This is a genomic window from Pseudomonas sp. TYF_14, from assembly GCF_043105275.1.
Taxonomy (GTDB): Bacteria; Pseudomonadota; Gammaproteobacteria; order Pseudomonadales; family Pseudomonadaceae; genus Aquipseudomonas; species Aquipseudomonas alloputida.
Map to the genome: position 1 here is coordinate 1 of NZ_JBICLK010000024.1, position 57671 is coordinate 57671.

A 57671-nucleotide genomic window follows, 5' to 3' on the forward strand; every position below is an offset into this window, starting at 1 on the left:
CACCACAAAACCTCAGTTTTTCTCCGCCCGCTCACGCAGCCCTTTCAGGGTATTGAACGGCGCATCCACCACGAACTTGTTGGCCACCATCGCCGGCACGCTACCACCTGGCTCAGTGTGCACCTGGTAGGTCACTTCAGTGCTGTCACCCTTGGGCACCAGCTTCCAGAAGCCGTCGACTTTTGCCACCCGAACAAAACCCTTCTCTTCCGGCAGGTAAGTCGGCTCTTCTTTCAGGTTACGGGTCAGGCTGCCATCCGCCTCCTTGATGGTCGTAATGTGCAGCACGGAATCACGCGGCGTCACCGGCCATGGCGTATTGAACTGGGTATAGGTCCAGCTCTGGTCACCTTCGTGCTTGAGCAGCTTCTGCGACTTGCATTCGTGAATCCAGGCACAGGCCCCGGACACGTCCTCCTGCAGCGCCTCGACCTTGGCCAGCGGCGCCTTGATCACGGTCACACCGCGATAGGCCTTGTACTTGGACCCGGCCACCTCACTGAGGGACACCTTGATCCCGTCCTCGTCCTTGGCCACTTGCCAGTTTTCAGCCCAGGCCACAGGCGACAGCAGAACACCCACACCACACAGCAGTGCAATACGCTTGAACGATCTCATCATGTTTATCCTTGTTGTCGAAGATCCAGCCTGTCACGCCGCCGTCATCTGCTCCCACCAGCCAAGAATCCTGATTGCCTCGTCACGATCACTGCCGCACACCTCGGCATCTGCCTTGAAACCACCGCACACCGCCGGCCGCTCAGGCTTGCCGAACAGGTCGCAAAGGTTGGCCGCAGTCAGGTGCAGGCAGCGCTCACCCGCCGGCTTGCCATTGGGCATTCGCGGCATCGCAGAAGTGATGGACGGGGCGATGCAGCAGGCACCACAACCCTCACGGCATTGCATGGCTATTCACCAAAATCAGGACTCCCTGGAACAAAACGGGACGAACGTCCCTGGATAGTAACCGCTCAAACAGTCGTTTGAAATTGCTGGCACGATGAAATCTGCTGTGACCTGGCAGTCAGCTCCCGCCTATTGGCGATACTCGAAATCGATGGCGGCTCCTTCCACGTCATGACGGCTGTCATTGCGCAGTTGCAGCTGCATTTCGTTGTTGATAAGCCGGCCATTGAGCTGATACGGACTGTCATTGGTCTCTGGCTTTTCTGTGAACATGGGCGGCAACAAAGGTTTGCGCCGCTGGATTGGCGAAGGCGTGCCCACATTCGGCTCAAGGTTGTCGACCATCTCGACTGGCAGGCTGAGGTCCAGATTTGTCTTGGGCAAGGGCTTGGCAACCGCTTTGCTGACCGGCTTGTGTGCAGGCTTGGCAGTCGCCTTTTTTGGCACGTGCTTACCCTGAGCTGTTTGAGCCTGGTTTGCCGGTTGCGCAGCCAAGGCAGGGACGACCGGGCAGCAGAACGTCAGAAGGCACACGATCAGGACAAAGCAGCGCGAAGCGTTCATGGCAAATGGACAGACTGGCAGGAAAAATGCCTATGCTCCCTGTTCCACAGGCGGCTTGCAAGCCTTACAACAGCGTGACCGCAGTCTCCCTGCACAACTGCTGCGCCAGCAAACCGAGCGTAATCACAGCCCGCTCGGCCTCTTTATTCCAAGGTATGCCGCAATTGAGTCGGACACAGTGGTTGAACTGCTCTGTGTTACTGAATATCAGTCCTGGTGCAATGCTGATGCCCTGCTCCAGCGCGCGCACATGCAGCTCCTGGGTATTGACCCGACCGGGCAGGCTCACCCAGAGGATGAAGCCGCCTGTCGGCCGGGTCATCTGGGTACCCTCGGGGAAGTGCTGCTGCACTGCCAGCTGGTAGGCACTGAGGTTCTTGCGATATTCCTGGCGTATGTAGCGCAGATGCCGGTCGTAGCCGCCATTTTCCAGGTAGGCTGCCACGCCCATCTGCGTCACGCTACAGGCCGAGTGGGTGGTAAAAGTCTGCAGGCGCTGAATCTCGTCCTGGTAACGCCCTGCGATCATCCAGCCCACCCGCACGCCAGGGGACAGGGTCTTGGAGAAGCTCGAACAGTAGATCACCCGGTCCAGCCGGTCGAACGCCTTCAGCGCCTTGGTCTTGCCTTGCTCGAACATCAGCTCACCGTAGATGTCATCCTCGATGATCTGGATATCGAAGTCCGAGGCCAGGCGCAGCAATTGCTTTTGCCGCTCTTCGGGAACGGTGCCGCCCAGCGGATTGCTCAAGCGGGCAGTGAGCACCAGCGCCTTGATCGACCATTGGTTAGCCGCCAGTTGCAAGGCTTCGAGGCTGATACCGGTGGACGGGTCACTGGGGATTTCGATCACTTTCAAACCCAGCAGGTCAGCCAGCTGCAGCAAGCCGTAATAGGTCGGTGACTCGGCGGCGATCAGGTCACCTGGGCGGGTCAGCACCCGCAGCGACATCTGCAGGGCATCGACACACCCATGGGTCACGATCACTTCGCGCGGGTCGACCAGCACGCCGGCATCGCGCATGCGTATGGCGATCTGTCGGCGCAGCGGCTCGAAACCGGGGCTGAACATGTAACTGAAGGCGCGCGGGCTATGAAAGCGCGTCACCTTGGCGATTTGCTGATGCAGGGCGCGCACTGGCAGGTAGTCGACATGCGGCACAGCAGCACCAAACGGGAACACACCATCGCGGCGCGCCTCAGTCAGCACCTGCTGGATGATGCTGGCGCGCGTGACCAGGCCCGGGCGCTCCACCCGAGCGATGTCGGGGGTTTGCGCGGTCAAGGCAGGGGTCTGGTGCACGTAATAGCCAGACTGCGGCCGCGCCCGGATAAGCCCTTGGTCCTCGAGATTGGCATAGGCCTGCAACACCGTGGCATGGCTGACATTGAGCTGGGCGCTCATCTTGCGCACGGAGGGTACCCGCTCGCCTGGCTGGTAGACACCGCGACGGATATCATCGGCCAGTTGCTGGGCGATACGCTGGTACAGCAGCAGGTTGGTCATGTCGACATGCTCGTTGTTCTTGTACGGGTCACTGACGGTAGAGGATACCGTAACAGTTGCAAAGTGTACTGGGACAGATTGCAACGTAGTCGACAATACAACAGCGTGACAGCTATCGAAACGATTAAACCGACATAAAACAGGCCGCAAAGCGGCCCATTTCTACAAGACTCAGCGCGCCGGTGCGAGCCGCCCCTTGTCATCGGAGAATACGATCTCCACCCGACGGTTCTGCGCCCTGCCCCGCTCCGAAGCATTGGCCTCGATCGGGTACTGGTCGCCATAGCCTTCAACCTGCAGGCGCTTTTCGTCGATGCCCAGGTCCACAAGCATGTCAGCCACGGACTGCGCCCGGTCGCGCGACAGCTTGAGATTCTCCTCGCCCGCGCCAGTACTGTCGGTATAGCCCTCAATACGCACTACCCGGCGCGGGTTGAGCTGCAGGAACTGCACCAGCTTGAGCACAGTCCGGCTGGCCGAGTTCTTCAGGTCGGCACTGCCGGTATCGAACAGCACATCGCCCAAGGTCATCACCAAGCCACGGTCGGCCTGCTCCGAAGCCAACGCGGCAATCTGCGACTCGACCCACTTGCCCTGCTGCTGCACGCTGGCCAGTTTGGCCTCACGCAAGGCCAGCTGCAGGCGCTGGCGCTCCAGGTCGAGCTTGGCCTGGCGCTCCTGGTTCAGCGCCAGCTTGGCATGCTCGCGGGCAATCTCGCTGTAGCGCTGGCTGAGGTAAGCATAATGCCGCACATCGGAACCGGTGCCGATGTAACTGGACAGGCGCTCGGCGCGAGCCAGCGACTCACCCGCCCGAATCACGTCACGCGGCGCGCTGCGCAGCACATCGGAATCATCTTTGACCCCCTGGAAGGCAACGGTGGCCTCATCCAGCGCGGCACTGCTGCGCTGGCTGGCGCAACCTTGCAAACCTGCCGTCAGCGCCAACAATGCCAGTGCAGCCAAAGGCGTACGACGGATCATGGCTGCACCTCCAGTTGCTTGCGCAAGCGCTTGACCCGCGACTGCAGCACCTGCAGCTGCTCTTCGCTCTTCTGGTTCAGCACCTGGGCCTCGGCCAGGCGCGCATCCAGCTCGGCTTGCTCAGCGCGCATGCGCGCATCGCGGTAGTCCTGGGTAAGCATGTTGGACTTGGCGCGGGCCAACTTGTCTTCAGCCAGTTTCAGCGTTTCGACCTGCTCAGTGGCGCCGACGGCCTTGGCCTGGTCCAGTGCCTGTTCGGAAATGCGCATCTGCTCTTCAGGGGCCGGATCATTGGCGCAGCCAGCCAGGCCGAGCACGGCCAGGGCAAGGATTAGTGGTTGGGTTCTCACGCAATCTTCCTAGTGTTTGGGGGCGTCCGCCGGTACCTGCATCTGCGCTTTCCAGCGCTCGACATTTCGTTGCAGCACAGCTTCGGATGCACCAGAGATCGGCAATTCTGTCAGTTTTTTTGCCAATTGCCCACGCAACCAGCTGTCATTACACGCCGAGTTGTGCGACAGCGCCAGGTACAGGCCCGGCCTGTCCACCGGCAAGCCGCGGGCTATCAGGTCATTGCTCATGCCGAGGCTCTGGGCCATGGCCATACCGGAGTAACGGCCAGCCAGCACATAGTCCACCTGGCCGAGTACCAGTTTCTGAAAGGCCTGGGTCAGGTTTTGCGCCGGCACCAGCTTGAGCTGTGCCTTGGCGAACGCAGTAAAGGCCGGGGTCAGGCGTGCACGCTCGGACAAACTGCCCTGGTATCTGGCCAGATCGGCCGGGCCATCAAAGGTCACCGCTGCATCATGGCGGGTCCACACCAGGTACTCATTGAGCTGCAACGGCGGATGGATGTAGTCCAGCGCGGTCAGTTGCTCCACCTGCAAGGGGGTGTCGAGCAGCAGGTCCATGCGCCCACTGCGCACCTCTTCCAGCGCCTGATCACGGCGACCGGCACTCAGCACCTCGACCTTCACACCCAGTTCGCCAGCCACCTGGCGCAACAGGTCGACGTTGGCGCCAATCAGGTGCCCGGGGTCTTTCGGGTCTTGCCACGAATAGGGCGGCGCATCTGGGCTACCGGTCGCCACCAGGCGCTCGCACTTGCCTGCGGCCATGGCCAGTGGTGACACCAACAGCGCCACACATGCCAGCACCCTGCCCGTTCCGCGCAACGTCATCCCTCACCCCTCAAGCCATAAAAAAACCCGACCCTCAAAACGAGGGCCGGGTTCTTTATAAGTGAAGCAGGCGGATCAGACCAGCTTTTCCAGCTCCGGAACCGCTTCGAACAGGTCAGCGACCAGGCCGTAGTCGGCCACCTGGAAGATCGGCGCTTCTTCGTCCTTGTTGATCGCCACGATCACTTTGGAGTCTTTCATGCCGGCCAGGTGCTGGATCGCGCCGGAGATACCGACGGCGATGTACAGCTGTGGCGCAACGATCTTGCCGGTCTGGCCGACCTGCATGTCGTTCGGCACGAAGCCTGCGTCGACTGCGGCGCGCGAAGCACCAACCGCAGCGCCGAGCTTGTCGGCCAGGCTGTACAGGTGCTTGAAGTTGTCACCGTTACCCATGCCACGGCCGCCGGAAACGACGATTTTGGCAGCGGTCAGCTCTGGGCGGTCGGACTTGGCCAGCTCTTCGCCAACGAAAGCCGAAATACCGGCGTTGTGGGCAGCGCCAACAGCCTCGACGGCAGCCGAACCACCTTCGGCGGCCACGGCGTCGAAGCCGGTGGTACGCACGGTGATCACCTTGATGGCCGCACTCGATTGCACGGTGGCAATAGCATTACCCGCGTAGATCGGGCGCTTGAAGGTGTCGGCGGACTCGACCGAGATGATCTCGGAGATCTGGTCCACGTCCAGCAGCGCGGCAACCCGTGGCAGGATGTTCTTGCCGTTGGTGGTAGCCGGGGCCAGCACATGGCTGTAACCCTTGGCCAGCTCGACGATCAGCGGCGCGACGTTTTCCGGCAGGACGTGGGCGTAGGCGGCGTTATCAGCCACCAGCACCTTGGCAACGCCGGCGATCTTGGCAGCGGATTCGGCAACGCCACCGACGTTCTGGCCAGCGACCAGGACGTGCACATCACCACCGATCTTGGCGGCTGCAGCGACAGTGTTCAGGGTGGCCGGGGCTACGGCGCCGGCCTCGTATTCAGCGACAACCAGGATAGTCATTTAGATTACCTTCGCTTCGTTCTTCAGCTTCTCGACCAGTTCGGCCACCGATTTGACCTTGATGCCCGCGCTGCGGGCAGCCGGGGCTTCAACCTTCACGGTCTTGTTGGTGGAGGCGAGGGAAACGCCCAGTGCGTCTGGAGTAACAGTCTCCAGCGGCTTCTTCTTGGCCTTCATGATGTTCGGCAGCGACGCGTAGCGTGGCTCGTTCAGGCGCAGGTCGGTGGTGACGATCGCAGGCAGGTTCAGTGCAACGGTCTGCAGGCCGCCATCGATTTCACGGGTGACATTCAGCTTGTCGCCAGCGACTTCGACCTTGGACGCAAAGGTACCCTGGGCGAAGCCAGTCAGGGCGGCCAGCATCTGGCCGGTCTGGTTGTTGTCACTGTCGATGGCCTGCTTGCCGAGAATGACCAGCTGCGGCTGCTCCTTGTCGACAACGGCCTTCAGCGCCTTGGCCACGGCCAGGGAGTTCAGTTCGTCAGCGGCTTCTACCAGGATGGCACGGTCGGCACCCAGGGCCAGGGCAGTACGCAGTTGCTCCTGGGCAGTGGTCGGGCCGACGGAAACCACGACGATCTCGGTCGCAACGCCTTTTTCCTTCAGGCGTACGGCTTCTTCCACGGCGATTTCGCAGAAGGGGTTCATGGACATCTTGACGTTAGCAAGGTCGACGCCGGAGTTGTCCGCTTTGACGCGAACCTTGACGTTGTAGTCGACCACTCGTTTGACAGCTACAAGAACCTTCATGGATTCCTCGTTACTCTCCGGTGAATAGATAGTCGCCTGGGGCAGAGCCCAGCGATGCGCGTGGGTACAAGGGCACCTCTAAAAACGTATCGGGAGGCAGCAACTTCACAGTGACCAAACAGTCTTGTTCGGACTCTTGCGACAAATCCTCACGGGTCATTTCCTGTCGTGGCGTGTAAACTCCACTACAAACCGACCTAAGCCCGCAAAACCCTGCTCCACACCTGGTCTTTAGAGGTGTACCTGCGCCCGGCTGCAAGCCTACGGCGAACGTAAAACCGCTCGTATCTTGACCGTAACACCCATTCCGGTCAATACGGCAAATCGGTCACCCTCCAGCCGCGTTCCTGTGATTTTACTGGCCTGCGGCAAATTCAAACAAACGTTTGTATTGGACCCGCCAAGTGGTGTAGATATAATGCGCGGCCAAGACAAAACGGTGTAGTCCGTCATTTGCCCAGCTACAGTTCCGCCGTTGCGTAGAACCGCTGCAAATGCCCCGCACCCATAAGACAAAGCAACAGCACGAGCCTTGATGAGTAGGAGAGAACCAGTGGAACGCGAATACATGGAATTCGACGTGGTCATCGTCGGCGCCGGCCCGGCGGGCCTGTCCGCCGCCTGCCGCCTGAAGCAGAAGGCCGCCGAAGCCGGTAGCGAAATCAGCGTCTGCGTGGTGGAGAAAGGCTCTGAAGTCGGCGCCCACATCCTCTCTGGCGCAGTGTTCGAGCCCCGCGCCCTGAACGAGCTGTTCCCCGACTGGAAAGAGCTCGGTGCACCGCTGAACACCGAAGTGAAGCGCGACGACATCTACGTACTCAAGGATGCCGGCAGCGCGACCAAGGTGCCTGACCTGTTCGTGCCCAAGACCATGCACAACCATGGCAACTACATCATCTCGCTGGGCAACCTGTGCCGCTGGCTGGCCCAGCAGGCCGAAAACCTCGGCGTGGAAATCTACCCGGGCTTCGCCGCCCAGGAAGCGCTGTTCGACGACAACGGCGTGGTTCGCGGCATCGTCACCGGCGACCTCGGTGTCGACCGCGAAGGCAACCCGAAAGACGGCCTGTATACCCCGGGCATGGAACTGCGTGCCAAGTACACCCTGTTCGCCGAAGGCTGCCGTGGGCATATCGGCAAGCAGCTGATCAAGCGCTTCAACCTCGACAGCGAGTCCGACGTCCAGCACTACGGCATCGGCTTGAAGGAAATCTGGGAAATCGACCCGGCCAAGCACGAGCAAGGCCTGGTGGTGCACACCGCCGGCTGGCCGCTGGACGTGGTGGCCAAGGAAAACACCGGTGGCTCGTTCCTTTATCACCTGGAAAACAACCAGGTGGTGGTCGGCCTGATCGTCGACCTGTCCTACGCCAACCCCTACCTGTCGCCGTTCGACGAATTCCAGCGCCTCAAGCACCACCCGGTGATCAGCCAGTACCTCGAAGGCGGCAAGCGCATCAGCTACGGCGCCCGCGCCTTGGCCAAGGGCGGCATCAACTCGCTGCCGAAAATGGTCTTCAATGGTGGCGCGCTGATCGGTTGCGACCTGGGCACCATGAACGTGGCCAAGATCAAGGGCAGCCATACCGCGATGAAGTCCGGCATGCTCGCCGCCGAAGCAGTGGCCGACGCTTTGATCGCCGGTAGCGAAGGCGGCGATCAATTGAACAGCTATGTCAGCGCCTTCAAGGCCAGCTGGCTGTACGAAGAACTGTTCGCCAGCCGCAACTTCGGCCCGGCCATGCACAAGTTCGGCCCGCTGCTGGGCGCGGCGTTCAACTATGTCGACCAGAACTGGTTCGGTGGCAAGCTGCCGTTCACCCTGCATGACACCAAGCCGGACTATGCCTGCCTCAAGCTGGCCGCCGATTCGAAAAAGATCGACTACCCGAAACCGGACGGCAAGCTCAGCTTCGACAAGCTCAGCTCGGTATTCCTCTCCAGCACCAACCACGAAGAGGAACAACCCTGCCACCTGAAGCTGACCGATCCGAGCGTACCGATCGCCAGCAACCTGCCGCTGTACGACGAGCCTGCCCAGCGCTACTGCCCGGCGGGCGTGTACGAAGTGGTCACCCAGGAAGACGGCAACAAGCGTTTCCAGATCAACGCGCAGAACTGCGTGCACTGCAAGACCTGCGACATCAAGGACCCGGCCCAGAACATCACCTGGGTCACCCCTGAAGGCGCTGGCGGGCCGAACTACCCGAACATGTAAGGCCCCTGCCCTTGCGGCAACAAAAAGCCCCCGGTCCTTATGGGCCGGGGGCTTTTTGTTGTGAGTATGCGTCTGGACCTACGAGGTGTTCGCCGTGAGAGGTTCAGCGCCTATCAGATCGAGCGCCGCCCGCGCGGCGCATCGCGAGCAAGCTCGCTCCTACATCTGTTTCGAGCCAGTCCATCCTGTGCCAGGCGCGCGCGACCGCCTTGTTTGTACGACGCGATATCGAGCCATGCGCCAGGGCGTTCGCGCGCAAATCCCACAGGCATACTTGGCCCGGAACAAATGTAGGAGCGAGCTTGCTCGCGATGCGCCGCGCGGGCGGCGCTCGGTGCAAGCCTTGCTACACAACCCAAGACATGCACCTGCTCATTTGTCGCCGCACATGACCGGTATCGGCTCCGCCGCAAACACCAATGGCTCACGACGCCCGAAATACAGGGCCGTCAGCAGCCCCACCGCGCCCATGATCAGACAAAACCCGACACACACCCATGGGCTCCACGGCATCAGCGCAATCAGTGCCAACGGCGTGGTACTGGCCCACAGTGCGTAGGCCACGTTGTAGGTGAAGGAAATGCCCGATACGCGGATCTGCGCCGGGAACAGCCCCACCATCACCGAGGGCACCACCCCCACCACGCCGCAGCTCAACCCCGCCAGCGCATAGGCCAGCCAGGTCATGCCCCACTGCCCCACCAGGCTGGCGTACAACGCGCCGATACCCAGCGGCAGCAACAGGCTATACAGCATCAGCGCGCGCCAGGCACCCACACGGTCGACCAGCAGCCCGGCCAGCACGCAGCCAATGTTGAGGAAGACGATGCCCACGCTGCTCAGGGCGAAGGTGTGCCCGGCACTCATGCCGAAACGCTGCTGCATCACCGTCGGCGTGATCACCACCAGCACCACCACCGCCGAGGTCAGCACACAGGTCAGCAACGCAGCAGGGATCAACGCCCGGCGGTGCTCGCCCAGCACTTGCCGCAGCGGAAACGTCACAGGTTGCTCCTGGCGCGCGCGCAGGGCGAGGAACACCGGTGTTTCACTGAGCCAGCGGCGCAGCCACACACCAATCACACCAAACACCCCACCCAACAGGAACGGGTAGCGCCAGGCGTAATCGAGGATTTCCTGCGGGGTGAACAGTTGCGCCAGCAAAGTTGCGGTCAGCGCCCCCAGCAGGTAGCCGAAAGTCAGCCCGGCCTGCAGAAAGCCCAGGGCATAGCCGCGCCGCCCGTTGGGCGCGTGCTCGGCAACGAACGTCCAGGCGCTTGGCACCTCACCGCCTACGGCAGCCCCCTGGAGGATGCGCAAGGCCAACAGGATCAGCGGGGCGGCATAGCCGATGTCGGCATAGGTCGGCATCACACCGATCAGCAGACACGGCAGGGCCATCATCAGGATGCTCAGGCTGAATACCCGCTTGCGCCCCAGATGGTCGGCGAAGTGCGCCATCAGGATGCCGCCCAGCGGCCGCGCCAGGTAGCCGGTGACGAAAATGCCGAAGCTTTGCAGCAGGCGCAGCCATTCGGGCATCTCGGGCGGGAAGAACAGCTGGCTGAGGGTCAGCGCGAAGAACACGAAAATGATGAAGTCGTAGATTTCCAGCGCGCCGCCCAGCGCCGCCAGGCCCAGGGTCCGATGGTCGCCGCGGCTGAACCGGGGCGGGCGAGCGGTATCGATGGCAGTCATGGCAGGGTCCGCAGATCGGCAAAGGGCAAGAGCATAACAAATAGCTGCCCGATTGCCCCGCCGGCGGCACCGCTAGCGGTTGAATACCGTATGCGCGAAGTTGGCTCGCGGCCGTGGCCGCGCTGTACTGGCCGGCAGCGTGCCCGGCAGCGGTAGCCTGCCGACCACCATCGGGGCGTCGATGATTGCCATGAACGTCTCCAACGCCTCGTTATCGGGCGCCTGAGGCAGGCTCAGGCTGACCGCCTGGCGCTCGGTCTGCGGCACTGCTGGCACTTTCAACTGGCTGGAATGGTAAAGCAGGGCATGCTGGATTTGTGTGCTGACGCGGCAGAAACGCTCCAGATCGACGCCACAATGGCTGGCCAACTCGATATTGCCCAGCAACAGGTGAAAGGGCTGCAAGGCGCACTGCACCAGGCGCTGCAGTTCCTCGAAGCTAGCCACGGGGGCTATCCGGTAATAGCCCAAACCATTGAGCAACCGCTCCAGCTGCAGGCGCTGGCACGGGTGTGCGTCGGCGATGAGGATGCGCAGGGTCTTGTTTGCCATGGTGGGACCTGGGCAGTTGGGTAATGGGTGCGCTCCATGACCATACTGCGCCGGTAACGGCTATTGCCAGGGCCATGCCTGGCAGCGGTCTTCTTTGATAGAAGTCGGGAAAGCCGCATAAATCAAGTGATTGACTGACGGAATTTGCATTTGCCTTTAACCTGGCAATCAGGATTCCCATTGCCGCATGCGCACCCGGCAGTGCTTCATGGCATTGACGATGTGCTTTTCCACCAGGCTGCGCGAGATGCCCAGCCGCTCGGCGATCTGCTGATGGGACAGCCCCTCGATTTTGCGCAACAGAAAACTGTCACGGCAGGGCCTGCTCAACTCATCAAGGGCCTTTTGCATCAGTGCCAGGCGCTGGTCCAACTGCAGGTCATGCTGCAACTCAGAGCTATGCAGCCGACTATCGGCATCCAGGGCATCGAGCGGCTCGGCCTGGCGCACCAACTGACGCCGGTGCCGGTCGACAACCAGGTTCAGCGCGGTTCGATACAAGAACGCACGCGGATGCTCGATCTGTTCGCTGCCAGTACGCTCCAGGACCCGCAGATAAGCATCGTGAGCGACGTCCTCCGCCGCCTGACGGCTACCCAAGCGTGCAGACAGAAAGCTCACCAGTTCACGATAGTAATGTTCCACGAGGGTACCTGAGGGCGTCCTGCCGGCCCTTGATCAGCAGCTTGGGGACTGAGTGATATCAGTGTGGAATACTACAAATTATAATTATTCTCAGCAACACACCGGCGCGTACTATCCTGCCTAAATCTGCCTTGCCAGCGTTCGTCTAACTGTGACCTCCCTGCGCACCGCGATTGGCTGCGCGTGGCCTTTATCCCTGGCTGGAAGTCCGCATGAGACGCTCAACCCACACTCGCCGTCGCCTCCTCCTCGGCGGCCTGGGCCTGCTTGGCCTTGGCAGCCTGCTGGCCTGGACATCTCTGCCGTTCGGCGCGCAGCCGGTCAGTACCGTTGCCGTTACCCGCGCCGACATCGAGAGCAGCGTAACAGCGCTGGGCACGCTGCAGCCGCGGCGCTACGTAGACGTCGGTGCACAAGCCTCCGGGCAGATCCGCAACCTGCACGTCGAGGTTGGTGATCAAGTCCACAAAGGGCAGTTGCTGGTCGAGATCGACCCCTCCACGCAGCAGGCCAAGCTCGATGCCGGGCGCTTCTCGATCGATAATCTCAAGGCGCAGCTGGCAGAGCAGCGCGCCCAGCTCAAACTCGCCCAACAGCAGCTCAAGCGCCAGCGCGACCTGGCAGCGGTCGGCGCCACACGCGAAGAAGACCTGCAAACGGCCGAAGCCCAGCTCAACGTGACCCAGGCACGCATCGACATGTACCAGGCCCAGATCCGCCAGGCCAACGCCAGCTTGCGCAGCGACGAAGCCGAACTGGGCTACACACGCATCTTCGCCCCTATGGACGGCACGGTAGTGGCAGTGGATGCCCGTGAAGGCCAGACCCTCAACGCCCAGCAACAAACGCCGCTGATCCTGCGCATCGCCAAGCTGTCCCCCATGACCGTCTGGGCCCAGGTCTCGGAGGCCGATATCGGCAAGATCCAGCCTGGCATGACCGCCTACTTCACCACCCTGGCCGGCGGCAAGCGCCGCTGGACCAGCACCGTGCGCCAGGTGCTGCCCATTCCGCCCAAGCCACTGGACCAGACCAGCCAGGGCGGCGGCAGCCCAGCCAGCGCCACCGCCGGCGCCACCGGCAGCCAAGTCGTGCAATACACCGTGCTGCTGGACGTGGACAACCCCGATGGCGCCCTCATGGCAGAGATGACCACCCAGGTGTTTTTCGTCGTCGGCCAAGCCAGCCAGGTGCTTAGTGCCCCGTTGGCCGCACTGGACGATAGCGACAACGAAGGCCTACGCCTGGCCCAGGTTTTCGGCCGCGACGGCAAGGTCGAACAGCGCAAGGTGCGCACCGGTCTGAGCGACCGCTTGCGGGTGCAGATCCTAGATGGCCTCAGTGAAGGTGATCGACTGGTCATCGGCGCCCCTGCCGCCAGCGGAGGTTGAATGGCCACGCCCCTGATCGAGCTCTGTGACATCCGTAAAGCGTACGGCGGCGTCGACACCCCCAGGGTAGAAGTCCTGCGCGGCATCAGCCTGCGCGTGCATGCCGGCGAATTCGTCGCCATCGTCGGCGCCTCCGGCTCCGGCAAGTCGACCCTGATGAATATCCTCGGCTGCCTCGATCGCCCAAGTGCCGGCAGCTACCGCTTCGCCGGCAAGGACGTTGCCGAGCTGGACAGCGACGAACTGGCCTGGCTGCGCCGCGAGGCCTTCGGGTTCGTGTTCCAGGGCTACCACCTGATCCCCTCCGGCTCAGCCCAGGAAAACGTCGAGATGCCAGCCATCTACGCCGGTACCCCAGCCGCCGAACGCCAGGCCCGCGCCAGCGCCCTGCTCGGCCGCCTGGGCCTGGCCAGCCGCACCGCCAACCGTCCGCATCAATTATCCGGTGGCCAGCAGCAACGGGTCTCGATTGCCCGGGCCTTGATGAACGGTGGCCACATCATCCTGGCCGACGAACCAACCGGCGCCCTCGACAGCCATAGCGGCGCCGAGGTGATGGCGCTGCTCGACGAGCTGGCCAGCCAGGGCCATGTAATCATCCTCATCACCCACGACCGCGAAGTGGCTGCCCGGGCGCACCGGGTTATCGAGATTCGCGACGGCTTGGTGATCAGTGACTCCGCCGCCGACCAGCCGCCCGCCCATGCCCACAAAGGCATACAGGCAGAAGAACTGCGCCAGCGCCTGGACCGTGGTGCAACCCAGCACGGTGCCTGGAAAGGTGAACTGCTCGAATCGCTGCAGGCGGCATGGCGAGTGATGTGGATCAACCGCTTCCGCACGGCACTGACCCTGCTCGGAATCATCATCGGAGTCGCGTCGGTGGTGGTGATGTTGGCTGTCGGTGAAGGCAGCAAACGCCAGGTAATGGCACAGATGGCCGCCTTCGGCTCCAACATCCTATACCTCAATGGCAGCCCCCCGACCCTGCGCGAACCGGCTGGGCGCATCACCCTGGACGATGTTGCGGCGATCGGTGAGCTGCCGCAGGTCAAACACATCATGCCGGTGCTCGGCGAAAAGATGATGGTCCGCCACGGCAACAACAGCCAGCAATTCTACGTGGGCGGCAACAACACCTTTTTCCCGGAGATTTTCAACTGGCCGGCCGTTGAAGGCAGCTTTTTCACCGAGACCGACGAGGCCAGTAGCGCAGCGGTGGCTGTGATCGGCCAGAAAGTCCGGGAAAAGATGCTTGCCCCTGGCAGCAACCCTATCGGCCAGTACCTGCTGATCGGCAATGTACCGTTCCAAGTGGTCGGCATCCTTGCCGGCAAAGGCGCCAGCTCTGGCGACCAGGACAGCGACGGGCGCATCGTGGTGCCATTTTCGGCAGCGGCCATCCGCCTGTTCGGCCACCGCGACCCGGACTATATCGCCATTGCCGCGCGCGACTCAGGCCAGGTCAAGGACACCGAAGCGGCCATCGACCGCCTGCTGCGCCAGCGCCACCAGGGCAAACACGATTTCGAGCTGACCAACGATGCCGCCCTGATCCAGGCCGAGGCGCGCACGCAGAACAGCCTGTCGTTGATGCTCGGGGCCATTGCCGCCATCTCGCTGCTGGTCGGCGGTATCGGGGTGATGAACATCATGCTCATGACCGTGCGCGAGCGCACCCGTGAAATCGGTATCCGCATGGCCACCGGCGCCCGCCAGCGCGACATCCTCCGGCAGTTCCTGAGCGAGGCGATCATGCTGTCGATGGTTGGCGGCCTGACCGGCATCGCCCTGGCCCTGGTGGTCGGCGCCAGCCTTACCCTGGCCGACATTGCCGTGGCGTTCGCCCTGCCTGCCATTGTTGGCGCATTTGCCTGCGCCGTCATCACTGGGGTGGTGTTTGGTTTCATGCCAGCACGCAAGGCTGCACGCCTTGACCCGGTCAAAGCCCTTACCAGCGAATAGCCCATGACATTGCCACGCCACCTTTGCCTGCTGCCCCTGAGCTTGTCACTCCTCGCCTGCTCCACGCCAACGCCGCCAACTATGGGCATAGCCCCGCCCGCCGGTTGGCAAAGCCCTACTGCGAGCAAGGCACAGGCACTGCCTGATCAACGCTGGTGGCAGGCCTTCGCCAGCCCAGAGCTTGACCAGTTGATCGAGATTGCCCGAAACAACAGCCACGACCTGGCCGCGGCTGCAGCCCGGGTACGCCAGGCCCAGGCGCGGGCAGTAATCGCCGGCGCGCCGCTGCTGCCTGAGGTGCAGTTCGGCCTGGATGCCAGCCGCCAGCGCCTGCTGCGCGGCGAGGGCAACGATCAGCTCGATGCCAGCAGCAGTGAGCGCACCAGCACCTCGTTCGATGCCAACCTCAGCGCCAGCTACGAAATCGATTTCTGGGGCGGCCTGCGCAGTGCCCGCGACAGCGCCTTGCGCAGCCTCGACGCCAGCCGCTTGGACCGCCAGACCGTGCAGCTGACCCTGTTCGGCAGCGTCGCCGACACTTACCTGCAAAGCCTGGCTCTCAAAGAACAGCTGCGTATAGCCCAACTCAACCTGCGCAACGCCCAAGCGGTGCTGAGCCTGGTCGAAGCCCGCCAGCAGTCCGGCTCCAGCACCCAACTCGAGCTGGCCCAGCAGCGCAGCCTGGTGGCCGCTCAGCAACGCCAACTGCCGCTACTTGAGCAGCAGTGGCAAGACACCCAGGTCACCCTGGCAACGCTACTGGGGCTACCGGTGCAACAACTGCCGACCAGTACCGCAGCGTTCGCTGACCTGCGCTGGCCTCGCATCGCCAGTGGCGTGCCCAGCGAGCTGCTGGCGCGTCGCCCCGACATTGCAGCCGCCGAGGCGCGCCTGGCCGCGGCCAGCGCCAATGTGCAGGTCGCCAGGGCAGCCCTGCTGCCCAAACTCACGCTGGGCGTGGAATTCGGCAGCGGCGCCAGCACCTTCGCGCAGATTTTCGACAGCCCCTACTACACCCTGACCAGTGGCCTGGTCGCCCCGGTGTTCAACCGAGGCCGTCTGCGCGCCGCGCAGCAACTGGCCGAGGCCGAACAGGAAGAATTGCTGGAGGCTTACCGCACCAGCATCCTGGCCGCTTTCGCCGATGTAGAAAAAGCACTGAACGCCACCCAAGGGGTGGACCGTCAACGCCAGTGGCAGGATCAGGAAGTGGAACAGTCACGCATCGCCTTCCAGCTGGCCGAGCGCCGCTACCGCGCCGGCGCCGAGACCTTGCTGACCGTGCTCGACACCCAGCGCAGCCTGTACCAGGCCCAGGACCAGCAGGCCCGCCTGCAGCTAAGCCAACTGCAGGCCAGCGTGGCCCTTTACAAAGCCTTGGGCGGTGGCTGGCAAGCGGATAGCCCGCCGCGTTAGGGCGTCAGGCTATCTGGTGTTCACGACCGCGGCCTGACCTTCAGGTGGCGAGCATACCAGGGGCGGCGCGGCACTTTGCCTACCAGCCCGTCAAAGCGCTCCTCGTCGCTGTAAATCAGGCGCAAGGCTAGCTTCATGGTTTCCGGGTCCATCTCCACGCTACGCCCTGGGCGCAGCCCCGCCACGTTACTGCAGCCGTGCGTGTCCGGCCCCAGCCAAGGATCGGCGACCTCCACCCAGCGCCCCGGCGCGAACCATGGCACGCCATTGACCTCCTGGCGCACGACTGCGCCAGGGTGGAATCGTTCATGGGCGCGGAACCAGTCCTCGACACGGTCGTCGATCCAGCCATGGAAGCGCCAGAACACAGGGTTGACGTGGGAAGAGAACGGGTCCCCGAGAAAGTCGTTCTGCGCGCCATACCAGCGCGCCGCGAAATCATCCGGCGTGCGCGCCATCGGCACCGGCATGCCGTTGCTCGGGTCACGTGGGACTGAGGCCCAACGCATGTGCAGCCAGTCGTGCAAGCCCAGTTCAAGCTCCGAGCCGAACTGCCCCAACGTCAGCCGGGACAGGTACTGGGGGTCGCTGTAACGCGACTCCCACACCTCGAAATTGCCATGAAAGGTTTCGGCGCTTTTGATATCGCGCACCCACTGGGTGTACTCGTCATCATCGTAAGCCAACCAGGTTGGTGGCAAGGCGTTGCCGTCATGATTATCGAAGTAACGCGCGAAACCCAGGCGATCGCGCTCAAGTTCAGGCTGTGGCAAGGGGAAGCGCGGCCATGACGGCAGGTCCTGGATGGCCCGTGCAGCGCCGAGCATGTGCCGGTGCATGAACAGGAAGTCTTCACCCGAGCCGTTGCGGTCCTTGTGCCGGCCACGGGCATCGCGCTCACGGTCACGCGGCCCCGGCTGCCAGCCCAGGCCACGCAATGCGTTGCGCTTGTCCTTGTCGAGCTTGTGCCATTTGTCACGGGAGGCATGCCACAGCTGGTGGAACAGGCGATGCTCCGGCGCGATCAGCCAATCGATCATCGCCGGCGACAAGGCGGTGCGTTCGCGGGCTTCGGGAAAGGTCTGCTTGTGGGCCAGGAAGCGATTGTCCTGCTCGGGCATGGCCAATGGCCGCTCAAGGTCGAGGATGCTGCCATTGAGGGTGGCCGGCCCCGCATTGCCAAATACCCCCCACACTTCATCCAGCACGAGATGGCACTCGTAGCGCGGCATGCGGCCGCCATCGGCACTGTCGAACAAGCGCCAGCGTAACCGTCCCGGCTTGTCGGCAGGCAAGTCGCCGAGCACCCGATATCGTGGCTCGGCACCGCTGCGCAAGCGCTCGGCGGTATCGAGGTAACCGCGAATGCTGCGGCCCTTCTGCGCAACATCGATGAACAATTCCAGCGTCTCGCCCTGCAAGCCCGGCAAGCCGGCCTGCGCCCCCTTGAACGACCAGCGCCAGATGCCGCGCAAGGTGTCGCCCAGTTGCTGGGTCGCCGTATCGGCCAATTCCACGACCGCCTCGCCGGGGGTTTCCGGGAATTCCTCTCGGGTGAGCTGACGCTGGACATACAGCGCCCCCGGCACGGTAACGCCCGCCAGTGCCACGCCCGCGATGAAGCCTCTCCGAGAAATCGTCATTGAACTACCTGTGCCAGTCGTTATGGCCGCTTAACACGGCCCATCGAAGGCTAGAACGTTGAGCTGGCAAGAAAATTTAACCGTCCTGACGGCGCGCCCGTGACTGGAGGGCCGGTTAAATTTCTGCCGCGTGCACTCGTTCCCTCCAGGTAGCAATGGCCCCAGGCCCGAACCTCTGCGGTGAACCTACTGAGACCGAAATGACGACAGCACGCTGGAAAAAAGCCTTGTATATCAGCCTGGCCGCCACCTTGACCGTCGGTGCCGGGGCGGCTGCCTGGTACCACTTCGACAAGGACGGCTACCCCATAGAGGTCGTGCGCCAGGCCAATGATCTGCAAGAGCGGATCATTTCGTTCGACAGCCATCTCACCCTGCCGCTGGACTTCGGCACCGAAGGCCGCGAAGCCGACAAGGATGGCCCGGGCCAGTTCGACCTGGCCAAAGCCGCGCGCGGGCGACTGTCCGGCGCGGCCCTGACCGTCTTCGCTTGGCCCGAGTCCTGGACCGGCGACAACGGCCCGCACCACCCCACCGACGGTTTCGTCGATGCCGGGCGACATGCCCAGGAAGTGCGCTACAACGCCATCAGCGCGATGGTGCGGGACTTCCCCAACCAGGTCGGTATCGCCTACACCCCCGACGACATGCGGCGCCTGCACGGCGAAGGCAAATTCGCGGTGTTCATCAGCATGCTCAATGCCTATGCCCTGGGTGACGACCTCAGCCAGCTGGACACCTGGGCCGCCCGTGGCGTGCGCATGTTCGGCTTCAACTACATCGGCAACAACAACTGGGCCGACTCCTCGCGCCCGCTGCCCTTCTTCAACGATACCCCAGATGCCCTCGGCGGTTTGTCTGCCATCGGCCGCCAGGCGGTGCAACGGCTCAATGACCTGGGCGTGATCATCGACGTTTCGCAGATGTCGACCCAGGCCCTGACCCAGGTGGTCGAACTCAGCCGTGCGCCAGTGGTGGCCTCGCATTCGGCCCCCAGGGCCGCCGTTGACATTCCGCGCAACCTCACTGACAAGGAAATGCAACTGATCAAGGGCACCGGCGGGGTCATCCAGATCGTTGCCTTCGGCACCTACATCAAGCCGCTGACCCAGAAGTCGCAAGAGCGCCTGAACAGCCTGCGCGCCGAGTACGGTCTGCCGCCCCTGGTCAACCAGGCCAATGCCTTGATGCCCGGCGACCCGATCATCGCCGGCTGGCCCGAGCAGAAAGTCGGCCAGTACGCCGAAGCGCTGTACGCGATCCTTGAGGAAGAACCCCAGGCAACGCTGAAGGATTACGGCGACGTCATCGACTACGCAGTACGCAAGGTCGGCATCGACCACGTCGGCATTGCCTCGGACTTCAACGAGGGCGGCGGCATCGCCGGCTGGAACGATGCCAGTCAGGCGCGCAACGTCACCGCCGAGCTGATCAGCCGCGGCTACAGCGAAGCCGATATTGCCAAGCTATGGGGTGGCAACTTCCTACGGGTCTGGGGCCAAGTGCAAAACGCTGCACGCCCGACCGCCACCTCTTCCCGTTGAGCTGCGAGCCGCCCATGAACGACCGTCGTACTTTCCTCAAGCAGGCCAGCCTACTTGCAGCCGGGCTGCCCTTGGCCGGCCAACTGCTGGGCAGCGCCCAGGCGGCGCCGCGCACGCCTCCGGCCACGGATGCCTGGAGCGGTTTTCGCCAACTGTTCGAGCTCGACCCCCACTACGCGCACTTCGCCAACTTCCTCATCACCTCGCACCCGCGCCCCGTGCGCGAAGCGATCGCAAGCCTTCGCGCACAACTCGACCAACACCCGGCACGCTGCGTCGAGTGGGACACCCAGAGCGAGTGGAAGCACGAAGCCGAGGTGCGTGAATGGGCGGGCCGCTATCTTGAAGTCAAGCCACGCCAGATCGCCCTCACCGGCAGCACCACCGAAGGCCTCGGGATGATCTACGGCGGCCTGCGCCTGAACCCGCAGCAAGAAATCCTGACCACCGAACACGAGCATTACTCCACCCGCAACATCCTCGCCTATCGCAGCCAGCGTGACGGCACCCAGGTGCGTAAGCTGCGCCTGTTCGACGACCCGGCCAAGGTCTCCGACGACCAGGTACTAAGCACCATTGCTGCCGCCATCAAGCCGCAGACCCGTGTGCTGGGCATGACCTGGGTGCATTCAGGCAGTGGCGTGAAACTGCCCGTCGGGCAGATCGGCGCCCTGGTCCACGAGGCCAACCGCAACCGTGACGAAAACGACCGCATCCTCTACGTGATCGATGGCGTGCACGGCTTCGGCGTCGAAGACATGCGCTTCGCCGACCTGCAGTGTGACTACTTCATCGCCGGCACCCACAAGTGGATGTTCGGCCCACGAGGCACCGGGATCATCTGTGCCGCCTCCACCGAGCTCAAGCACCTTACGCCCACCTTCGCCACCTTCTCGGAGAATGAGGATTTCGCCACCACCATGACCCCAGGTGGCTACCACGCCTTCGAGCATCGCTGGGCGTTGGGCAAGGCATTCGAGCTGCATCTGCAGCACGGCAAGGCGGCGATCCAGGCACGCATCCATGGCCTCAACGACTACCTCAAGGAGCGCCTGGCGCAGCACCGCGCCATCGAACTGGTGACGCCGCGCAGCCCTAACCATTCAGCGGGCTTCACCTTCTTCCGGGTCAAGGGCCAGGACGTCGAGTCCATAGCAACGCACCTGAACAGCCAGCGCATCGTGGTCGATGCGGTCGATCGCGATGTCGGGCCGGTCGTGCGTACCGCGCCTGGCCTGTTGAACACCGAAGCCGAGATCGACCGCCTGGTCGACGTCCTGGGCCAACGCCTGCGCGCCTGATTTTTCTTAGCCAACAGCTGACGGAATCTACTTCATGTCCGATGATGCACGCCTCACCTCATCCCCCCGGTTCACGCCTCGCTTGCGCCACTTGTGCTGCCTGGCCGTGCTTGGTCTGGGCGCCGCCAGTGCCCAGGCCGCCAGCCAGCCCACCCCAGGCGAAGTCTTCCGCGACTGCAAGGCGGCCTGCCCGGAAATGGTGGTGCTGCCCGCCGGCAGCTTCGTGATGGGTACGCCCGAGGATGAGCCCGGGCGCGAGGGCGATGAGGGTCCACAGCACACCGTGACCTTTGCCAAACCATTCGCCATCAGCCGCTACCATGTCACCGCAGGCGAACTGGATGCCTATATCCGCGAGAGCGGGGTAAAGATCGCCGACGGCGACACCCGCCCAGGGCGCTTCTGCGCCGCCAGCAAGCCGACCTACAAACAGGGCCAGCGCCAGCCTGCCGTGTGCGTGAGCTGGTTCGATGTCGAGCAATACGCCAAGTGGCTGTCGAAAAAAACCGGCCACACCTATCGCATGATCAGCGAAGCCGAGCGCGAATATGCCGCGCGCGCCGGTTCAACCGGCCCGTTCCCCTTCCCCTTCGATAACGGCGACGCCTCCAGGTACAGCATCGCCCAGCACGCCAACACCTACGGCCCCACCGACGGTTACTCGTACACCGCCCCGGTCGGCAGCTACCCGGCCAATGCCTTCGGTGTCTACGACATGCACGGCAACGTGTATGAGTGGACGGCCGACTGCTGGCACGACGGCTACGACGGTGCGCCGAGCGATGGCAGCGTCTGGTCCGGCGGCGACTGCAGTGTGCGAGTGATGCGTGGCAACGACTGGGGCGAAGCCCCGGTGTTCTCGCGCTCCGGCAACCGCAACAACCGCGCACCCGATGTGCGCGGCGATTTCCTCGGCTTCCGGGTCGCTCGCGAACTCTGATGGCCCCTAACCACGCGTGATTCGGGAGACACCCATGACCAGTAAACCACGTGGCGCCGTCAGCGAACTGTTCGGCCTGCTCAAACCCTTCTGGCCCCTGGTGACGGTTTCGATCATCCTGGGCATGGTCGGTGGCCTCAGTGTCACCGCCCTGCTGGCGACCATCAACTCGGCCCTGCACAGCGACACCGGCCTGACTCAAGGCGTGGTCCTGGGTTTTGCCGGGCTGTGCCTGCTGGCGCTGTTCAGCTCGATCTGCTCGGACATGGGCACCAACTGGGTCGGCCAGCACATCATCGCGCGCCTGCGCCGTGAGCTGGGCGAGAAGGTGCTGGCAGCGCCGATCGACCAGATCGAACGCTACCGCAGCCATCGCCTCATCCCCGTGCTGACCCATGACGTCGACACCATCAGCGACTTCGCCTTCGTCTTCGCGCCCCTGGCCGTTTCGCTCACCGTCACCGTGGGCTGCCTGGGCTATCTGGCGCACCTGTCGATACCGATGTTCCTGGTGATCCTGGTGGCCATCGGCATCGGCTCGGTCATGCAGTTCGTTGCCCGCTCGTGGGGTGTGCGCGGCTTCGAAAGCGCCCGAGAAGCCGAGGATGAACTGCAAAAGCATTACAGCGCGATCGCCGAAGGTGCCAAGGAACTGCGCATTCACCGCCCACGCCGCAAACGCATGTTCCAGCACGGCATCCAGGACACCGCCAACCGTATTTGCGCCACCCAGGTACGCTCGATCAACACCTTCGTAATCGCCAAGACCCTGGGCTCGATGCTGTTCTTCGTGGTCATCGCCGTGGCCCTGGCCATGCAGTCGCTGTGGCCCACAGGCGACAAGAGCGTCACCAGCGGTTTCGTGCTGGTGCTGCTGTACATGAAAGGCCCGCTGGAACACCTGATCAGCACCCTGCCGATCATCAGCAAGGCCCAGATCGCCTTCCGCCGCATCGCCGAACTGTCACGCCAGTTCTCATCGCCCGAGCCGCACTTGCTGCTGGATGACACCCGCGCCGCCGACAAGGCCCTGCACACCCTGCAGCTGCAGGACGTCAGCTACACCTTCCCCCGCGTGGAAGGCAGTGAGCCGTTTCATCTGGGTCCGGTGAACCTGAGCATCAAGCAAGGCGACATCGTGTTCATCGTCGGCGAAAACGGTTGCGGCAAGACCACCCTTATCAAGCTGCTGCTCGGCCTATACGCACCTCAGCAAGGCACGATCAGCCTCGACGGCAAGCCGGTGACGGCCGAAAACCGTGACGACTACCGGCAGCTGTTCACCACCATCTTCGCCGACTACTACCTGTTCGACGATGTCATCCAGGGTGACCGGCCAGTACCTGCCGACGCCAGTCGCTACCTGGAGCGCCTGGAGATCGCTCACAAGGTCAGCATCCGTGACGGCGTGTTCAGCACCACCGACCTGTCCACTGGCCAACGCAAGCGCCTGGCGCTAGTGAGCGCCTGGCTGGAGGAGCGCCCGGTGCTGGTGTTCGACGAATGGGCCGCCGACCAGGATCCGACGTTCCGGCGAATTTTCTACACCGAGCTGCTGCCGGACCTCAAGCGCCTGGGCAAGACCATCATCGTGATAAGCCACGACGACCGCTACTTCGACGTCGCCGACCAGCTCATCCACATGGCGGCAGGCAAGGTCCAACAGGAGAACCGCGTCGCAGATTGCATTTAATTTTTCCGGTTTTGGCCGATGAGTGCGTCCCAATCAATAACAAGAATTAATACTATTAACATCTGACACTCAAGGGCTTTGAAAAAATGCCAACACAACGTCTTCGCCCCCACGCTCTGGCGCTGGTCATTCGCCGCTCGTTGCGCCTTGCAGCGCCAATGGCCGTCGGCCTGGCGGGCCTGCCGGCGATCGCCCAGGCCCAACAGGTCCAGTTCAACGTGCCGGCCCAGCCGCTGGCCAGCGCCTTGTTGGCCTTCGGCTCGCAATCGAACCTGCAGGTGCTCTATAGCCCACAGGACGTGGAAGGCAAGCGCAGCAGCGCACTGACCGGTGCAATGGAGCCCGCCGCGGCCCTGTCGCGGCTGCTGCAGGGTACCGGTGTGAGCTACCAGATCCAAGGCAACCAAGTCACCATCCACACCCGGGAGGGGGGCGCTGCGGTGGAACTTGGGGCAACCAACATCGATGGTAAGGGTTTGGGGCAAACCACCGAGAACACCGGTTCCTATACCACCGGCAGCATGCAGACCGCGACCAAACTGCCACTGACCCTGCGCGAAACCCCGCAGGCCGTCACCGTGATCACCCGCCAGCGCATGGACGACCAGTCGATGCGTAGCCTCGACGACGTGGTCCAGGCCACTCCTGGTCTGCGCATGTCGGCCGCGCGCCCGGCCAACAGCGAGTACTTTTCCCGCGGCTTTCCCATCAACAACCTGATGTTCGATGGCCTGCCCACCACCTACAACGCCGACTGGGTCGCCGCGGCCGACATGGCGCCCTACGACCGCGTCGAGATCGTGCGGGGCGCCACCGGCATGATGCAAGGTGCCGGCAACCCGTCGGCAGCCATCAACATGGTGCGCAAACGCCCTACCAAGGATTTCCAGGGCAGCGTCACCGGCTCGGCCGGCAGCTGGGACAATTACCGCGGCGAACTCGATCTCAGCGGCCCACTGAATGACAACGGCAGCGTCCGTGGCCGCTTCGTCGGCGCCTACAACGACAAGGACAGCTACCAGGATTACGCCGGTCGCGAACGCGGCCTGTTCTACGGCATCACCGAGTTCGACCTGACCGACGACACCACACTGACCGTTGGCGCGTCGAACCAGAACGACAACAACAACATCAACTGGGGTGGCCTGCCGGTCAACCGCGATGGCAGCCATGTGGGCTACTCGCGTTCGCGCAATATGGGCTACGACTGGAGCTACCAGGACATCGATAACACTACGGTGTTCGCCGAGGTCGATCACCGCTTCGACAACGACTGGCGCCTGCACCTGGCGGCGTCCAAGAACTGGTCGGACTTCGCCATGCAAGGCGCCGTGTTCGAGCGCACCGGTTCGGCAACCAACGAAGGGTTCCGCCAGCGCGTGTTCAACCAGCGCCGCGACTACGACCAGTCGACCTACGACGTCTATGCCAATGGCCCGTTCCAGCTGTTCGACCGCCAGCATGAACTGGTGGTGGGCGCGAGCAAGCGCGAAGTCAAGACCAGCGCCCACGGCGGCACCGTGTTCATCCCGGTCGACAGCCTCTTCAGCGTCAACCCCAGTGGCATCGACAAGCCGAATGTCGATGATATCTACAACCTGAGCGAGCACGTCGAGCAGGAAGGGGCGTACGTCACCACCCGCCTGAACATCGCCGACCCGCTGAAGGTCATCCTGGGTGCACGCCTGGACTGGTACGACAACAAGTCGGTGTACAGCGAAATCAACGACGGCTACTACACCAACAGCGATTACAAGGTCACCCGCAACGTCACCCGCTACGCCGGAGTGATCTACGACCTGGACGACCACCACTCGGTCTACGCCAGCTACACCGATATCTTCATGCCGCAATCGGAACTGGCGCGTGACCGCTCCATCATCCGCCCAATCGAAGGCAAGAACTACGAGATCGGCATCAAGGGCGAGTACTTCGACGGCGCACTCAACGCCAGCGCGGCGATCTTCCAGATCGACCAGGAAAACCGCGCCGCAGAAGCTTCTAACCAGGAAGGTTGCGTCGACATCACCTGCTACGAAGCCTCGGGCAAGGTACGCACCCACGGTATCGACCTGGAGTTGATGGGCGCACTGACCCCCAACTGGCAAGTCGGCGCAGGCTACACCTACTCGCAAACCAAGTACCGCAAGGATGCCGACAAGAACAAGGAAGGCACCAAGTTCGACACCGACCTGCCAGAACACCTGTTCAAGCTGAGCACCACCTACACCTTGCCGGGCGAGCTGAACCAGTGGCGCGTGGGCGGTAACGTGTATGGCCAGAGCAGCATCTTCAACAAAGGCAGCAACAGCTTCGGCAACTACCACATCGATCAAGGTGCATACGCGGTAGTGGGCCTGATGGTCGGCTACAAGGTCAACAAGAACCTCGACACTCGCCTGAACCTCAACAACGTATTCGACAAGAAGTACTACCAGGGCATTGCCAGCAACAACTCCTGGAGCCCGTACGACGTGTATGGTGACCCACGCAACTTCACCATCACCGCCAAGTACAGCTTCTGATCGCCTGACGTTGAACGCAAAAAACCGCACCCAGGTGCGGTTTTTTCATGGATGCCTGAAAGGCTCCCTTACAGATGCTGCTGCAGTGCCTCGACCACCATCGCCAGGCCTTCGTCGGCCTCCTCGATGATCGAACCCATACGCATGAAGTCATGGGTCACTCCCGGGATCACCGCAAGCTGCACCGCCACCCCGGCTTGCTCCAAGTGCCGTGCATAAGCGACACCCTGGTCATGCAGCGGGTCGCACTCGGCAATCAGCATCAGTGCAGGTGCACTGTTGCTGGCGACGCTGCCCAGCAACGGTGAAAAACGCGGATCGTGACGGTCTGCCGGCACCGTGGCGTATTGCTGGTAGAACCACTCCAGGGTCTGCGCTTCAAGCAGGTAACCGCTGCCATAGCGCTGCACCGAAGGCCGCCGGCAACTGGCATCGGTCACCGGGTAGATCATTACCTGCAGGCGCGGTGCCGGCAGCTCGCGCTGCGCAGCCAACTGGTTGGCCAGAATGGTAGCCAGGCTACCACCGACACTGTCGCCCACCACCGCCAGTCGCTGCGCATCGATGCCCAGCGCCTCGGCCTGCTCGACCAACCAGCGCCAGGCATCCAGGGCATCGTCACTGGCTGTCGGGAAACGCCACTGCGGCGCCAGCCGGTAGCCCACGGCAATCACCGGCACCCCGGCATCCTGCGCCAGGTTCCAGCACAGCGTGTCATGCGAATCGAGGCTGCCCACCACGTAGCCGCCGCCATGCAGGTACAGCAGCGCCGCGCCGGCCAGTGCAGGGTCGGCCTGCGGCGGGCGGTACAAGCGCACCGGCAAGGTATGGCCATCGCGGGTGGTCAACGAAAGGTCGCTGATGCAGTCCGGCTCGTCGGCCTTGCCCGCAATCAGCGCCGAGGACTCTTCGAACTGGCGGCGCGCCTCGTCCGCCGCCAGGGCATGCATGGGCAGCACCTTGCCGGCGCTGCGTCCGGCCTCCACCAGTTGCAGGTAGGCCGCCAGGTCAGGGTTCAGGGACATCGTTCGATTCTCCAGAGGGGCCGCGCTGGCGGCCCCGAAAGCTCATGAAAGTTCAATGACGCAGGCGTGCGTGAGGTTGGGTTCGAGCAGCGCTTGTACGTCGTCGAGCAGGGTGGCCTCATGCGGCACCTGGAAGTGCCCACAGGCCAGCAGCCGCGCAGTGTCCAGGGCCTGGCCAAGCTGCGCGGCCAAGGCTTCGCGCTCATCGTCACGGCCCGCTACCCACCAACTGTGCGGTACCACCTGCACGGGCTGGCAAGTGTGCAGCTCACGCGACAGGCGCTTGAGGCTGCGCGCAGTGATGAACACCTGGGTCAGTTCATCGACGCCCAACCCCGTCGCCCCCTGCCTGTTGCCCAGTGCCTGCGTGATCAGCGCCCGCGCACTCCCCTCGCCTTCCGGCAGCGCCACATCACGCTTCACGGGCTGCGCCGAGGGTACGGTGGCCTGCAACAGCTCGTTCAAATCGTCCAGCCAATGATCGACTTGCAGGTGGGTTTGCGTGCTGGGCACGAAGCTGTCCAGCAGCGCGAGCAACTCCACGCGCTCACCCTGCCCTTCCAGCACCGCCGCCATCAGTGACGCCAAGGTGCCGCCGAGCGACCAGCCCAGCAAGCGGTACGGGCCATGCGGCTGCTGTTCACGCAGGCAGGCAACGTAGTCGCTGGCCATGCTCTGCAGCGACGCTTCCTGCCAGGCACCGTCGAGCAGCTGCCGCGCCTGGATGCCGATGACCTGGCAGCGTCCATTCAAGCGCCTGGCCAGCGGTTCGTAATCGAACACCGTGCCAAACCCGGCATGCACGCAGAACATCGGTGCCTGGCCAGCCACAGGGGCGTTGAGCGACAACAGCGGGCTGTGCTTGCCCGCCACGGCGGTCAGCTCGGCGATGGTCGACTTCTGGATCAGGTCACGCAGGCGCAGGGTAAAGCCGATTTTTTTCAGCCCACGGGCCTTGGCCACCACCTGCATGCTGAGGATCGAATCGCCGCCCAGCTCGAAGAAGTTGTCGGTGATACCGACCTGCTCAACCTTGAGCACGTCCTGCCAGATGCGCGCGATGGCCAGCTCCAGTTCGTTGCGCGGTGCCACATGTTCACGCAACGCCTGCATCGCAGGCAGCGCGTTGCGATCGAGCTTGCCGTTGGGGCTAAGCGGCATCCGCTCCAAAACCATCAGCTGCGCCGGCACCATGTACTCGGGCAGTTCTTGCTTGAGCCGCTCGCGCAATTGCTCGGCAATGCCTTGAGCGTGTCCCTCGGCCAGGGTCACATAGCCGAACAGCTGTTTGCCGCTGGGGCCGTCGCGCACCACCACCGCCGCCTGGCGTACCGGGTCCATGTCGGCCAGGCGCGCCTCGATTTCGCCCAGTTCGATGCGGAAACCGCGAACCTTGACCTGATTGTCCAGGCGCCCGAGGTAATCGAAGGTGCCGTCCTCCCGCTGGCGCACCAGGTCACCGGTACGGTACAGGCGCCCACCCGGGTTGCCTGGGTCGGCGACAAAGCGTTCGGCGGTCAGCCCCGGGCGGTTCAGGTAGCCGCGGGCCACGCCGGTACCGCCCAGGTAGAGTTCTCCCGCCACACCGGGCGGCAGTGGGTTCAGGTCAACGTCCATGACATAGGCGCTACGCTGCCCTACCAACGTACCTATTGGCGCATAGACCGCGCCGCAAGGCTGCTGTGGCGCGGCTTTCCAGATCGTCGGGGTAACCACGGTTTCGGTCGGCCCATAGCCATTGATGATGTACTGCGGCTGCAAGTAGGCATGCGCCTGTTCATAGCTGGCCTGCGGCACCGCATCACCGCCGAAGCAATAGATGCGCATCGGCGGTGGGTTGCCGTGCTCGCGTACCTGCTCGATCAATTGCTGCAAGTACACCGGCGGGAACGCTGCGACGCTCACGCCATGGCGATGCAGTGCCTGGCAGGTCTGCTCCGGGGTCCACAGCTCATCGCCGCGCAGCAGCACACTGCCGCCGTGGGTCAATGCGGTGAGCCAACGCTCGTGGGCGCCGTCAAAGGCAAACGACATGAACAACAGCTCGCAGTCGGCGGGGGTCATCTCATAGCGCTCACCAATAGCCTGGCAGTGCATCGCCAGCGCGTCATGGCTGACCACCACGCCTTTGGGCTTGCCGGTGGAGCCGGAGGTGTAGATGACGTAGGCCAGGTTCTCACCCTGCAGCGTTACCTGGGGTGCATGGCCTGGCCACTGCGCGGGGTCGAAACTGTCCAGGTTCAAGGCATGCACGTTGGCCAATTTCGGCAGGCCCGCCAGGGCCGCGGTCTGCGACACCAGCAGCGCGACGCCGGAGTCTTCCATCAGGTAACTCAGGCGCTCGGCGGGGTACGCCGTGTCGATCGGCACATAGGCTGCGCCAGCCTTGAGCACCGCCAGCAGGGCGACGATCATCTGTGGGGTACGTTGCAAGGCGACGCCCACCCGCACTTCAGGACCCACGCCTTCAGCAATCAGAGCATGTGCCAAGCAATTGGCGGCGCGGTCGAGTTCGGCGAAGCTCAGGGTTTGCCCATCGACCTTGACCGCCACGGCATCACCTTGCTGCTGCGCCCATTGCGCGATGCGCTCGTGGACCAGCAGCGGCGCCTGTTGCGCTGGAGGCGTCAGCGCACGCAGGGGCGCGCCGGGCAGCAGCCCGAGGTTGCCCAGGCGCGCCCGGCCGTCCAGCGACAGCGCCTGCAGCAGCGCCTCCATGTTGGCGCGAATGCCCGCCACCGCTTCCTCGCTGAAGCACTGGCGCAGGTACATGTACTCGATGATCAACTGGTCTTCGACGATGACCATCAGGTCCATCGGGAAGTCGGTCAGGCCGGAGCCACCGACATCGCCGAATTGCAGGCTGTCGTCCTTCCACTCGCGCAGGGTGCGGTCCAGAGGCTGGTTCTCGAACACGATGATGCTGTCGAACAGTGGTTGGCCACTGCGCCCGGCCCAGCGCTGGATTTCGCCCAGTGCGGTGTACTCGTGGTCACGCAGCTCCAGGTTGATGCGCTGCAACTGCTGCAGCCACTGCCCGACCTGCGCCTGCGGGTCGACCTCATGAATCACCGGCAGGGTGTTGATGAACAGGCCCAGCATGCTCTGCACACCCGGCAAGGCGGCCGGGCGCCCCGCCACCGTGGCGCCAAAGCTGACACTGCGCTGGCCGCTGTAGCGGCTGAGCAGCAACAACCAGGCGCCCTGCACCAAGGTGTTGAGGGTGATGCGCTGGGATTGTGCGAAGGCCTTGAACGTCTCGGTCTGCGCGACACTGAAACGGCTGTAGAGGGCCTGGTGGCCGCTGCCGCGCTCACCGCTGGCGAAGGCATCGGCCAGGTAGGTCGGCTCCTGCAGGCTGGCCAGCTGCTGCTTCCAGAACGTTTCGCTGTGGCGCGGATCCTGCTGGCGCAGCCAGCCGATGTAGTTGCGGTAAGGCACCACGCTGTCGAGCGTCTGCCCCGAATAACAGGCCAGGACTTCGCCCATCAACTGCGACGTACTCCAGCCATCGAGCAAGATATGGTGGTAGGTCCAGATCAGTTGATGGCGCTGATCGTCCAGGCGCACCAGCAGCATGCGCTGCAGCGGCGGCCTGGCCAGGTCGAAGCCGCGTTCACGCTCTTCGTTGGCCAGTGCCTCCAGCGCCTGCGCGCAATCGCCACGACCGCGCCAGTCCAGCTCACGCAATGGCAGTGGCAACTGCCCCATCACGTACTGCAATGGCTCATCCAGGTCTTGCCAAAGGAAGCCGGTGCGCAATACGTCGTGGCGCGCCACCACCGTTTCCCAGGCTTGGCGCAGGCGCTCGGCAACCAGGCCCTGTACCGGTACGCTCAACTGGTTGATGTACAGCTGGTCTTCAGGGCGGCCGTTGAGGCTCAGGAACAGCATGCCCTGCTGCATGGGCGACAGGCTGTAAAGGCCATCGACCCCAGCATGCTCCAGGGGCAATGCCTGCACCTGTTGCTCAGTCAGGCTGTGCAGGGCAACCGACGGCTGCTCGACGATCTGCCATTGGCCTACCCGAGCCGCCAGCTGCTCAATGGTCTGCAACAGAAACAGGTCGCGCGGGGCAATGTCCAGCCCCAGTTGCCGGGCCTGGCTGACCACCTGGATGGCGATGATCGAATCGCCTCCCAGGGCAAAGAAGTTGTCCTGCATACCGACTTGGGGCAGGTTCAGCACCGTCTCCCAGATCGACGCCAGTTGCTGCTCCAGCGCCGTGCGCGGAGCGACATACACCTGCCTGGCGGCGTTGAAATCCGGTGCCGGCAAGAGGTTGCGCGCCAACTTGCCGTTGGCGGTGACCGGCAAGTTGGCGAGCAGCATCAGGTGCGCCGGCACCATGTAATCGGGCAAGCCCTGACCGAGGAAATACGCCAGTTGCTCACGCAGTCGCTGGCCCGCCTCGCTGCCCGGCTCGGCCTGCTCGGCAGCCATCGGCACCACATAGCCCACCAGTTGCTTGCCGCTCGGGCCGTCCTGGGCCAGCACCACTGCCTCGCGCACTTGGGCGTGCTCGGCCAGTCGTGCTTCGATCTCACCCAGCTCGATACGCAGGCCGCGAATTTTTACCTGGTGGTCGATACGCCCGGCGTAATCGATCACACCGTCCGGGCGATAGCGCGCCAGGTCGCCAGTGCGGTACAGACGACCGCCCTGTTCATCGAACGGATCGGGCACGAAGCGTTCAGCCGTCAGTGCCGGGCGACCGTGGTAGCCCCGCGCCAGGCCAATGCCGGCCAGGTACAGCTCCCCATTGACGCCGCGCGCAGCGGGCAGCAGGTCGGGTTCGAGGATGTGCGTGCGCAGGTTGTCGATCGGTTGGCCGATCGGCACGCTGAAGCCCTGCTTGTCGCCGCAGGTCCAGTGGGTCACGTCGATGGCGGCCTCGGTCGGACCGTACAGGTTGTACAACCCGGCATGAGGCAGGCGCTCGCGGCACTGTTGGGCCAACACGGCCGGCAGCGCTTCGCCACTGCACACCACGCGGCGAACGCTGCGGCACTGCTCGACCTCGGCGCTGGCCATGAAGGCCTGCAGCATCGAAGGCACGAAGTGCAGGGTGCTGACCTGGTGGTCGATGATGGTCTGGCACAGGCGCTGCGGGTCGCGGTGATCGCCGGGCAAGGCCACGGCCAGGCGCGCGCCGGTCATCAGCGGCCAGAAGAACTCCCACACCGACACATCGAAGCTGAACGGGGTTTTCTGCAGCACCGTGTCGCTGGCATCCAGGCCATAGGCGCCTTGCATCCACTGCAGGCGGTTGAGCAGCGCCTCGTGGGTGTTGCCCGCGCCCTTGGGCCGCCCTGTGGAACCGGAGGTGTAGATCACATAGGCCAGGTTGGCGAGGCGAACGTCCACCTCAGGGGCGGTGTCGGCATAGCCGGCCAGCCACTGCGCGTCCTGGTCCAGGCACAGGATACGTACCGCTGCCGGCACCGGCAGGCGCTCGGCCAATGCTTGCTGGCTGAGCAGCAGGCCGATGCCGCTGTCCTCGATCATGTAGGCCAGGCGGTCGCTCGGGTAATCCGGGTCCAGCGGTACATAGGCGCCCCCGGCCTTGAGCACGGCCATCAGGCCTATCACCAGTTCCAGGCTTCTTTCCACCGCCACGCCAACCAGCACTTCCGGGCCGACACCTTGCTCACGCAGTTTGTTCGCCAGGCGGTTGGCACGCTGATCCAGTTCGGTGTAGCTAAGGGTGGCATCGGCGAAAATCAACGCCGGCGCCTGCGGATGACGCTGGGCCTGATCCTCGAACAATTGATGCACCAGGCGCGCCTGCGGGTAGGCCACTGCGGTCGCGTTCCAGTCATGCAGCATGCACTGCTGCTCGAGATCATCCAGCATCGGCAGTTGCGCGACCACCTGGTTGGCGTCGCGACTGATGGCCTGGAGCAGATTGCGCCAGTGCCGGGCCATTTGCTCGATGGTCTGGCGGTCGTACAGTTCGGTGGCGAAGGTAAAAGCTGCCGTCATGCCGTCAGCGTGCTCGGCGGTATCCAGCGCCAGGTCGAACTGGGTGCTGTGCACCTGCCAGTCGACGGCCTCGATCTGCAGCCCCGGCACTTCCCGTGGCGCGCCTTTGGCCTCGGCCTGGTGGTTGAACATCACCTGGAACAGCGGGTTTTGGTTGAGGCTGCGGTCCGGTTTCAAGGCGGCGACCAACTGTTCGAACGGCAGGTCCTGATGGGCCTGGGCATCCAGCGCGGTCTGGCGCACCTGGCGCAGCAGCTCGACGAAACGCAGGCGCAGGTGAAACTCGGCCTTGTGCACCTGGGTATTGACGAAGAAGCCCACCACCCCTTCGGTTTCGCCGCGCGTGCGATTGGCCACCGGCACGCCCACGCGGATGTCCGGCTGAGTCGAGTAACGATGCAGCAGGGTCTGGAAGCTGGCCAGCAGCAACATGAACAGGGTGACGCCCTGGGCCTGGGCCTGCCGCCTGAGTGCCTGCACCAGCGGCGCGTCCAGCGCCAGGCTCAACTGGCCGCCAGCGCGGCTTGGCTGCGCCGGGCGCGGGTAGTCGGTCGGCAATTCCAGCACCGGCTGTTCACCGCCCAACTGTGCTTCCCAGTAGGCCAGCTGCCGCGCTTGCTCGCCCGCCTCCAGCCATTGGCGCTGCCAAGCCGCGTAGTCGGCGTATTGCACCGCCAGCGCGGGCAGTTCGACGGCCTGCCCGTGACGATAGCCCTGGTACAGCGCCACGAGCTCGTTGACCAGCACCGCCATCGACCAGCCATCGGTGATGATGTGGTGCAGGTTCATCACCAGCACATGCGCCTGGGCCTCAAGGCGCAAAAGGTCAACGCGGATCAGTGGGCCGTTTACCAGGTCGAAGGGTTCACGGGCCAACTGCTCGACCGTGGCCTGCAATTCGACAGCATCGACATCCGCCTGGCGCAGGCATGCACCCTGCGCCTCGGGGGCGTGAATCACCTGGCGCGCTTCGCCGTTGACCTGGACGAAAGTGGTGCGCAGGCTTTCGTGGCGTGCCACCAAGGCCTGGAAGGCCTGCTGCAGCGCCGCCACATCCAGCGACCCGCGCAAGTGCAGGGCCGACGCGATGTTGTAGGCGGCGCTGTGCGGCTCCAGTTGCCACAGTACCCATTGACGTTGCTGGGCATACGACAGCGCCAGGGGCTCTCCCCGTGGCACCACAGCGATGGCCGGCAGCTGCGCACCCGTCGTGGCAGCCGCCACCCGCTCGGCGAAGCCCGCCAGGTCCTGGGCCTCGAAGACACTGCGCAGCGGCACTTCCAGCGCCAGTTGCTGGCGCACGCGGCCAATCATCTGCGACGCGAGCAAGGAATGGCCACCCAGTTCGAAGAAGCTGTCGCTCAAGCCAACCTGCCCGACCTTCAGCACATCGGCCCAGATCGCCGCCAGCGCTTGCTGCAGCGGGCTGGTCGGCGCCTGGTACTGGCGCTGGGCGGCGGCAAGGTCAGGCGCCGGCAGCGCCTTGCGGTCGAGCTTGCCGTTGGGGGTCAGCGGCATGCGTGGAATGAACACCAGGTGGGTCGGCACCATGTAGTCCGGCATCGACTTCAATGCGTGGGCCTTGAGTGCCTGGCGCAGGGTTTCCTGAACCTCGGCATCAGCCTGCAGCAGGCTGGCATCGTACGGCACGATATAGCCTGCCAGCTGCTTGCCCAGCGGCCCGTCGACGTCGATCACGGCCACTTCGCGCACCGCACCGAAGCCCTGCAGGCTGGCCTCGATCTCGCCCAACTCGATGCGGAAACCGCGAATCTTCAACTGGTGGTCGATGCGCCCCATGTACTCCAGCACGCCATCGTCGCGGTAGCGCACCAGGTCGCCGGTGCGATACAGCCGGCCGTGGCCGTGCGGGTTGGGGATGAAGCGCTCGGCGGTCAGCCCTGGGCGCTTCAGGTAACCGCGCGCCAGGCCATCGCCGCCAATGAACAGTTCGCCGCTCACGCCCACCGGCACCGCGTCGAACTGGGCGTCGAGGACGTGGAAAGTGGTATTGCCGATCGGCTTGCCCAACCACACCTGGCGGCTGTCGGTGACCTTCTCGATACCCGACCAGATGGTGGTTTCGGTCGGTCCGTAGAGGTTCCAAACATGCCCTGCCTGGTCGATCAGGCGCTGGGCCAGCTCGCTGCTCAAGGCCTCGCCGCCGCTGATTACCCGCTTGCCACGCAGGGCCTGGGGCGGGGCGTTGTCCAGCAGCATGCGCCAGGTCGACGGTGTCGCCTGGATCACGCTCACCGCCTGTTGCTCGATCACCCGCAGCAAGGCGAAGGGATCTTTGTTCTGCTGGTCGGCCAGTAGCACCACGCTGGCCCCGTGCAGCAACGGAAGGTACAGCTCCAGGCCGGCGATATCGAAGGACAGAGAGGTCAGCGCCAGTACCCGGTCGCTGGCCGCGATACCCGGTTGGACGGCCATGCTGGTGAGGAAGTTGACCAGGGCACCGTGGCGCACCGTGACGCCTTTGGGCCGGCCGGTGGAGCCTGAGGTGTAGATGACATAGGCGGGATGATCGGCATCGACGTCAAGCGGCAAGTCTTCTGCGGCAGCCGAGGCGTAGCACGCGGTATCAGTGTCCAGGCACAGGCTGGCGACCGTGGCCGGCACCTGCAGCCTTGCCAGCACAGCCTGCTCGGTCAGCAGCAACCCCAGGCCGCTGTCCTCGATCATGTAGGCCAGGCGCTCGGCCGGGTAGTCCGGGTCGAGCGGCACGTAAGCGCCCCCTGCCTTGAAGATCGCCAGCAGGCCCACCAGCATGCGCGGCCCGCGCGGCATCGCCACACCCACCAGCACTTCAGGGCCGACGCCACGCTCGCGCAGGGCGTGGGCCAACTGGTTGGCCTGGCGGTTGAGTTCGGCGTAGCTCAAGGTCTGCTCGCCAAAACGCAGCGCCACGGCATCGGGCGTGCGACACACCTGCTGTTCGAACAGGCGATAGACGCCGAGCTTGGTGGGATAGGCCATCTGCGTCTGATTCCACTGGCCGAGGATGCGCTCGCGCTCGTCGTGCTCCAGCAACGCCAGCTCCAGCACACGCTTGCGCGGGTCCTGGCAGGCCTGAATCAGCAGGTTACGCCAGTGCCGCGCCATCTGTTCGATGCGCGAGACATCGAAGAGGTCAGTGGCATAGGTCAATGACGCGAACAGTCCATCGGCGTGCTCACGGGTGTCCAAAGTCAGGTCGAACTGAGTGGTGCGGCTGTCCCACTCCAGCCCACGCACCTGCAAGCCACTGAGCTGGGCATGGGCGTCGCTGGCAGCTTGCGCCTGGTGGTTGAACATCACCTGGAACAGCGGACTGTGGCTCATGCTGCGCTCCGGTTGCAGCGCCTCCACCAGTTGTTCGAACGGTAAGTCCTGGTGCGCCTGGGCCTGCAACGCGGTTTCCTTGACCTGTTGCAGCACATCGATGAAGCGGCTGTGCAGCGCGAAGTCGGCCTTGAGTACCTGGGTGTTGACGAAGAAACCGATCAACCCTTGCACTTCACTGCGGTTACGGTTGGCGATCGGTACGCCCACGCGCACCTGGGGCTGGCCGCTGTAGCGGTGCAGCAAGGTCTGGAACGATGCCAGCAACAGCATGAACAAGGTTACACCCTGGGCATTGGCCAACGCCTTGAGCGACTGCAGCAACACGGCATCGATCTCGATGCCCACCCGCGCGCCGCGCCCGCTGGGCGCCACCGGCCGGGAGCGATTGGTCGGCAGGCTGAGCACCGGTTGCTCCCCGCCGAGGGTGTCCTTCCAGTAAGCCAGCTGCCGCGCCTGCTCACCCGCTTCCATCCAGTTGCGCTGCCAAATGGCATAGTCGGCGTATTGCACCGGCAGGGCCGGCAGATTCGGTGCCTGCCCCTGGCTGAGGCGTTCGTAGCACTGTACCAAATCGTTGATCAAGATCGGCATCGACCAGCCGTCAGCGGCAATATGGTGCACGGTCAGCACCAGCACGTGGTCGTCTTCGCCAAGCGGCAGCAGGTTCAGCCGCAACAGCGGCCCTTGTTCAAGATCGAACGGCTTGGCGATGCACGCCTCGACGTGCTCGCGCAAGGCGTCGCTGGTCGCGCTCATGCCGATGAGCGGCTCGATGAGCAACTCGAACGGCATCTGCGGGTGGATGATCTGCACCACGCGGTCGCTGTCTTGTCGCAACGTGGTGCGCAGCACTTCGTGGCGCTGGATCAGCGCCTGGCAGGCACCGCGCAAGCCCTCGATATCCAGCCGCCCCTGCAGCTGCAGCGCCGCACCGATGTTGTAGGCTCCGCTGGCGGGGTCCAGTTGCCAGAGAAACCACTGCCGCTCCTGGGCGTAGGACACCGGGGTCGGGTCGGCCGGGTCGCGGGCGAAGATGCGCGTCACCCCGTAGAGGTTGACACCCTGCTGCTTGAGCAAGGCGGCCAGGGCCTTGCGCTCCCGGGACGACAGTGACTCCACGGAATCGAGCAATGCTTGCACTTGAACATCTCCTACCAGGGCACCGGTCTTTGCCTGCGGAACGTGCCAGCCCGCGACAGGCTCATGATGCTGCCGAACAAATGAAAGAGCCGGACGGCTGCCGGCTCTGGGTGTACTGAAGTTGACGAGCCGGGCCCGGTCATACCGGGCCCGCAGAGCGCTACTGGGTCAACTCGTCGATCTCCTCTGCAGTAAGACGTTTCAAGGCGGCCAAGGATTTAGCCAACTCGTCCTGAATCGACGCGCCCTGCCCTTGCAACGCTTCGACGGCCTCGCTGAACGCTCCGAGGGTCGGGTGCTCGAACAACGATCGCAGGCTGACTTCGATGCCCAGTTCGCGGCCCACCCGCGCCACCACCTGCACCACCAGCAGCGAGTGCCCGCCCAGCTCGAAGAAGTCATCGCCCAGACTGATCCGCTCGACGCCCAGCACCTCGCTCCAGACCTGCGCCAATTGCTGCTGCAACGACGTTTCCGGTGCCTGGTAGCGCTGCTGAGCGGTGCTCGCGTCCGGTGCCGGCAATGCTTTGCGGTCGAGCTTGCCATTGGCAGTCAGCGGCAGGCTGTCGAGCCTCACCCACAGTGCCGGCACCATGTAGCCCGGAAGGCTGGCACGCAGATAGTCGGCCAGCACGCTGCGCATCTCGGCTGCGGCGACCGAGGCATCGCGGGCGACCCAGTAGGCCACCAACTGCTTGCCACCGGCCACCTGCGCATCCACTACCACGGCGCTGTGCACGCCTTCATGGGCCAGCAGGCGCGATTCGATTTCGCCCAGTTCTATGCGGTAGCCGCGGATCTTCACCTGGAAGTCGGCGCGTCCTACATACTCCAGGGTCTGCCCATCGGCGCACACGAGCGCCAGGTCGCCACTGCGGTACAGACGCTCACCCGGGCGGCTGGCGAACGGATCGGGGACAAAGCTCAATGCCGTGCGCACCGGATCCCCAAGGTAACCGCGCCCGACACCTACGCCGGCCACATGCAACTCGCCGGTGGCCCGGGCCGGCATCGGTTCGAGCAGGTCGTTGAGCACATGCAGGCGGTTGTGCTCGGTCGCGGTACCGATCGGCAGGTGCACGGAGCTTGCGTCATCACGCACCCGGTACAGCGCCACGTCGTCGGAACACTCCGCCGGGCCGTAGGCGTTGACCAGTTCGACCTGCGGGTAGCGCTCGCGCCAACGGCGGGCCAGTGCCGGTGACATGGCTTCGCCAGTGGTGAGCAGGTAACGCAGGCGTGGCAATTGCCGGGCTGGCAGTTCCAGCATGGCCTGGATCATCGCCGGTACGCATTCGAGGATGGTCACGCCCGTGGCCTCGACCTGTTGCAGCAGCGCCTGCGGATCCTGCGCCACGGCGTCGGGGAAGATTTCCACGCGGCAACCACACAGGGCCGCCGTCAGCAATTGCCAGACGCTGATATCAAAGCTCTGCGAGGCCGTCTGGGCGATCACATCGCTGCCCCGCAGGCCCAAGTACGGTAGCTTGCTCAGCTGGTTGTTGAGCATGCCGGCCTGTTCGACCATGACGCCTTTAGGCACACCGGTCGAACCGGAAGTGAAGATCACGTAGGCCAGCAGCTTGGCGGCATTGATGGGCAGGTGCAGCATCTGTGCCGGCGCGGCGTGTGCCTGCACCTGCTCCCAGACCAACAAGGTCGGCGGCGCTTGGAAGCCTTCGAGCATCGCTTGGGCCAAGCCCAGGCAATGCTCATCGCACACCAGCACCCGCGCCTGGCTCAAGCGCAGCACATCGGCCAGGCGCGCCACCGGCAAGGACGGATCCAGCGAGAGATAACCGGCACCCGCCTGGAACACCCCGACCACCATGCCCAGCAACGACAGGTCACGCTCACCGAGCACAGCGACCAGGTGGTCGACGCTCACACCATTGCCCTGCAGTACACCCGCCAGGCGTCGCGCCCGTTGATCCAGCTCGGCGTAGCTCCATTCACGGCCCTGGCAAGCGGCCGCAGGCAGTTGCCCGGCACGCTGCACAGTGGCGTCGAACAGCCGCGCATAGCCCTGCTCGTAGGCCTCGGGCAGCGCGGTCGGCACCTCCGGGGCACTGCCAGGAAGGGCGGCGGCCACAGCATGGAAGTCCGCGTCCAGCTGCTCGCTCAAGGCCAGCAACAAAGCCCGGAAGTCAGCCAGCAGCACGCTGATGGTCGCGCTGTCGAACAGGCGTTGGTCATACGACAGGTGCAGGCCCAGCACCTCACCCGGGTACACCACCACGGTGAGCGGGTAGTTGGTGTGCGTGCGCGAACTCCCAGCCTTGACCTTCATGGTCGAAGCCTGGGCGCCAACGCTGGACTCCACGGGCGCGTTCTCGAACACGAACAGGCTGTCGAACAGGGCCTGACCGCTACCGACCTCGCTGCACGCCTGGATATCCACCAAAGGCAAGTGCTCGTGCTCGCGCAGGTTGAGGTTGTGGTCAAGCAGTGACTTGAGCCACGCCTTGGCCGTGACGCCGGCTTCGGCGCCCGGCAACCGGACCCGCAGCGGGATGCTGTTGATGAACAGCCCGACGGTAGCCTGCATCTCGGGGAATTCCACCGGCCGACCGGCCACGGTCACCCCGAACACCACGTCACGGTCGCCGCTGTAGCGTTGCAGTAACAGTGCCCAGGCGCCTTGCACCAGGGTGTTGACCGTCAACTGTGCCGCCTGGGCGCGCTGCGCCACCTGCGCGCTTTGCTCGCGGGTCAGGTACACCAGCTCATCGGCCACTGCTGCATGGTTGTGCTCGGCGCTGGCGCTGCGGTCGAACGGCAGCGCGGTCGGCCGCTCGAAACCTTGCAGCTCATTGCGCCAGAAATCACGCGAAGCCTCACGGTCCCATCGCTGCAGCAAGGCGATGAAGTCGCGGTAGCGCGGCGGCGTCGGCAGTTGTACCGGCACACCGGTGGTCAGGCTCTGGTAGACCTTGAAGAACTCATCGACCACGCCCATCCGACACCAGGCATCGAGCAGCACATGGTGGTTGCTGAAGACGAAGCCGAACTGGTCGGCATCCAGCAGGATCAGGCGCAGGCGGAACGGCACTTCCTTGGCCATATCGAAGCCCTGGCGCAGCTCCGCTTCCAGTTCGGCCTGAAGGGCCTGTTCGTACTGATCTTCAGCCAGGTGACGCCAGTCCAGCAGGCGCAATGCCGGCTCGGTGCGGCGATGGACGATCTGCACCATGCGCTCACCCAGGTCCCAGCAAAACGAGGTGCGCAGCACGTCATGGCGCGCAATGACCGCTTTCCAGGCTTCGCTGAACGCGCCGACATCAATGGCGTGGTCGACGCGGTAGCAATACTGCATCAGATAGATGCCCGAACCCGGTTCGAGCAAGGTGTGCATCAGCAGCCCTTCCTGCATCGGCGACAACGGATAGATGTCTTCGATATCGCGCGCGGCCACCGGCAGGCGATCCAGTTGCTGCTGGCTCAGCCCGGCCAGTGGGAAGTCGCTTGGCGTAATGCCTTGCGCCTCAGGTTCCACGCAGTGCTCGATGACCTCGCGCAACGCCTGCTGATACCGGCTGGCGAGTTGCTCGATGGTCGCCTCGTGGAACATGTCGCGGCTGTAGGTCCAGTCCAGGCGCAGCTCACCGTCGTACACTTGGCCATTGACGCTCAACCAGTTACCCAACGGTGAATCCTCGTCCTGGCTACGGCCGGCACTCTCGTTGGCGGGCACGAACAGCGCACCGCCCTGCTCGCTGAAGCTGCCATCGAACTGGCCGAGGTAGTTGAAGGTCACCCGCGGCTGCGGCAACGCAGCCAGGCGCTGGGCGAACGCGGCTTCGCCCAGGTAACGCAGCACGCCGTAACCGATACCTTTGGCCGGGACCTCGGCCAACTGCTGCTTGATGTGTTTGATGCTGGCCGCCACGCTTGGCAGCGGTGTCAGTTGCACCGGGAACAGACTGGTGAACCAGCCAACGGTGCGGCTCAGGTCGAGGTCGTCGAACAGGTCCTCGCGGCCGTGGCCTTCGAGCAGGATACTCACCGACGGTTGGCCGCTCCAGTCACACAAGGCGCGGGCCAACGCCGTCAACAGCAGGTCGTTGACCTGGGTGCGATACGCCGCTGGCGCGACCTTGAGCAGCTTGTGGGTCAAGGCTTTGTCCAGGCGGGTGGTGGCATGCGCCGCCTGGCGCAGGTTGCATTCGCCTTGCGGGTTATCGCAAGGCAGCTCGCCCGCGGGCTGCTGCGCGGCCTGGAGCCAGTAATCACGTTCAGCCTGCAGGTTTTCGCTGCGCGCATAGTCATCAAGCTGTCGCGCCCATTGGCGCAGGGGTGCCGACCTGGACGGCAGGCTCACCGCCTGCCCTAGGCTAGCCTGCTGGTAGGCCGTCTGCAGGTCTTCGAACAGGATGCGCCAAGACACCCCATCCACCACCAGGTGATGCACCGCCAGCAACAGCCGTTGCTGACCATCGGCGAGTTCGAACAATGTCGCCCTGAACAGCTCGCCACGGGCCAGGTCGAGGCTGGCCTGCACCTCGTTGGCGGCGGTTTCGAGCGCTGCAAGGCTGTCCAGAGTGACTACCTGCAGGAGGGCCTGCACCGGTGTCGTACGCGGTGCAGCTTGCCATTTTCCGGCGTGCTCAGTGAATGCCAGGCGCAGCGCCTCATGTTCATCGACCAGCGCCAGCAGCGCCTTGTCCAACGCCTGCGCCTGCAATGTTTGCAGCGGCTTGAGCAGCACCGACTGGTTCCAGTGATGGCGTTGGGCGATGGCGGTGTCGAAGAAGCGCGCCTGGATCGGCAGCAACGGCAGCGGGCCGTCTGCCTCGGGCTGAACCACAGCGGCTTGCGGCTTGTCCTGGATGACCCTGGCCACCTGGGCCAAGGCCGCGACGGTCTGTTTTTCGAACAGTTGCTTGGGGGTCAGCTTGATGCCCTGGCGCTTGGCGCGGGCGATGATCTGCAAACTGAGGATAGAGTCGCCACCGAGCTCGAAGAAGTTATCGGTGCTACCGACCTGTTCCAGCTTGAGCACATCGGCCCAGATCGCCGCCAGCTTTTCCTCGACCTCACCTGCTGGGGCTACGTAAGCCTTGCCGGCCACTTCGGGCTTGGGCAAGGCACGCTTGTCGAGCTTGCCGTTCGCGGTCAGCGGCAGCTGTTCGAGCAACACCAGGTGGGCCGGCACCATGTAGTCCGGCAGTTGGGCCTGCAGTTGCGTCAGCAATGCGCTGGCCGCCACGTCGGGTGCGGTCACGCAATAGCCCACAAGCTGCAGACGTGCAGGGTCGCTCTCCAGTGCCAGCGGCAAGACCACGGCCTCGTGCACGCCCTCCAGCCCGCGCAGCACTTCACCGACTTCGCCCGGTTCGACGCGGTAACCACGGATCTTCACCTGATCATCGGCGCGGCCCAGGAATTCCACCTGGCCTTGCGCCAAGCGAGCCCGGTCGCCGGTACGGTAGACCCGCGTGCCATCGCCGTGTGGGTCCGGCACGAAGCGCTCGGCGGTCATGGCGGGCCGGCCGAGGTAGCCTTGAGCAACCCCCTGTCCGCCCAAGTACAGTTCGCCGGCAACCCGCTCGCCCACCGGGTTCAGGCCACTGTCGAGCAGGTACACATGACTGTTGGCCAACGGTTGCCCGACCGGCACGCAGCGCAGGTCCGGTTCGCTCGCGCCAACTTCATGGCTGAGAATGCCCACCGTGGTTTCGGTAGGGCCGTAGTGGTTGACCATGCGGCACAGCGGCTTGAGCTGGCGGACCTTTTCCACCAGCGACCACGGGCTCGCTTCACCGCCGACGATCAACAGCTTGCGCGGCAGCACGCTGGCTGCATCGCTGGCCTGGAGCAAGGCCTGCAGGTGGCTGGGGACAATCTTCAGTACGTCGACCTGATGCTCCGCCATGTAGCTGGCGAAGGCGTCCGGATCGAAGGCATGCTCACGCGACATCAGGTGCAGCAGACGGCCGGATGCCAGCGCGCCGAACAGCACGGTGTGCCCCAGGTCCGCCGCCACGGTCGAGACCATCGCCATGCTGGCGTCGGCTGGCAACTGCAGGCGCTGCAGGATGCCCTGCACGTAGTTGGCCAGCATGCCGTGGGCAACGACCACGCCCTTGGGCTGGCCGGTGGAGCCGGAAGTGTAGATGACATAGGCCGGTTGGGCGGCGCAGACCTCGATGGCCAGCGGCGTCGTCGGGCACTGTCGCCAGGCGGCAGCATCGAAAGGCAATACCGGGCACGCGGCGAAACCACCGAGGGCAAGCTTGGGGTCGTGCACCATCAGCACGGCCTGGCTGTCCGTCACCAGTTGAGCCAGGCGCTCGACCGGCTGGGCGCTGTCCAATGGCAGAAAGGCCGCCCCCACCTTGAGCACTGCCAGCAGGCCGGTCACCCATTCGATGGAGCGCTCTTGGCACAAGGCAACCACTGCGCCCGGCTTGACGCCCATTGCCAGCAGGTGGTGCGCCAACTGGTTCGAACGCTGATCGAGCTGGGCATAGCTCAACTGCTCCGCGCCCGCACGCAGCGCGGGGCGCTCGCCGGCATTGGCCAGCGCCCGGCGGAACAGGCTGAGAAAGTCCGTGCAAGGGAAGCTCGCGGGCTCACCGTGCAAAACCGCATCGGCATCACCGACACAGTCCAGCAGCCGGCTGGCAGGTGCCGCGACCATGTCCTGCAACAACGTGTGCAGGGCCGTCACCAGGCGCTCGACGGTGCTGGCCTTGAACAGGTCGGTTGCATAGGTGAAGTACGCCTGGATACCGTCGGCGCCATCGGTGAAGTCGAAGGCCAGGTCGAAACGCGCATCGGCGCCGCTCAACGGGTACTCCTCGACCTGCAGACCGCTGAGGGTCTTGCGCTGCTCGCCGCCGGCAGCTTCACCCGCGACGTTCTGGTTGAGCTTGAACTGGAACAGCGGGTTATGGCTGAGGTTGCGCTCTGGGGCCAGCGCATCGACCAGTTGCTCAAACGGCAGCTCCTGATGCGACTGGGCCTCGGCCACCACCTGGCGGACCTGGGCGAACAGCTCGCTGAAGGTGGCCTGTTCATCCACCTGCACGCGCATGACCTGGGTATTGATGAAGAAACCGATCAGCCCTTCGAGGTCCTTGCGGTTGCGCCCGGCATTGGGCACGCCGATGCGGATGTCGTGCTGGCCACTGTGGCGCGACAGCACCACGGCCAGGGCGCCGAGCAGCACCATGAACAAGGTCTGGCCATTGGCCTGGGCCAGGCTGCGCAACGCGCTGGACAGCGCGGGCGGCAGGTCGGCGCGCACCACCGCGCCCTGGTAGCTGGGCTGCGCAGGGCGTGGGTAGTCCAGCGGCAGGTCGAGCAACGGCTGTTCATCGCCCAGCTGGGTCTGCCAGTAACGCAATTGCCGCTCGCCCTCACCGGCTTCCAGCCAGGCACGTTGCCAGATGGCGTAGTCGGCGTACTGGATCGGCAGCGCTTCAGGGTTCGGCGCCTGCCCGGCCAGCAGTGCGTCATAGAACGACACGAACGTCTGCACCATCAGCTCGCTCGACCAGCCATCGCTGATGATGTGGTGCATGCACACCGTGAGCACGTGTTCGGTGGCACCCACACGCAGCAGCTTGACCCGCAGCAACGGGTCTGCGAACAGGTCGAAGGGGCGACGCAGTTCGTCGCGCACTGCGCCATCGAGGTCGTGCGCCTGGACCTCGACGCACTCCAGGACCACCGGCGACTGCTCCAGCACCTGCTGATAGCACTCCCCTTCGTCCATGACCAGCCGAGTTCGCAGGGTCTCGTGGCGTTGCACCAGCAGCTCCAGGGCTCGGGCCATGGCACCGACATCGATCTCGCCCCTGAGCGTCACCGCCATCGGTACGTTATAGAACGCACTGGTCGGTTCCAGTTGCCAGAGAAACATCAGCCGCTGCTGGGCATAGGACAGTGGGATACGCGCCACGTCATGACGGCTGGCGACAATTGGCAGCAGGCGGAAGCTCTGGCCGCCAGCGCTCATTTTTTCGACCACCTGGCGGCGCTGCTCCAGCGGCATTGCTACGAAACGTCTGGCGATGCGTTCTGCGGTTGTCTTGTCCATTTCAAGCCTCAGTCAATTCATTCATCAGTTGTTCGATACCGGCGAGGCCTTCTTCGGTCAGGGCCTGGCCCGCGCCTTCCAGCGCCTGGGCAAAGGCCCGCAGAACCGGTGTTTCGAAGATGAGACGGATCGGCATATCGATGCCCAGTTGGCTGTTGATACGTGAGAGGGCCTGGGCCGCCAGCAGCGAGTGACCACCCAGTTCAAAGAAGTTGTCGTCCAGCCCGACCTGCTCGATGCGCAGGACATCGGCCCAGATCGCTGCGACCTTGCATTCGGTATCGCTGTACGGCGGCACATAGCGCACCTGAAGCTGGGCCAGATCGGGTTGCGGCAGCGCCTTGCGGTCCAGCTTGCCGTTCGGGCTCAGGGGCAGCTCGGGCAACCACATGAGGTGGGCAGGCACCATGTAGTCCGGCAGGCTGCTGCGAAGGTCGGTGCGCAACTGCGCCAGAAGGTCCTGTTGCGTTTGCACGCTGGCCTGGGCGACGTCTGCCACCGCAGGCACCAGGTAGCCGACCAGTTGCCTGCCCAGCGGCCCATCGACGTCGATGACCAGGGCATCACGTACGCTGGCGTGCTCCAACAGGCGCGCGCCGACTTCTCCCAGCTCGATACGGAAACCGCGAATCTTCACCTGATGGTCGATGCGCCCGGCATATTCGATCTGCCCATCGTCGAGGTAGCGCGCCAGGTCGCCGGAGCGATACAGGCGGCTGCCGGGGGCGCCGAACGGGTCGGGGATGAAGCGCTCGGCGGTCAGGCCAGGTCGCCGGTGGTAGCCCCTGGCGAGCAGTTCGCCGCCGATCATCAGTTCGCCGACCGCGCCATTGAGCACAGCACCGCCGCTGTTATCCAGCAGGTGGATGCTGCGCCCGGCCAGCACCCGGCCGATCGGCATCACCGGTGGCAGCGCCTGCGCCGTGGCGCCTAGGTAAGGCGCGCAGTCGTGGGCGGTAACCGTGACGGTCGCCTCAGTCGGGCCGTAGGTATTGAGCAGCGTTACATGGCCAAGGCCCGCCGCCTGCCAGGCGAGCAAGCCCTCCGGCGGCATGGCTTCGCCGCCGGCGTGAAACTGGTGCAGGCGGCCGTAGTCGCGAGGGCCGTGCTCGGCAAAGTCCTTGGCCAGCATGAACCAGTAGGCGGTGGTCACATCTACCACGCTGATGTCATTGCTGATCAGTTCGCGGTAGAACCGCTCGCTGCCCCACAACTCCGGCCCGCGGACCACCACCGAAGCGCCGCAGATCAGCGCCGGGTACAGCTGCTCGACGAAGCCGTCGAAGTTGAAGGTGGCGAACTGCAGGATGCGATCGCTGGGCTTGAGGTTGAAGAAGCCCAGCGACACCTGGGCATGCTGGCTCAGTGCGCCCTGGGTGATCGCCACACCCTTGGGCCGCCCGGTGGAGCCCGAGGTGTACATGACGTAGGCCAGCGTGGCAGGGTCGATGGCGACCTGCGGGTTGGAAGCGTCACCGTCTTCGAGCAGCGCGTCGAGGCACACCTGCGTGACGCAGGCAGGCACCGCCAGCTGCTCACTCAGGCTGGCCTGGGTCAGCAGCAAGGCCAGGCCGCTGTCCTCGATCATGTAGGCCAGGCGTTCGGCCGGGTAGTCAGGGTCCAGCGGCACATAGGCAGCGCCCACCTTGAGGATCGCCAGCAAGCCCGCGACCATCCCCAGGCCACGCTCCAGGGCCACACCGATCAGCACCTCAGGCCCGGCGCCGAGCGCTTGCAGGCGATGGGCCAGGCGGTTGGCGCGCCGGTTGAGTTCGGCATAGCTCCAGGCCTGGCCTTCATGGATGACAGCCACGGCATCCGGTGCGCGCAGCACTTGCGCTTCGAACTGGCGGGCCACGGCGGTATCGCTCAATTGCCCTGCAGGCCCCTGGCACCAGTCTCTCTCGACCAGACGGCGCTCGTCGGCCGTGGCCAGGGCCAGGCGATCGACGCAGGCGTGCGGCTGGGCACACAGCGCTTGCAGCAGGTTCAGCCAGTGCGTGGCCATACGCCCGATGCGTGAGGGGTCGAACAGGTCGACGGCATAGGTGAAGGTCGCCAACACGCCGTCGGAGCGCTCCACGGTGTCGAGCGAGAGATCGAACTGCGCGGTGCCTTCGTCAAGGTCCACCTCCTCTACCTGCAGGCCATTCAAGCTTTGCCCGGTCACCTGCTCACCCAGATCGCGCAAGTGGTTGTACATCACCTGGAACAACGGGTTGTAACCCATGCCGCGCTCTGGCTGCAGCGCCTCGACCAGAGCGTCGAATGGCAGGTCCTTGTTGGCCTGGGCCTGCAGGCTGATTTCTTTGGTATGGGCCAGCAACTGCTCGAAACTGACGCTGTAGTCCACACTCAGCCGCAGCACCACGGTGTTGACGAAGAACCCGATCAACCCTTCGAGCTCCAGGCGATTGCGGTTGGTCATGGGCACGCCGATGTTGATCTTCTCGTTGCCGCTGTAGCGCGCCAGCAGCAGGCCGAACGAGGCTAGGAAGACGTGGAACAGCGTGGCGTTGCAGCGCACTGCCAGGCGCCGCAGGTCCGCCGTCAACTGCGCGGGCAGGCGCACGTCCAGACGTCCGCCCCGATAGCTTTGCAGCTCGGGCCGTGGGCGGTCGGCAGGTAACTGCAGCACTGCAAAATCATCTTCCAGGTGCGCCTGCCAGTAGCCGAGCTGGGCTTGCATCTGGCCTTCGCTCAGGCGCTCGCGTTGCCAGCTGGCATAGTCGGCGTATTGCACCGGCAAAGGCGCGAAATCAGGCTGCGCTGCCCCTGCGGCATGGTGGTTGTAGACGGCAATGCACTCGCGCACCATCACGCCCATCGACCAGCCGTCAGAGACGATGTGGTGCAGGGTCACGAGCAGTAGGTGCTCCTGCTCGCCACGCTGATACAGCTTCATGCGAATCAGCGGCCCGTTGGCAAGGTCGAATGGCTGCTGGATGTCAGCCTGCAACTGCTGCAACAGTTGCGCGGGGTCAAAGGCTTGCGCCTGCTGCTGCTCAAGGGTGACCGCGAGATTGGCGTGGACGCGCAAGCCAGGCACACCTTGCTGCTCTTCGAAACAGGTACGCAATGATTCATGCCGTGACACCAGCGCCGAAAACGCTTGGGCCAGCGCTTCACGGTCCAGGGCACCGGTGATGCGCACGGCCATCGGCGTGTGGTAGGCCGAGCTGTGCGGATGGATTTTCCAGAACAGCCACTGGCGGTACTGGGCATGGGACACCGGCAACCAAGCCTGGCGGTCGAGCACCTGGATCGGTGCATCGGCCACCTCGCCCAGTTGGCTGACCCTGTGGCTGAAGCTGCGCAGGTCAGCCGTATCGAACAGCAGGCGCAACGGGATATCCAGGCCCAGTTGTCGGCGTGCGCGCGAGACGATCTGGGTGGCCATGAGCGAGTGCCCACCCAGGGCAAAGAAGTTGTCGTCCAAGCCGACCTGCGGACAGCCCAGCACTTCCTGCCAAAGGTTGGCCAGGTCGATCTGCAGTGGCGTCTGAGCCGGTGTGTGGCTGGCCACCGGGTGTTGTTGGTCCGGCAGCGGCAATCTGGCCAGGTCAACCTTGCCGTTGGCAGTCAATGGCAGGCTGTCGAGGAACAACACGCGGGCTGGCACCATGTGCGCCTGCACGTGCAACTTCAGCGCTTGCTGCACGGCCTCCTGTGCCGCCTCGGCATCACGCTCGCGGGCCAGCAGCCGCGGCGCCACCAGGTAGGCCAGCAGCTGCAAACTGCCATCCTGGCCGGTGGCACGCACCACCGCCTTGTCCACATCCGGCAGGCCTTGCAGGCACGCCTCGATCTCCCCCGGCTCGACGCGGTAGCCGCGTATCTTCAGCTGGTGATCGACGCGCCCCAGGTACAACAGGCGGCCTTGGCGATCACGCTGCACCACATCGCCGGTGCGGTACAGACGCGCCCCAGGCTCGCCGTGGGCATCAGGCACGAAACGCTCAGCGGTCAACCCAGGGCGTGCGAGGTAACCACGGGCCAGGCCGGCCCCGGCGATGCACAGCTCGCCTTTGGCCATACCGGGCACCGCCTGCAGCGTGGCGTCGAGCACCTGCACTCGGCTGTTGCGCAACGGGCTGCCCAGATGCGTTACCTCGCCAGCCGCCAGTTCGGCGGTGAGCACGCCTACCGTGGTTTCGGTCGGCCCGTAATGGTTCAAGACCTTCAGGCCCGGGCGCAAGGTGCCGATACGCGCCAGCAGTGCCGGCGGGCAGGCCTCGCCGCCAAGCACCAGGCAACGCTGCGGCAGCACGCTGGCATCGGCGCAGGCATCGAGCAGCGCACCCAGGTGCGAAGGCACGATTTTCAGCGCATCGACGTGGTTTGCCGACAGGTAGGCGGCGAAACCGTCGGCATCGAGCACCGCCTCGCGCTGCAGCAGATGTACCGTCTTGCCGGCCCAGAGCGCGCCAAACAGCATGGTATGCCCAAGGTCGGCGGCAGGCGTGGAGACCATGGCGAAGTGTTCCAGATCGCCAAGGGCAATCCGCTCGGACAAGCCTTCAAGGTAATTGGCCAGCGCCCCATGAGACACCGCGACCCCCTTGGGCATACCGGTGGTGCCCGAGGTGTAGATCACATAAGCCAGGTTGCCGGAGTGAACCGCCACGGGCACCCCTGCCTCGCCACCTGCCGCGTTCAGCGCCAGGCACTGTACGCCCCCGATGGCCGGGCCAGGCTCGTCCTCGGCCCTGAGCAAGACCTTGATCTGTGCGTCACGCAGCATGAATGCCATTCGCTGCTGCGGCTGACCCGGCTCCAGCGGTACATACGCCCCCCCGGCCTTGAGAATCGCCAGCAGGCCAACCAACAGGTTCACCGAGCGCTCGGCGATCAGGCCCACCGGCTGATCGGCGACCACACCGTGCGCTTGCAGCTGGGCACACAGCTGATCGGCGCGCGCGTCGAGCTCGCCGTAACTGAGCGAGCCATCGGCACTGACAACGGCGATGCGCTGCGGCTGCGCCTTGGCAAAGGCCGTCACGCGCTGGTGCAGCAACGGGCCGGCATAAGGCAGCACCTGCGGTGCGGCAACAGGTGCGCCCGCCAGCGGCCAGTCACCCAGCGCAGCGACGTCATCGCGGCTGAGGGCGGCCAGCAGGCTCAGCCAATCACGCCCCATGGCCTCGACGGTGTCGCGCTCGAACAGGTCAAGGGCAAAGGTGAAGGCGGCGCGAAGCTGCCCGGCAACCTCCACGGTGTCCAGGGTAAGGTCGAAGCGTGCAGTGCTCTTGCGCAGCTCGAGTTTTTCCAGCTCAAGGCCCGAGGCGGTGCGCACAGTGGCGACGTCGGTGACCATCGACTGATGGTTGAAAAGCACCTGGAACAGCGGGCTCACGCCCCCGGTGCGCTCCAGGCCCAGCGCTTCCACCAGCTGGTCGAACGGCACGTCCTGGTGCGATTGCGCCTGCGCCGCACAGGCTTTGACCTGGCTCAGCAGGTGCGCACCACCCTGAGTCGGATCGATGTCGGTCTGCAGCACCTGGGTATTGATGAAGCAACCGATCAGCCCCTCCACTTCACTGCGGTTGCGGTTGGCGATCGGCACACCGACGCGTACCCGCGACTGGCCGCTGTAGCGGTACAACAAGGTCTTGAAAGCGGCCAGCAGCACCACGAACAGCGTGACGTTGTGCCGCCTGGCCAGGGCCTGCAGGCGCTGGGCCAACGCTGCATCGATTTGCAGCTCCAGGCGTTCGCCACGGTAGCTGGGCAGCGCCGGACGCAGGTGATCGCTCGGCAATTGCAACACGGGGTGGTCGTTGCCCAGATGATCCAACCAGTACTCCAGCTGGCGCGCCTGCTCGCCGGCTTCCAGCCAGCTGCGCTGCCACAGGGCGAAATCGCGATACTGGATGGCCAGCGGCGCAAGTGCTGACGCCTGGCCGGCCACGGCGGCATCGTAAAGCCGAACCAGTTCGTCGATCAGGATACCCAGCGACCAGCCGTCGGCGATGATATGGTGCAGAGTGATCAGCAACAGGTGCTCGGTGGCCGAGGTGCGCAGCAAGCGCACCCGCATCAGCGGCCCGGCGGCCAAGTCGAAGGGTGCCGCCGACTCTGCAGCACATGCGGCCTCGACCTGCTGCGCCTGGGCCTCGCCCTGCAGGTGGGAAAGGTCCAACATCTCGCCCCTGATCGACGCCTGCGCCTGCACGCGTTGGCGTGGCTGGTCGTCAACCTCGGGAAACAGCGTGCGCAGCGATTCATGTCGCGCCACCAGGGTGTCCAGCGCCTGCTGCAAGGCCTCAGGCGCTATCGGCCCCTTGAGCTTGACTGCCATGGGCAGGTTGTAGGCAGCACTCTTGGCATCGAGCCGCCAGGCGAACCACATGCGCTGCTGGGCATATGACAGCGCGTCACGGGCAGCAACCTCGACCCCAGGCGCGATCGGCAACAGCGCGAAATCGACGCCCTCCCCGCGCATGGCATCCAGAAACAACCGTCGCTTGGCAGCGGGCAGCTCGATGAAGCGTCGAGCCAGTTTGAGTGAGTCTTGGGCGTTCATGCTCGGGGTCCTTACTGATCTGCAGCTCGGCCGTGCGGCCAAAGCGTTTCCAGTAGAACGAGCGGAGGGAGGGCGAATTTAACGCGGCAGCGCCATGCCCGGACGCTGCGCTGGCGAGCGCCTGCGGCAAGCCGCAAGCACTCGCCACAGTGGCCTCAAAGCGCCGCTTCGCGGTGCCCCTGAGCCATGGCCACGACCACTTTGCGTGGCCCGGTGAACGGTGCCCGGGCGTGCGCCGCGAGCATGTTGTCGAGCATCAGCACGTCGTTTTCCTGCCAGGGGAAACTGATCGCGCAATCGTCCAGCACAGCGCGAATGCGTTCGAGCACTTCGTTCTCGATCGGTGTGCCGTCGCCGTAGTAGACGTTGCGCGGCAAGTCTTCCTCGTCGACGATTTCCAGCAGGCTTTCGCGCACCTCGGCCGGTAGGTTGGAGACATGGAACAGGTGGGCCTGATTGAACCATACCTGATCCCCCGTCCAGGGGTGCGTGGCCACGGCCTGGCAGACCTGGCGCGTGCGCAGCTCACCGTCGTCCTTCCATTCCCAGTCGATGTGGTGCGCGCGGCAATAGGCCTCCACTACGCTGCGGTCCTCGGTGTTGAACACCTGCTCCCAACTCACATCAAGGCCATTGCCGTAGTTGCGCACATACATCAGGCGCTTGCTGGCAAAGCGCTCGCGTATGTCGGCCGGCATGCGCCGGAACACTTCACGGCTGTCGGCAATTGGCGTTTCACCGCCAGTCTGAGCGGCGATCACACTGTAGAACCAAATCCGCATCGGCCAGTCGAGGCTGTAGGCCTGCTCGTTGTGCAGCGGGATGCTCTGGTGCGCGGGGTACTCCGTGGAGGTGTAGACCCCTTGGGTAACATTGCTGCGCGGCGTCGAGCCGAACTCGTAGTTGAGCAGCGGGTGGCCGAAGGCCTGGGCGAATTCGCGAAAGGCCGTGACTCCGCCCACGTCGAAACCACGCAGCAGTACCCCGCCGCACTGGTCGAGGTGGCCATCGACGATAGCCTTGAGTTCGTCAAAGACGTCCAGCAAGCCAAGCCCCGGTTCGGGCGCTTCGATCAGCAGCGGTAAAGCGCCCCGTTCGGGCATCAATGGCCGCGCCTTGATCCCGGCAAGTACACTCATGTTTCGCTCTCCTTGTCGCCAGGCTCCGTAGAGACCGTCGACACGCTTGGGTTGGCGGCCAGCCTTGCAGGCCGACCGCGTCAAACAGTGGCATGCAGCGCGGCGTCAAACGCTGCCTACGGCGGCGGCGACTGCAGCGCTGAAGCGCTGGGCAACCTCGTCGATCTGCTCGGCACTGATGATCAACGGCGGCAGGAAACGCACCACCGCCCCATGCCGCCCACCCAACTCCAGGATCAGCCCGCGCTTGAGGCACTCGCGCTGCACCTTCGGCGCCAAGTCGCGATTAGCCGGTGGGTGGCCCAGCGCATCCGGCTGGCCTTGTGGGTCGACCAGTTCCACACCCAGCATCAAGCCACGGCCACGGATATCACCCAACTGCGGATAGTCCCGCTGCAGGCGCTGCAAATGCCCACGCAACCGCTGCCCCATGGCCTCGGCATGCTCGGCCAGGCGATGCTCGACCAGGTAGTTGATCACCGCCGAGCCCGCGGCCATGGCCATCTGGTTGCCGCGGAAGGTACCGGCATGCGCACCTGGCTTCCAGGTGTCCAGCCAGTCGCGATAGACCACTACCGCCAGCGGCAGGCTGCCACCGATGGCTTTGGACAAGGTGACCACATCAGGCACGATACCGGCGTGCTCGAAGGCAAACATGCGCCCGGTACGGGCGAAGCCGCTCTGGATCTCGTCGACGATCAACGCCACGCCCGCCTGCTCGGTAATGCGCCGCACGCCCTTGAGCCATTCGATGTCGGCCGGAACCACCCCGCCCTCACCCTGCACCACTTCGAGGATCACGGCGGCGGGCAGCGGCACGCCGCTTTCCGGATCGAGCAGCAGGTTTTCCAGGTAATGCAGGTTGGCCTTGACCCCGGCCTCACCGCCCAGGCCGAACGGGCAGCGGTAGTCGTACGGGTAAGGCATGAACTGCACGCCGTTGCCGAGCAAGGCCCCCAGTGGCTGTTTCGGCCCATGGCTGCCCATCAGGCTCAGCGCGCCTTGGCTCATGCCATGGTAGGCGCCCTGGAAGGCCAGCACGGTGCTGCGGCCGGTGGCGGTGCGCACCAGCTTGAGCGCAGCCTCGACTGCATCAGTGCCGGTCGGGCCACAGAACTGCACCTTGGCCTCGCGGCGCAGCGCCTCGGGCAGGATGCCGAACAGGTCCTGGACGAAGCGGTCCTTGACCGGGGTGGTCAGGTCCAAGGTGTGCAGCGGCAACTCGTCAGCCAGCACCCGCTGGATCGCCTCGACCACCACCGGGTGGTTGTGGCCCAGGGCCAGGGTGCCGGCACCGGCCAGGCAGTCGATGAACTGGCGGCCTTCGACGTCTTCGACGTGGATGCCACGGGCACGCCTGAGCGCCAGCGGGATACGCCGCGGGTAGCTGCGGGCGTTGGATTCCTGCTGTTGCTGGCGTTGCAGCAAAGGCGAATCGGTGAATTCGTACAAGGGTTGCGGCACGCTGGCCGGTACAACCCGGGCAAGGCTGGAAGCGGTGGACATGGGTAAATCCTCGCGAGCAAGCGGATGGGCGGTTATCGCTTTGGAAACGCTTGAGTGGGGGGAGGATTTAGCGGTTGTTACGCGATTTTATTTTTGTCTGTGCCGGCCCTTTCGCGGGTAAACCCGCCCGTAGGAGCGGGTTCACCCGCGAAAGGGCCGGCACAGGCGATAAACATCAATGCCCAGAACGCGCCGGTACCTGCAACAAGACCCGCAAGCCGTCACTACGGCTGTCAAAGCGCAGGCTACCGGCACACCGCTGCACGATCGCCTGCACAATCGCCAGCCCCAAACCGCAACCACCACTCTGCCCATTGCGCCAGAAGCGCTCGGTCAGGTGCTCCAGGTCCGCCTCAGCAATGCCTGGCCCATGGTCACGCACCATGAAGCCCACCTGGCCGTCCGCCATCTGCACCTCCAACTCCACGGCTTCATCGCCGCCATGACGCAAGGCATTGTCCAGCAGGTTGCGCAGCGCTGCCACCGCCAACGGTGCCGGCATCCCCAGGTAAATTTGCGTCGCCTCCTCTGGCAAACGCAACAGGATACGCCGGTTGTCGCCGCCGCCGGCATCCTGCACCGCCTGACGGGCCACCTGCTCGGCGCTGCACTGCACGCCATCCTCGAACGACAGGCTGCCTTCCACCCGCGCCAGCATCAGCAACTGCTCAAGCGTGCGGTGCATGCGGTCGGTGCCCTGCTCGGCATGCTCCAGCGCCTGCTCGCGCACGGCACCGTCGGTCATGCGCGCCACCTGCAGGTGGGTCTTGATCGCGGTCAGCGGGCTGCGCAGTTCATGCGCGGCATCGTCGGTCAGGCGCCGCTCACGCTCGAGGGTCTGGGCAATGCGCAGGAACAGCTGGTTCTGGGTCTCCAGCAACGGCTGCAACTCGCTGGGCATGCCCGCCACCTGCAGCGGCTCGACACTGTCCGCACGCCTGCGGCGCAACGCATCACGCATGCGGTTGAGCGGCTCCAGGCCCTTGCCAAGGCCGATCCACAACAGCCCCAGGCTGCCGAGCAGGGCCATCAGTACCGGCGCCGATGCCGCCAGCAGAATCGACTGGTTCAGCGCCTCGCGCTCCATGTGCCGGTCAGCCGTGGTGATGCGCACATCGCCGTGGTTGTAGGTAAAGGTGCGCCAAAGCGCATCGTCGATGGTCTGGTCACGAAACCCGCTGCGCTCGTCGTCCATGGCGCCATCGTGCTTGTGGTTGCTGGCGAGGATCTCGCCACGCAGCGAGCTGACCTGGCAGGCCATGCCATCCGGTACGCTGAACTGGTCGGCAGAAAAATGCGCCTCCCCGCCCTTGGCGGTCAGCGGCTGCGGCAGTTGGTCGATCAGCCCGGCGACCATACGCGCCGACGCCACCAGGCGCTGGTCGAGGGAGAACATCATCTGCTGGCGCAGGTCTCGCAGCATCCACGCGGCGGCCAGTGCCCAGATGATCACGAAGGCACTGCCGAGGATCAGGCTCAGGCGTACCCGCAGGCTCATGATGCGGCCTCTTGCGGTGCCTGCGCCGGGCCCAGCCGGTAGCCCAGGCCACGCACGGTCTCGACAATGCCGTTACCCAGCTTGCGCCGCAGGTGGTGGATGTGCACGTTCAGGGCGTTGCTCTCGACTTCGTCGCTGAAACCATACACGCAGTCTTTCAGTTGCTCGCTGGACAGTACGCGCCCGGGGTTCTGCAGCAGCGCCTGGAGCAGGGCCTGCTCACGGCGGGACAGGTCGACATGCTGGCCGGCCAGGGTCGCCTCGCAGCTACTCGGGTCATAGCGCAGCGGGCCGTGCTCGATCACGTTCACCGCCCGCCCGGCCACCCGCCGCAGCAAGGTATGCAGGCGTGCGGCAAGCTCGCGCAGATCGAAGGGCTTGAGCAGGTAATCGTCGGCACCGGCCTGCAAGCCATCGACACGATCGGTGACGGCATCGCGGGCGGTGAGCACCAGTACCGGCAGGGTCTCGCCTTTTTCGCGCAGGCGGCGCAGCAGCTTGAGGCCATCTTCGTCGGGCAGGCCGAGGTCGAGGATCATCACGTCGAACTGCGCGGCCTGCAGCATTGCCCGCGCATCGGCGGCGTTGCCCACACGGTCCACGGTCAAGCCCTGGGCGGTGAGGCCGGCGCAGATGCCGGCGGCGATCAGGTCGTCGTCCTCGCAGAGCAGAACGTGCATGGTGGGGCTCCCGGTGTGGTGTGGCTGTTATTGCACCTTGGGCGGATTAAGGGGGGATTATGGACCTTTTGGGGAGGGTTTGGGGGAGATCGAGCGCCGCGCGGGTCGCCACCCTGCCCATCGCAGCCTCAACCCCAATTCCCGAGCTTCTCGAACACAACAGAAACGAAGTCGCATTTTCCTACAACCGACCCAGAAACCTCTGATCCGAATCCATGATGGGATTTCCCCCTGCACACGTTGTCAGGGAGACACCTCATGTACCTGGATTACCTCGTGCCCTCCTGGCACGAGATCGAGTCACGTGTCATCGCCATGGTGGGCTACCCAAGCGGTGGCCAGTTCCGCACCAGCCTCAATGAAGAGG

At 64.4% G+C, this 57671-nt stretch carries 30 protein-coding genes and 1 pseudogene (1 of these 31 running past the window's edge); 10 read left to right on the top strand and 21 right to left on the bottom strand.

What is annotated here, in order from left to right; genetic code table 11:
• Window positions 1-12 precede the first annotated feature (12 nt).
• The 9 genes from ACF8O8_RS06625 to ACF8O8_RS06665 all read right to left on the bottom strand — a co-directional run bounded on the left by ACF8O8_RS06625 (window position 13) and on the right by ACF8O8_RS06665 (window position 6897).
• Window positions 13-618 carry an START domain-containing protein gene (locus ACF8O8_RS06625; protein ID WP_049588216.1) on the bottom strand — a complete coding sequence of 202 codons (606 nt, stop codon included), beginning with the start codon at window positions 616-618 and terminating at the stop codon, window positions 13-15.
• Window positions 619-651: 33 nt separating this feature from the next.
• On the bottom strand, window positions 652-906 hold the full coding sequence (locus ACF8O8_RS06630; protein WP_010954952.1) for a YkgJ family cysteine cluster protein: 255 nt from the start codon (window positions 904-906) through the stop codon (window positions 652-654).
• Window positions 907-1035: 129 nt separating this feature from the next.
• Entirely contained in the window at window positions 1036-1470 is a 435-nt protein-coding gene (locus tag ACF8O8_RS06635; RefSeq protein ID WP_010954953.1) for a hypothetical protein, read from the bottom strand.
• Between the two features lie 64 nt (window positions 1471-1534).
• Window positions 1535-2977 carry a PLP-dependent aminotransferase family protein gene (locus tag ACF8O8_RS06640; RefSeq protein ID WP_003254223.1) on the bottom strand — a complete coding sequence of 481 codons (1443 nt, stop codon included), beginning with the start codon at window positions 2975-2977 and terminating at the stop codon, window positions 1535-1537.
• A gap of 171 nt (window positions 2978-3148) precedes the next feature.
• A complete protein-coding gene (locus tag ACF8O8_RS06645; RefSeq protein WP_010954955.1) occupies window positions 3149-3961 on the bottom strand; it encodes an OmpA family protein in 813 nt (270 codons plus the stop codon).
• The gene (locus tag ACF8O8_RS06650) at window positions 3958-4311 is read right to left on the bottom strand and encodes a DUF4398 domain-containing protein (RefSeq protein ID WP_010954956.1); all 354 of its coding nucleotides are present in this window, start codon (window positions 4309-4311) and stop codon (window positions 3958-3960) included. The genes ACF8O8_RS06645 and ACF8O8_RS06650 overlap by 4 nt, the downstream gene beginning before the upstream one ends.
• 9 nt (window positions 4312-4320) lie before the next feature.
• Window positions 4321-5142 carry an ABC transporter substrate-binding protein gene (locus ACF8O8_RS06655; protein ID WP_010954957.1) on the bottom strand — a complete coding sequence of 274 codons (822 nt, stop codon included), beginning with the start codon at window positions 5140-5142 and terminating at the stop codon, window positions 4321-4323.
• A gap of 75 nt (window positions 5143-5217) precedes the next feature.
• Window positions 5218-6147, bottom strand: coding sequence for an electron transfer flavoprotein subunit alpha/FixB family protein (locus ACF8O8_RS06660; protein WP_010954958.1), 930 nt, complete (start codon window positions 6145-6147; stop codon window positions 5218-5220).
• Window positions 6148-6897, bottom strand: coding sequence for an electron transfer flavoprotein subunit beta/FixA family protein (locus tag ACF8O8_RS06665; protein ID WP_003254232.1), 750 nt, complete (start codon window positions 6895-6897; stop codon window positions 6148-6150).
• Window positions 6898-7432: 535 nt separating this feature from the next.
• On the opposite strand from ACF8O8_RS06665, the gene ACF8O8_RS06670 reads away from it, so the two are divergent.
• Window positions 7433-9115: an electron transfer flavoprotein-ubiquinone oxidoreductase gene (locus ACF8O8_RS06670; RefSeq protein ID WP_010954959.1), complete on the top strand. Its 1683-nt coding sequence runs from the start codon at window positions 7433-7435 to the stop codon at window positions 9113-9115.
• Window positions 9116-9487: 372 nt separating this feature from the next.
• On the opposite strand, the gene ACF8O8_RS06675 is transcribed toward ACF8O8_RS06670, so the two are convergent.
• The 3 genes from ACF8O8_RS06675 to ACF8O8_RS06685 all read right to left on the bottom strand — a co-directional run bounded on the left by ACF8O8_RS06675 (window position 9488) and on the right by ACF8O8_RS06685 (window position 12010).
• The gene (locus tag ACF8O8_RS06675) at window positions 9488-10813 is read right to left on the bottom strand and encodes an MFS transporter (RefSeq protein ID WP_010954961.1); all 1326 of its coding nucleotides are present in this window, start codon (window positions 10811-10813) and stop codon (window positions 9488-9490) included.
• Window positions 10814-10885: 72 nt separating this feature from the next.
• Window positions 10886-11365, bottom strand: coding sequence for a hypothetical protein (locus ACF8O8_RS06680; RefSeq protein WP_010954962.1), 480 nt, complete (start codon window positions 11363-11365; stop codon window positions 10886-10888).
• A gap of 168 nt (window positions 11366-11533) precedes the next feature.
• Window positions 11534-12010, bottom strand: a complete 477-nt coding sequence (locus ACF8O8_RS06685; RefSeq protein ID WP_010954963.1) for a sigma-70 family RNA polymerase sigma factor — start codon at window positions 12008-12010, stop codon at window positions 11534-11536.
• 212 nt (window positions 12011-12222) lie between these two features.
• On the opposite strand from ACF8O8_RS06685, the gene ACF8O8_RS06690 reads away from it, so the two are divergent.
• The 3 genes from ACF8O8_RS06690 to ACF8O8_RS06700 are packed head-to-tail and all read left to right on the top strand — an operon-like array spanning window position 12223 to window position 16782.
• Window positions 12223-13401, top strand: coding sequence for an efflux RND transporter periplasmic adaptor subunit (locus ACF8O8_RS06690; protein ID WP_010954964.1), 1179 nt, complete (start codon window positions 12223-12225; stop codon window positions 13399-13401).
• Window positions 13402-15366, top strand: a complete 1965-nt coding sequence (locus ACF8O8_RS06695) for a MacB family efflux pump subunit (protein WP_010954965.1) — start codon at window positions 13402-13404, stop codon at window positions 15364-15366.
• A 3-nt stretch (window positions 15367-15369) separates the two neighbouring features.
• Window positions 15370-16782: an efflux transporter outer membrane subunit gene (locus tag ACF8O8_RS06700; RefSeq protein WP_392509410.1), complete on the top strand. Its 1413-nt coding sequence runs from the start codon at window positions 15370-15372 to the stop codon at window positions 16780-16782.
• A 20-nt stretch (window positions 16783-16802) separates the two neighbouring features.
• Here ACF8O8_RS06700 and ACF8O8_RS06705 read toward each other — a convergent pair whose 3' ends face one another.
• Window positions 16803-18425 carry a twin-arginine translocation signal domain-containing protein gene (locus ACF8O8_RS06705; RefSeq protein WP_392509411.1) on the bottom strand — a complete coding sequence of 541 codons (1623 nt, stop codon included), beginning with the start codon at window positions 18423-18425 and terminating at the stop codon, window positions 16803-16805.
• A 200-nt stretch (window positions 18426-18625) separates the two neighbouring features.
• Between ACF8O8_RS06705 and ACF8O8_RS06710 the strand changes: the two genes are divergently transcribed.
• From ACF8O8_RS06710 to ACF8O8_RS06730, 5 genes are all read left to right on the top strand, one after another.
• On the top strand, window positions 18626-19969 hold the full coding sequence (locus tag ACF8O8_RS06710) for a dipeptidase (protein WP_049588212.1): 1344 nt from the start codon (window positions 18626-18628) through the stop codon (window positions 19967-19969).
• 14 nt (window positions 19970-19983) lie between these two features.
• Window positions 19984-21270, top strand: coding sequence for an aminotransferase class V-fold PLP-dependent enzyme (locus ACF8O8_RS06715; protein WP_392509412.1), 1287 nt, complete (start codon window positions 19984-19986; stop codon window positions 21268-21270).
• Window positions 21271-21304: 34 nt separating this feature from the next.
• The gene (locus tag ACF8O8_RS06720) at window positions 21305-22210 is read left to right on the top strand and encodes a formylglycine-generating enzyme family protein (protein WP_392509413.1); all 906 of its coding nucleotides are present in this window, start codon (window positions 21305-21307) and stop codon (window positions 22208-22210) included.
• A 34-nt stretch (window positions 22211-22244) separates the two neighbouring features.
• Window positions 22245-23903 carry a cyclic peptide export ABC transporter gene (locus ACF8O8_RS06725; RefSeq protein ID WP_010954971.1) on the top strand — a complete coding sequence of 553 codons (1659 nt, stop codon included), beginning with the start codon at window positions 22245-22247 and terminating at the stop codon, window positions 23901-23903.
• Window positions 23904-23989: 86 nt separating this feature from the next.
• Window positions 23990-26428: a TonB-dependent siderophore receptor gene (locus tag ACF8O8_RS06730; protein WP_010954972.1), complete on the top strand. Its 2439-nt coding sequence runs from the start codon at window positions 23990-23992 to the stop codon at window positions 26426-26428.
• 68 nt (window positions 26429-26496) lie between these two features.
• On the opposite strand, the gene ACF8O8_RS06735 is transcribed toward ACF8O8_RS06730, so the two are convergent.
• The 8 genes from ACF8O8_RS06735 to ACF8O8_RS06770 all read right to left on the bottom strand — a co-directional run bounded on the left by ACF8O8_RS06735 (window position 26497) and on the right by ACF8O8_RS06770 (window position 57304).
• A complete protein-coding gene (locus ACF8O8_RS06735) occupies window positions 26497-27453 on the bottom strand; it encodes an alpha/beta hydrolase (protein ID WP_010954973.1) in 957 nt (318 codons plus the stop codon).
• A 42-nt stretch (window positions 27454-27495) separates the two neighbouring features.
• A complete protein-coding gene (locus ACF8O8_RS06740) occupies window positions 27496-37908 on the bottom strand; it encodes an amino acid adenylation domain-containing protein (RefSeq protein ID WP_392509414.1) in 10413 nt (3470 codons plus the stop codon).
• 160 nt (window positions 37909-38068) lie between these two features.
• Window positions 38069-45955, bottom strand: coding sequence for an amino acid adenylation domain-containing protein (locus tag ACF8O8_RS06745; RefSeq protein ID WP_392509415.1), 7887 nt, complete (start codon window positions 45953-45955; stop codon window positions 38069-38071).
• 1 nt (window position 45956) lies between these two features.
• Window positions 45957-52481 (bottom strand): amino acid adenylation domain-containing protein, encoded by a 6525-nt coding sequence (locus tag ACF8O8_RS06750; RefSeq protein ID WP_392509416.1) that lies wholly within the window; start codon window positions 52479-52481, stop codon window positions 45957-45959.
• Between the two features lie 155 nt (window positions 52482-52636).
• Window positions 52637-53620 (bottom strand): TauD/TfdA family dioxygenase, encoded by a 984-nt coding sequence (locus ACF8O8_RS06755; protein ID WP_010954977.1) that lies wholly within the window; start codon window positions 53618-53620, stop codon window positions 52637-52639.
• 105 nt (window positions 53621-53725) lie between these two features.
• The gene (locus ACF8O8_RS06760; RefSeq protein WP_014590246.1) at window positions 53726-55126 is read right to left on the bottom strand and encodes an aspartate aminotransferase family protein; all 1401 of its coding nucleotides are present in this window, start codon (window positions 55124-55126) and stop codon (window positions 53726-53728) included.
• A 175-nt stretch (window positions 55127-55301) separates the two neighbouring features.
• A complete protein-coding gene (locus ACF8O8_RS06765) occupies window positions 55302-56624 on the bottom strand; it encodes an ATP-binding protein (protein WP_274146721.1) in 1323 nt (440 codons plus the stop codon).
• Window positions 56621-57304 (bottom strand): response regulator transcription factor, encoded by a 684-nt coding sequence (locus ACF8O8_RS06770; RefSeq protein ID WP_020193358.1) that lies wholly within the window; start codon window positions 57302-57304, stop codon window positions 56621-56623. Before ACF8O8_RS06770 ends, ACF8O8_RS06765 begins: the two co-directional genes overlap by 4 nt.
• 258 nt (window positions 57305-57562) lie before the next feature.
• Here ACF8O8_RS06770 and ACF8O8_RS06775 point away from each other — a divergent pair.
• A pseudogene (locus ACF8O8_RS06775) lies at window positions 57563-57671 on the top strand (DUF6861 domain-containing protein); its annotated part runs 353 nt beyond the window's last position; the annotation flags it as partial.

Excerpts from the sequence above, each read along its gene's own strand:
- ACF8O8_RS06625 (WP_049588216.1), bottom strand. The coding sequence starts at position 618 with ATGAGATCGTTCAAGCGTATTGCACTGCTGTGTGGTGTGGGTGTTCTG.
- ACF8O8_RS06630 (WP_010954952.1), bottom strand. The coding sequence starts at position 906 with ATGCAATGCCGTGAGGGTTGTGGTGCCTGCTGCATCGCCCCGTCCATC.
- ACF8O8_RS06635 (WP_010954953.1), bottom strand. The coding sequence starts at position 1,470 with ATGAACGCTTCGCGCTGCTTTGTCCTGATCGTGTGCCTTCTGACGTTC.
- ACF8O8_RS06640 (WP_003254223.1), bottom strand. The coding sequence starts at position 2,977 with ATGACCAACCTGCTGCTGTACCAGCGTATCGCCCAGCAACTGGCCGAT.
- ACF8O8_RS06645 (WP_010954955.1), bottom strand. The coding sequence starts at position 3,961 with ATGATCCGTCGTACGCCTTTGGCTGCACTGGCATTGTTGGCGCTGACG.
- ACF8O8_RS06655 (WP_010954957.1), bottom strand. The coding sequence starts at position 5,142 with ATGACGTTGCGCGGAACGGGCAGGGTGCTGGCATGTGTGGCGCTGTTG.
- ACF8O8_RS06660 (WP_010954958.1), bottom strand. The coding sequence starts at position 6,147 with ATGACTATCCTGGTTGTCGCTGAATACGAGGCCGGCGCCGTAGCCCCG.
- ACF8O8_RS06665 (WP_003254232.1), bottom strand. The coding sequence starts at position 6,897 with ATGAAGGTTCTTGTAGCTGTCAAACGAGTGGTCGACTACAACGTCAAG.
- ACF8O8_RS06670 (WP_010954959.1), top strand. The coding sequence starts at position 7,433 with ATGAGTAGGAGAGAACCAGTGGAACGCGAATACATGGAATTCGACGTG.
- ACF8O8_RS06675 (WP_010954961.1), bottom strand. The coding sequence starts at position 10,813 with ATGACTGCCATCGATACCGCTCGCCCGCCCCGGTTCAGCCGCGGCGAC.
- ACF8O8_RS06680 (WP_010954962.1), bottom strand. The coding sequence starts at position 11,365 with ATGGCAAACAAGACCCTGCGCATCCTCATCGCCGACGCACACCCGTGC.
- ACF8O8_RS06690 (WP_010954964.1), top strand. The coding sequence starts at position 12,223 with ATGAGACGCTCAACCCACACTCGCCGTCGCCTCCTCCTCGGCGGCCTG.
- ACF8O8_RS06695 (WP_010954965.1), top strand. The coding sequence starts at position 13,402 with ATGGCCACGCCCCTGATCGAGCTCTGTGACATCCGTAAAGCGTACGGC.
- ACF8O8_RS06700 (WP_392509410.1), top strand. The coding sequence starts at position 15,370 with ATGACATTGCCACGCCACCTTTGCCTGCTGCCCCTGAGCTTGTCACTC.
- ACF8O8_RS06705 (WP_392509411.1), bottom strand. The coding sequence starts at position 18,425 with ATGACGATTTCTCGGAGAGGCTTCATCGCGGGCGTGGCACTGGCGGGC.
- ACF8O8_RS06710 (WP_049588212.1), top strand. The coding sequence starts at position 18,626 with ATGACGACAGCACGCTGGAAAAAAGCCTTGTATATCAGCCTGGCCGCC.
- ACF8O8_RS06715 (WP_392509412.1), top strand. The coding sequence starts at position 19,984 with ATGAACGACCGTCGTACTTTCCTCAAGCAGGCCAGCCTACTTGCAGCC.
- ACF8O8_RS06720 (WP_392509413.1), top strand. The coding sequence starts at position 21,305 with ATGTCCGATGATGCACGCCTCACCTCATCCCCCCGGTTCACGCCTCGC.
- ACF8O8_RS06725 (WP_010954971.1), top strand. The coding sequence starts at position 22,245 with ATGACCAGTAAACCACGTGGCGCCGTCAGCGAACTGTTCGGCCTGCTC.
- ACF8O8_RS06730 (WP_010954972.1), top strand. The coding sequence starts at position 23,990 with ATGCCAACACAACGTCTTCGCCCCCACGCTCTGGCGCTGGTCATTCGC.
- ACF8O8_RS06735 (WP_010954973.1), bottom strand. The coding sequence starts at position 27,453 with ATGTCCCTGAACCCTGACCTGGCGGCCTACCTGCAACTGGTGGAGGCC.
- ACF8O8_RS06745 (WP_392509415.1), bottom strand. The coding sequence starts at position 45,955 with ATGGACAAGACAACCGCAGAACGCATCGCCAGACGTTTCGTAGCAATG.
- ACF8O8_RS06750 (WP_392509416.1), bottom strand. The coding sequence starts at position 52,481 with ATGAACGCCCAAGACTCACTCAAACTGGCTCGACGCTTCATCGAGCTG.
- ACF8O8_RS06755 (WP_010954977.1), bottom strand. The coding sequence starts at position 53,620 with ATGAGTGTACTTGCCGGGATCAAGGCGCGGCCATTGATGCCCGAACGG.
- ACF8O8_RS06760 (WP_014590246.1), bottom strand. The coding sequence starts at position 55,126 with ATGTCCACCGCTTCCAGCCTTGCCCGGGTTGTACCGGCCAGCGTGCCG.
- ACF8O8_RS06765 (WP_274146721.1), bottom strand. The coding sequence starts at position 56,624 with ATGAGCCTGCGGGTACGCCTGAGCCTGATCCTCGGCAGTGCCTTCGTG.
- ACF8O8_RS06770 (WP_020193358.1), bottom strand. The coding sequence starts at position 57,304 with ATGCACGTTCTGCTCTGCGAGGACGACGACCTGATCGCCGCCGGCATC.